Annotated in this window: 50 protein-coding genes and 3 pseudogenes (1 of these 53 running past the window's edge); 7 read left to right on the top strand and 46 right to left on the bottom strand. The window is 44.2% G+C overall.

What is annotated here, in order from left to right; all coding sequences use genetic code 11:
• The 3 genes in view from OIT45_RS07315 to OIT45_RS07305 are tightly spaced (at most 19 nt apart) and all read right to left on the bottom strand, a layout consistent with a single transcriptional unit that may run on beyond the window.
• Positions 1-1,080: the 5' portion of an FtsW/RodA/SpoVE family cell cycle protein gene (locus tag OIT45_RS07315; RefSeq protein WP_135798396.1), read on the bottom strand. Its footprint begins 117 nt before the window's first position; 1,080 of the gene's 1,197 nt are visible here — the first part of the coding sequence; its start codon is at positions 1,078-1,080; the stop codon falls past the left edge of the window.
• 19 nt (positions 1,081-1,099) lie between these two features.
• Complete coding sequence (locus tag OIT45_RS07310) at positions 1,100-1,309, bottom strand: DUF2969 family protein (protein ID WP_003607770.1); 210 nt, start codon at positions 1,307-1,309, stop codon at positions 1,100-1,102.
• A 2-nt stretch (positions 1,310-1,311) separates the two neighbouring features.
• Entirely contained in the window at positions 1,312-2,301 is a 990-nt protein-coding gene (locus OIT45_RS07305) for a rod shape-determining protein (RefSeq protein ID WP_135798398.1), read from the bottom strand.
• Between the two features lie 150 nt (positions 2,302-2,451).
• Here OIT45_RS07305 and OIT45_RS07300 point away from each other — a divergent pair, with 150 nt between their 5' ends.
• Entirely contained in the window at positions 2,452-3,816 is a 1,365-nt protein-coding gene (locus OIT45_RS07300) for a UDP-N-acetylmuramoyl-tripeptide--D-alanyl-D-alanine ligase (RefSeq protein ID WP_199404540.1), read from the top strand.
• Between the two features lie 70 nt (positions 3,817-3,886).
• Here the strand turns inward: OIT45_RS07300 and OIT45_RS07295 are convergent, their stop codons facing one another.
• From OIT45_RS07295 to OIT45_RS07250, 10 genes and pseudogenes are all read right to left on the bottom strand, one after another.
• Complete coding sequence (locus OIT45_RS07295) at positions 3,887-6,613, bottom strand: YhgE/Pip domain-containing protein (RefSeq protein WP_199404539.1); 2,727 nt, start codon at positions 6,611-6,613, stop codon at positions 3,887-3,889.
• Positions 6,614-6,828: 215 nt separating this feature from the next.
• Positions 6,829-7,785, bottom strand: a complete 957-nt coding sequence (locus OIT45_RS07290; protein WP_003607775.1) for an ABC transporter permease — start codon at positions 7,783-7,785, stop codon at positions 6,829-6,831.
• A 2-nt stretch (positions 7,786-7,787) separates the two neighbouring features.
• Positions 7,788-8,912, bottom strand: a complete 1,125-nt coding sequence (locus OIT45_RS07285) for an ABC transporter permease (RefSeq protein WP_264330056.1) — start codon at positions 8,910-8,912, stop codon at positions 7,788-7,790.
• 4 nt (positions 8,913-8,916) lie between these two features.
• Positions 8,917-10,467 carry an ABC transporter ATP-binding protein gene (locus tag OIT45_RS07280; protein WP_264339962.1) on the bottom strand — a complete coding sequence of 517 codons (1,551 nt, stop codon included), beginning with the start codon at positions 10,465-10,467 and terminating at the stop codon, positions 8,917-8,919.
• A 222-nt stretch (positions 10,468-10,689) separates the two neighbouring features.
• Positions 10,690-11,766, bottom strand: a complete 1,077-nt coding sequence (locus tag OIT45_RS07275) for a BMP family lipoprotein (RefSeq protein ID WP_199404537.1) — start codon at positions 11,764-11,766, stop codon at positions 10,690-10,692.
• 366 nt (positions 11,767-12,132) lie between these two features.
• Positions 12,133-13,237, bottom strand: a pseudogene (locus OIT45_RS07270) (BMP family lipoprotein).
• Positions 13,238-13,545: 308 nt separating this feature from the next.
• The gene (locus OIT45_RS07265; RefSeq protein ID WP_264339961.1) at positions 13,546-14,649 is read right to left on the bottom strand and encodes a BMP family lipoprotein; all 1,104 of its coding nucleotides are present in this window, start codon (positions 14,647-14,649) and stop codon (positions 13,546-13,548) included.
• Between the two features lie 305 nt (positions 14,650-14,954).
• Positions 14,955-15,653 (bottom strand): FAD-dependent oxidoreductase, encoded by a 699-nt coding sequence (locus tag OIT45_RS07260; protein ID WP_264339960.1) that lies wholly within the window; start codon positions 15,651-15,653, stop codon positions 14,955-14,957.
• 35 nt (positions 15,654-15,688) lie between these two features.
• The gene (locus OIT45_RS07255; protein WP_264339959.1) at positions 15,689-16,360 is read right to left on the bottom strand and encodes an FAD-dependent oxidoreductase; all 672 of its coding nucleotides are present in this window, start codon (positions 16,358-16,360) and stop codon (positions 15,689-15,691) included.
• Positions 16,361-16,407: 47 nt separating this feature from the next.
• Positions 16,408-17,025, bottom strand: a complete 618-nt coding sequence (locus OIT45_RS07250) for a hypothetical protein (protein ID WP_135798406.1) — start codon at positions 17,023-17,025, stop codon at positions 16,408-16,410.
• Between the two features lie 144 nt (positions 17,026-17,169).
• Between OIT45_RS07250 and OIT45_RS07245 the strand changes: the two genes are divergently transcribed.
• Both OIT45_RS07245 and OIT45_RS07240 read left to right on the top strand, forming a co-directional pair.
• Positions 17,170-17,499, top strand: coding sequence for an ArsR/SmtB family transcription factor (locus tag OIT45_RS07245; protein WP_003607784.1), 330 nt, complete (start codon positions 17,170-17,172; stop codon positions 17,497-17,499).
• Positions 17,500-17,575: 76 nt separating this feature from the next.
• A complete protein-coding gene (locus OIT45_RS07240) occupies positions 17,576-18,628 on the top strand; it encodes an AI-2E family transporter (protein ID WP_199404533.1) in 1,053 nt (350 codons plus the stop codon).
• A 56-nt stretch (positions 18,629-18,684) separates the two neighbouring features.
• Here the strand turns inward: OIT45_RS07240 and OIT45_RS07235 are convergent, their stop codons facing one another.
• The 11 genes from OIT45_RS07235 to ispE form a co-directional block, all read right to left on the bottom strand.
• Positions 18,685-19,524, bottom strand: a complete 840-nt coding sequence (locus OIT45_RS07235) for a YitT family protein (RefSeq protein WP_135798409.1) — start codon at positions 19,522-19,524, stop codon at positions 18,685-18,687.
• 93 nt (positions 19,525-19,617) lie between these two features.
• Positions 19,618-20,478 carry an aminotransferase class IV gene (locus OIT45_RS07230; RefSeq protein ID WP_199404532.1) on the bottom strand — a complete coding sequence of 287 codons (861 nt, stop codon included), beginning with the start codon at positions 20,476-20,478 and terminating at the stop codon, positions 19,618-19,620.
• A 104-nt stretch (positions 20,479-20,582) separates the two neighbouring features.
• Complete coding sequence (locus OIT45_RS07225; protein ID WP_264330051.1) at positions 20,583-20,861, bottom strand: heavy metal-binding domain-containing protein; 279 nt, start codon at positions 20,859-20,861, stop codon at positions 20,583-20,585.
• Between the two features lie 165 nt (positions 20,862-21,026).
• Positions 21,027-21,746, bottom strand: a complete 720-nt coding sequence (gene gpmA, locus OIT45_RS07220) for a 2,3-diphosphoglycerate-dependent phosphoglycerate mutase (protein WP_003607789.1) — start codon at positions 21,744-21,746, stop codon at positions 21,027-21,029.
• A gap of 70 nt (positions 21,747-21,816) precedes the next feature.
• Complete coding sequence (locus OIT45_RS07215; protein ID WP_199404531.1) at positions 21,817-22,101, bottom strand: hypothetical protein; 285 nt, start codon at positions 22,099-22,101, stop codon at positions 21,817-21,819.
• A gap of 147 nt (positions 22,102-22,248) precedes the next feature.
• Complete coding sequence (locus OIT45_RS07210; protein ID WP_135798412.1) at positions 22,249-23,262, bottom strand: NAD(P)/FAD-dependent oxidoreductase; 1,014 nt, start codon at positions 23,260-23,262, stop codon at positions 22,249-22,251.
• A 112-nt stretch (positions 23,263-23,374) separates the two neighbouring features.
• Positions 23,375-24,160 carry an SseB family protein gene (locus OIT45_RS07205; RefSeq protein ID WP_199404530.1) on the bottom strand — a complete coding sequence of 262 codons (786 nt, stop codon included), beginning with the start codon at positions 24,158-24,160 and terminating at the stop codon, positions 23,375-23,377.
• 91 nt (positions 24,161-24,251) lie between these two features.
• Entirely contained in the window at positions 24,252-25,013 is a 762-nt protein-coding gene (locus OIT45_RS07200; RefSeq protein WP_003607793.1) for an SseB family protein, read from the bottom strand.
• 85 nt (positions 25,014-25,098) lie between these two features.
• A complete protein-coding gene (locus OIT45_RS07195) occupies positions 25,099-26,157 on the bottom strand; it encodes a BMP family lipoprotein (RefSeq protein WP_135798414.1) in 1,059 nt (352 codons plus the stop codon).
• A gap of 74 nt (positions 26,158-26,231) precedes the next feature.
• Complete coding sequence (locus OIT45_RS07190; protein WP_003607797.1) at positions 26,232-27,287, bottom strand: BMP family lipoprotein; 1,056 nt, start codon at positions 27,285-27,287, stop codon at positions 26,232-26,234.
• A gap of 238 nt (positions 27,288-27,525) precedes the next feature.
• Entirely contained in the window at positions 27,526-28,383 is an 858-nt protein-coding gene (gene ispE, locus OIT45_RS07185) for a 4-(cytidine 5'-diphospho)-2-C-methyl-D-erythritol kinase (RefSeq protein ID WP_199404529.1), read from the bottom strand.
• A gap of 150 nt (positions 28,384-28,533) precedes the next feature.
• Here ispE and OIT45_RS07180 point away from each other — a divergent pair, with 150 nt between their 5' ends.
• The 3 genes from OIT45_RS07180 (at position 28,534) to OIT45_RS07170 (ending at position 30,359) form a co-directional block, all read left to right on the top strand.
• The gene (locus OIT45_RS07180; protein WP_264329904.1) at positions 28,534-29,019 is read left to right on the top strand and encodes a helix-turn-helix domain-containing protein; all 486 of its coding nucleotides are present in this window, start codon (positions 28,534-28,536) and stop codon (positions 29,017-29,019) included.
• An 8-nt stretch (positions 29,020-29,027) separates the two neighbouring features.
• Positions 29,028-29,888, top strand: coding sequence for an IS3 family transposase (locus OIT45_RS07175; RefSeq protein WP_264329962.1), 861 nt, complete (start codon positions 29,028-29,030; stop codon positions 29,886-29,888).
• Between the two features lie 75 nt (positions 29,889-29,963).
• Positions 29,964-30,359, top strand: a complete 396-nt coding sequence (locus OIT45_RS07170; protein ID WP_199404626.1) for a YbaN family protein — start codon at positions 29,964-29,966, stop codon at positions 30,357-30,359.
• 45 nt (positions 30,360-30,404) lie between these two features.
• Here OIT45_RS07170 and OIT45_RS07165 read toward each other — a convergent pair whose 3' ends face one another.
• The 19 genes and pseudogenes from OIT45_RS07165 to OIT45_RS07075 form a co-directional block, all read right to left on the bottom strand.
• Complete coding sequence (locus OIT45_RS07165; protein WP_199404625.1) at positions 30,405-30,713, bottom strand: hypothetical protein; 309 nt, start codon at positions 30,711-30,713, stop codon at positions 30,405-30,407.
• Positions 30,697-30,987, bottom strand: coding sequence for a hypothetical protein (locus OIT45_RS07160; protein ID WP_003607801.1), 291 nt, complete (start codon positions 30,985-30,987; stop codon positions 30,697-30,699). Before OIT45_RS07160 ends, OIT45_RS07165 begins: the two co-directional genes overlap by 17 nt.
• Positions 30,987-32,183, bottom strand: a complete 1,197-nt coding sequence (locus OIT45_RS07155) for a VWA-like domain-containing protein (protein WP_199404624.1) — start codon at positions 32,181-32,183, stop codon at positions 30,987-30,989. The genes OIT45_RS07160 and OIT45_RS07155 overlap by 1 nt, the downstream gene beginning before the upstream one ends.
• Positions 32,164-33,339 (bottom strand): ATP-binding protein, encoded by a 1,176-nt coding sequence (locus OIT45_RS07150; RefSeq protein WP_199404623.1) that lies wholly within the window; start codon positions 33,337-33,339, stop codon positions 32,164-32,166. The genes OIT45_RS07155 and OIT45_RS07150 overlap by 20 nt, the downstream gene beginning before the upstream one ends.
• A 917-nt stretch (positions 33,340-34,256) precedes the next feature.
• Positions 34,257-35,516: a M20/M25/M40 family metallo-hydrolase gene (locus tag OIT45_RS07145; RefSeq protein WP_199404622.1), complete on the bottom strand. Its 1,260-nt coding sequence runs from the start codon at positions 35,514-35,516 to the stop codon at positions 34,257-34,259.
• 114 nt (positions 35,517-35,630) lie between these two features.
• Positions 35,631-36,152, bottom strand: coding sequence for an FUSC family protein (locus OIT45_RS07140; protein WP_199404621.1), 522 nt, complete (start codon positions 36,150-36,152; stop codon positions 35,631-35,633).
• An 18-nt stretch (positions 36,153-36,170) separates the two neighbouring features.
• Positions 36,171-37,361, bottom strand: a complete 1,191-nt coding sequence (locus tag OIT45_RS07135) for an MDR family MFS transporter (protein WP_199404620.1) — start codon at positions 37,359-37,361, stop codon at positions 36,171-36,173.
• 72 nt (positions 37,362-37,433) lie between these two features.
• Positions 37,434-38,767 (bottom strand): annotated as a pseudogene (dnaB, locus tag OIT45_RS07130) (replicative DNA helicase).
• Between the two features lie 315 nt (positions 38,768-39,082).
• Positions 39,083-39,535, bottom strand: a complete 453-nt coding sequence (gene rplI / locus OIT45_RS07125; protein ID WP_003607811.1) for a 50S ribosomal protein L9 — start codon at positions 39,533-39,535, stop codon at positions 39,083-39,085.
• Between the two features lie 18 nt (positions 39,536-39,553).
• A pseudogene (locus OIT45_RS07120) lies at positions 39,554-41,583 on the bottom strand (DHH family phosphoesterase).
• A gap of 455 nt (positions 41,584-42,038) precedes the next feature.
• Entirely contained in the window at positions 42,039-42,992 is a 954-nt protein-coding gene (locus OIT45_RS07115) for an ABC transporter ATP-binding protein (protein WP_199404618.1), read from the bottom strand.
• Positions 42,992-44,095: an ABC transporter ATP-binding protein gene (locus OIT45_RS07110; RefSeq protein ID WP_199404617.1), complete on the bottom strand. Its 1,104-nt coding sequence runs from the start codon at positions 44,093-44,095 to the stop codon at positions 42,992-42,994. Before OIT45_RS07110 ends, OIT45_RS07115 begins: the two co-directional genes overlap by 1 nt.
• 17 nt (positions 44,096-44,112) lie before the next feature.
• Positions 44,113-45,144: an ABC transporter permease gene (locus tag OIT45_RS07105; RefSeq protein WP_135798426.1), complete on the bottom strand. Its 1,032-nt coding sequence runs from the start codon at positions 45,142-45,144 to the stop codon at positions 44,113-44,115.
• A 10-nt stretch (positions 45,145-45,154) separates the two neighbouring features.
• Positions 45,155-46,075 (bottom strand): ABC transporter permease, encoded by a 921-nt coding sequence (locus OIT45_RS07100; RefSeq protein ID WP_003607817.1) that lies wholly within the window; start codon positions 46,073-46,075, stop codon positions 45,155-45,157.
• A gap of 355 nt (positions 46,076-46,430) precedes the next feature.
• Positions 46,431-48,056: a peptide ABC transporter substrate-binding protein gene (locus OIT45_RS07095; protein WP_199404616.1), complete on the bottom strand. Its 1,626-nt coding sequence runs from the start codon at positions 48,054-48,056 to the stop codon at positions 46,431-46,433.
• A gap of 188 nt (positions 48,057-48,244) precedes the next feature.
• Positions 48,245-49,756 carry a hypothetical protein gene (locus OIT45_RS07090; RefSeq protein ID WP_199404615.1) on the bottom strand — a complete coding sequence of 504 codons (1,512 nt, stop codon included), beginning with the start codon at positions 49,754-49,756 and terminating at the stop codon, positions 48,245-48,247.
• Between the two features lie 160 nt (positions 49,757-49,916).
• Entirely contained in the window at positions 49,917-50,861 is a 945-nt protein-coding gene (locus OIT45_RS07085) for a nucleoside hydrolase (RefSeq protein ID WP_199404614.1), read from the bottom strand.
• A 42-nt stretch (positions 50,862-50,903) separates the two neighbouring features.
• Positions 50,904-51,821, bottom strand: coding sequence for a ribonucleoside hydrolase RihC (gene rihC / locus OIT45_RS07080; protein ID WP_199404613.1), 918 nt, complete (start codon positions 51,819-51,821; stop codon positions 50,904-50,906).
• A 13-nt stretch (positions 51,822-51,834) separates the two neighbouring features.
• Positions 51,835-53,061 carry a NupC/NupG family nucleoside CNT transporter gene (locus tag OIT45_RS07075; RefSeq protein WP_199404612.1) on the bottom strand — a complete coding sequence of 409 codons (1,227 nt, stop codon included), beginning with the start codon at positions 53,059-53,061 and terminating at the stop codon, positions 51,835-51,837.
• A 243-nt stretch (positions 53,062-53,304) separates the two neighbouring features.
• On the opposite strand from OIT45_RS07075, the gene OIT45_RS07070 reads away from it, so the two are divergent.
• Complete coding sequence (locus OIT45_RS07070; protein ID WP_199404611.1) at positions 53,305-54,207, top strand: DMT family transporter; 903 nt, start codon at positions 53,305-53,307, stop codon at positions 54,205-54,207.
• A gap of 1,335 nt (positions 54,208-55,542) precedes the next feature.
• On the opposite strand, the gene OIT45_RS07065 is transcribed toward OIT45_RS07070, so the two are convergent.
• The 3 genes from OIT45_RS07065 to OIT45_RS07055 all read right to left on the bottom strand — a co-directional run bounded on the left by OIT45_RS07065 (position 55,543) and on the right by OIT45_RS07055 (position 57,630).
• A complete protein-coding gene (locus OIT45_RS07065; protein WP_135798435.1) occupies positions 55,543-56,010 on the bottom strand; it encodes a hypothetical protein in 468 nt (155 codons plus the stop codon).
• Positions 56,011-56,161: 151 nt separating this feature from the next.
• Positions 56,162-57,190, bottom strand: coding sequence for a hypothetical protein (locus tag OIT45_RS07060; protein WP_264339954.1), 1,029 nt, complete (start codon positions 57,188-57,190; stop codon positions 56,162-56,164).
• Complete coding sequence (locus OIT45_RS07055) at positions 57,184-57,630, bottom strand: helix-turn-helix domain-containing protein (protein WP_264339953.1); 447 nt, start codon at positions 57,628-57,630, stop codon at positions 57,184-57,186. Before OIT45_RS07055 ends, OIT45_RS07060 begins: the two co-directional genes overlap by 7 nt.
• Positions 57,631-57,671: the final 41 nt, after the last annotated feature.

Genomic DNA, 57,671 nt, shown 5'->3' with positions numbered 1-57,671 from the left:
TGGCAACGGGATACCCGTCAATGGCACCAATCCAATATTCATACCAATGTTTTCAAAAATGTGGAACAACAACATCATTACCACACCAGATGCAATGTATGCATAGAATTGATTTGATGTATCATTAACAACTTGGAAGATTTGGTAAATCAACAAGAAGTAAAGAACCAGAAGCAAGACACTACCAACGAAACCGAAATTTTCACCAATAACTGAGAAAATCATGTCGGATTCACGAACTGGTACCGCAACGTGTGAAACGTTGAACCCAGTTCCGGTAATTCCACCAGATCCAATGGCCTTCATCGCTTGCCACAACTGGTAACCACTATTTGACGTGTCCCCTGAGGGATTCATCCAAGCGTCCACACGGGCAAATTGATAAGCTTCAAATCCAACCTTTTCCAGAATGTGGCGTCCCCATGTTTGGGTAACAAACAAGATGGTCGTTGTCCCCAAGACTGCAGCGGCACCAACAATTGGACCTAAAATTGACCAACTCAAACCAGAGACCAGTGTCATGCCGAAAACAATCGCCACGAACACCAATGTTGTTCCAAAGTCGTGTTGCGCTAGCACGAGTACCACAATCGGTGCCGTCCAAGCGATAATCTTTAACAACAAGAACTTATCAGAATTCCAAGTATGTTCTGGGTTTTCCAAATTGTGTTGTGAAATCACACGTGCCAACATGATGATGAATGCCGGCTTCATAACTTCGGAAGGTTGGAACGTCAACGGTCCAATTGCAAACCATGACTTTCCACCAGTGTTAGCGTAGTATGCACGTGAGTAAAAGATCAAAACCGCAACCATCAAGAAGACACCCAATCCAAAAATATAAGGGGCCACTCGCCAAAGTTGTTCTGAATCAAATCTCATGATGACCATAACCGCAATAATACCGACGACATAGTAGGCACCTTGCATAATCACCATACGCCAAACGTTCACACCGACAGTATCGTGTATTCCTGCAACATATAATGATGCTAAACCAATCAACGCAAGCATCATCACAACGAAGATGATTGACCAATCAATCACACCACCTTCGCTTGAGAAAAAGCGTTTGATCATGTTTTAACCTCTTTACTTATTAGTGATGCAAGTTAAACTCTGCAATCAACAATTCCATTGCGTCATCAAATGACTTGGCCGTAACCGTACGATTATCAGCAAAACGCACCGTCAAAGGTGACGTTGACTCATCAATCGTACCCAAACGAACCTTGTTTACCTTCACTTCTGAAAGGTTATCTCCCAAATCATTAATTTCAACTGAAACAGGCTTATTATTACGTGACATAATTACTTTCCTTGTACTCCGTGCATGTGTTCTAGCAACTTTCCAGCCCCAACGGCAACATTGTCCAATGGGCTTTCTGAAATCATAACAGGTACACCAAGGTGTCCTGAAATCAACTTGTCCATCCCGCGTAGCAACGCACCACCACCGGTCAAAACAATACCGCGGTCGATAATGTCAGCAGCCAATTCTGGTTGGATAACTGACAATACTTGGTGCGCAGCGTTAACGATTTGCGCCAACGTGTCGTGCATCGCTGCTTCAACTTCATTGGCATTCAACGTAATCGTGCGAGGCATTCCTGTGAAGTTATCACGACCACGCACGTCCATCTCTTCTGGCTCATCCAATGGCGTTGCTGTACCAATCTTAATCTTGATTTGTTCAGCTGTACGCTCACCAATTTGCAAACCGTGCTCACGCTTAACGTAACCAGCGATATCAGCATTCATCTTATCTCCGGCAACACGGATTGATTCTGAAGCCACAATATCACCCAATGACAAAACGGCGATATCTGACGTTCCACCACCCATGTCGATAACCATTGAGGCAATTGGTGAGAAGATATCCAAGCCAGCACCAATAGCCGCAACCTTTGGCTCGTACTCAAGGTACACCTTACCACCACCAGACTTTTCGGCAGCACCAATAATAGCCTTACGCTCAATTTCCGTGATGTTTGTTGGTGCGCACACCATGATGTTTGGTCGTGACATCACACCCTTGGCGTTCAACTTAGCCATGAAGTATGACAACATTGCTTCCGTCATATCAAAGTCTGAGATAACGCCATCCTTCAAAGGACGAACAGCACGAATGTTCCCAGGCGTGCGGCCAACCATTTGGTAGGCTTCGGTACCAACTGCCAAAACCTTATCCGTCTTGGTATCGATTGCAACGACTGATGGTTCGTTCAAGACGATACCTTTTCCTTCAACATAAATCAGAACGTTAGCCGTTCCCAAATCAATGCCGATTTCCTTGGCCATGATTTTCACCTCTTAAATTTTTACCGAGCAAGCTCGTTTATATTCTTTTACGTATCTATAATAGTATACAACAAAAACCGACGTCATTTGCCCTTAGTTTCTACATCAGGGTAAAATAGATGGAAAGACAATAAAAGGACGATATTCAAAATGAAATTAACCCTTAAAGAAATGGTTACGGCCCTAAACGCCAGTGTTTCAAACAATGCTGATGTCACGGTAACAAGTACAACATTCGATTCTCGCAAAGCTACTGCAGGCAGCTTGTTCATCCCATTGGTTGCTGAGAACGACGGCCACGATTATATTGCTAGCGCCATCGCAAACGGTGCAACCGCTACTCTTTGGCAAGCAGACCACGGTAATGTGCCAACAGACATTCCCGCAATCATCGTTCCAGATACGTTGGATGCCTTCCAAAAGTTAGCGGCCTACTATCTAAAGAGGGTCGCTCCAAAGATTGTGGCTATTTCAGGTTCAAACGGTAAGACAACAACAAAGGACTTCATTGCAGCCATCGGTGCAAGCACGTTCAAGACTGTTAAGACGCCCGCTAACTTCAACAACGAAATCGGCGTCCCTACGACAATTCTGTCAATGGCCGAAGACACTGAATTGTTAGTCGTTGAGTTCGGTATGGATCGTCCCGGCGACTTGACGCTACTATCAGAATTGGTTAACCCAGATATTGCTGTGTTGACGATGATTGGTGAAGCCCACATCGAATTCTTCAAGACTCGTGACCGAATTGCAGATGGCAAAATGGAAATTATCAACGGTTTGAAGCCTAATGGGTTGTTTGTCTACAACGGTGATGAACCACTACTTCGTGAACGCGCCGCACAACACGAAAATCTCCAAACGGCTACATTCGGGCTTGCACCTGAAAATGATTTGTTCGCGTCAACCATTGAAATGAACCCGGTCGAAGCAACTTTCCAAACGAATCAAACTGATGAAACATTCCGCATTCCACTAACTGGTCGTTACAACGTTTCGAATGCGCTAGCTGCCATTTCAGTTGGTCGTGCATTGGGAATTGCATATAACAAAATCCGTGAGGCCTTGGCTAACGCTCCAATCACTGAAAACCGTACCGAATGGTTAGACGGCCAATTCGGTGGCAAGATTTTGTCTGATGTCTACAACTCAAATCCAACCGCTGCTAAGGAAGTGTTGCACTTCTTCGCTGAGGCACCAACCCAAGGTCGTCGTATTGCCGTACTCGGTGATATGTTGGAGCTTGGTGAAGCCGGCCCAGCTTTGCACGCCAGCCTAGCTGACAGCCTTCAACCAGCAACTATCCAACGTGTTTACCTCGTTGGTGATATCATGGCCAGCCTTGAAGAGGCGCTAACCGCTAGCTACCCAGCAGGATCTGTAATTCGCTACGCTAAAGATAACTTGCCAACGCTGATTGATGATTTAAAGTCTGAATTAACTGCCGAGGATATCATCATGCTTAAGGGTTCTCACGGTATTCACCTTGAGAACGTGGTAGCCGCTTTGATTTAAAACTTAATTGCATAACACAAAAAGGACTATCGCGAGATGTGCGATAGCCCTTTCCTTTTTAACCGAATACTTACTCAACTTCAGGTTGTGGTTGCATCATCACTGGAAACGAGCGCTTCATCCCCAAAACCGCAACTACACCACCGATAATTCCAAAGACAACCAATGTGATTGTCGCAGCCCACACACTCATATATGGTGTGTGATTAATTAAAGCATCATAACCTTGAGCCGCATACGTCGTCGGAAGAAACTTAGCAATCGTCGCTAATGTCGCATTCAAGAATTCGCTTGGTACAATTTGGCCTGACAAAACAATTTGCGCCATGGCGACAATAACTGAAATTAGCAACCCAACCGTGCCAAACAAAACATCCAACAGTAGCGTTACAAGCATGAAGACCGTCGCAACGATGAACGTAAACAAGAAGGTTGCGAATAAGTTAGCATCAATCTTGAAAATCGCGATAACCCCTGTCATCAAGATAGCTTGCAACACCGGCAAAATGAACAACGTGCGCAAACCGGCAATCGCAGATACGTCAGCCGTCATACGACGACGACGCTCATTCATCTGAATTAGCAACGCACCAATAAACAACGCAAAGGCCAACAACGCTGGACCGAAAACTGCCTTGTAATCGGCAACTGTTAATTGACGATCAACTTGCTTTGAAGCAACTGGGCTCACAAAGTGATTGATTGTCTTCTCACCAAGATGAATTGGTTGTAACTGTTTCACACCAACTTGCAACGCATCGTTCAACGTCTTAGTTCCTGTCGTAGCAGTCTTAACACCATCGTTCAGTTGGTCATCCCCAGTCGCTAATTGTTGGGCACCCGCCCCAGCCGTATTCAATGCCTCGAGCAACGTCGGTACCTTGCCGGCCAACATGTTCACACCATCTGACAATTGACCAGCACCACCTGCTAATTGTTGGGCACCATTAGAAAGTGCCGGAGTATTAGCCTGCAATTTATTTAGACCATCAGACAATTGACTAACCCCACTAACAAGGGTTGGCGTCTGATTAACCAATTGTTGATTACCAGTCGCAACTCGACCAGCACCAGTGACGAGTTGGGCAACCGCGACATTGGCCTGTCCCAAGCCCGTATACAATGACGGCATCTTTGCGGCCAGTTGTTGTTGTCCGCCAGATAAAGTGACCAGCCCAGTTTGCACTTGCATCGCGCCGGCTGACAATTGTTGGGCTGACGTTGCCAACTTATTAGCTACTGCAACAGCCCCGTCGAGTTGCGTCGCAATTTGGCCTACTTGTGTTGAGAACTTATCAATCGCTTGCAATGCGCCGGAAGTTGCCAATTGACCGTTTGTCCCCATTTGCTGCAATGCCGGCAATAACGCTGACAACTTTGGTAACAATGGCACTAATGGCGTTAGTGCATCCCCAATTTGTTGTGCTTGGACCCCTGCATCCGTCACAGCGCCTACTTGTTGCAACGCTGTCATGTACTTGCCTTTGAACTCTGCATTACGGCTGTCACTCAAGAACGTTTGAAATTGCGGATCCGCCATCAAAGCTTTGAAAGACTCTGCCCCAGCACCTACTGTGGTCAAATCCGTTTTCAGGTTAGCCATGTTCGTCGCGATGTCGGTCTTACCAGCATCACCAAGGCTAAGCCCTTTCGTCTCTTCCGCAATTTGGCCCAAGCCGCTGTTTAATTGGTTCAAACCGGCTGTCAACTTTTGCAAGTCAGCTGCATTCGTTGCTTGCCCTTGTTTGATGGCTGTCAAACCGGCTGAAAGTTGCGTTGACAGTTGCTGTGCACCAGCTGCTAGTTGTTGATTACCGGATGCGACTTTTGTAGCACCGGCAGTGAGACTTTTTGCACCATCACCCAAAGCCACAACACCATCATTGGCTGCCTTAGCCCCTGCAACAAGCGCTGGTGTATTGGAAGCCAATTGATTCAATCCCATCGAAACTTGGTTTGAACCGCCTGCCAGTTGTTGCGTCGCTGTTGGCAAAGCACCCACGCCACTACGCAATTGGTTACCACCGTCATTCAACTGCGCAATACCAGCAGAAGCTTGGTTAATACCATTTGAGAGCGTCTCAGCCCCAGTCGCCAATTGATTTGAACCACCTTGTAATTGTGCAACACCAGCCGGCAATGCGTTTGCACCAGTTTGGATTTCTCCCAAACCACTAGCTAGCATGTGCAAATTACGATTGACTTCACCAAACCCAGAAGCTAGTTGGCCCATGCCATCATTCAATTGCTTTGTCCCAGCAGCAGCCTTGGCCGTACCATCTGACAATTGCTTAATTGACCCTAACAATTCTTTGTTGTAGGTCTTTTGGATTTCGGCAGTCACTTGCGACTTCAGCTGTTCCGTAACTGTATCGGCCAAAATGCCACCAATGTAATTTGTGTGCTTTGACACTTCATACTTGATGTTGGACGCCTTCGGTTGCGCACTGAGCGCCGTTAACGTGTTGGCCGAAAAGTCCTTAGGTAGCGTCACCGTCATCAATGTATCACCGTCAGCTAGCGCACGCTTAGCTTGTTGGGCAGACATAAATTCCCAAGCAACGCTATCATTATGGCGTAGCTTATCAACAACTTGTTGCCCAACTGCCAGCTTCGCACCATTATGCTTCACTGGTTGATCCACATTAACAACCGCCACCTTCAGCGAAGACGGTCCGCCAGCTTGCGTCGCATCCAACAGTTGGAACAAACCAAAAGCAATAACGGCTGGCACAACGACTGCCAACCCAGCAATCGTCATGTAGCGTGTCTTGCTACTCATCTTATCGAATAACATTACAGTTATTCTCCTCCTAAACTCGAAACACCCAATGGCCCTTATCATCGGGCAAAATTAGTTAACAGTAGTTAATAATTGCATAGTGTTAACAAATAAGTAAGGGCGTTAACAAATGAACACTATAGCACGGTTTGTTCAACTTGGAAATAGTAAGCAAAAAAATAAGCGTCCGAACTTTATCGTTCGGACGCTTATTGTCATTAACAATAATATTAAACTGACTTGATGTAGTTCACACCATCAGCGGCTGGGGCCTTTGACTTAGCAAAGAACACAACCAAGATTAGTACCGTAAAGACGTAAGGTGCTACCTGTAGGTAAACTGATGGCACTTGGTTCAAGACTGGCAATTGTGCCCCAACGATGGCCATTGATTGTGAGAAACCAAAGAACAAAGCTGCTGCCATGGCACCAACTGGATTCCAACGACCGAAAATCATCGCGGCCATTGACATGAATCCTTGCCCAACAATTGTTGAAGCCGAGAAGTTACCAGCGATTGATTGCGCGAACAACGCACCACCAATTCCACCAAGCACACCAGAAATCAAAACACCTGTGTAACGTAGGGCGTAAACATTCAATCCCAACGTATCAGCGGCTTGTGGGTTTTCACCAACAGAACGCAAACGCAATCCGAAGCGTGTCTTGAACAAAACCCATGACGCAACAAAGGCGATAATGATTGCGACCCACGCCGTTGAAGACGTCTTCGTAAAGAAGATCGTTCCAATAACTGGAATCTTTGATAATACTGGTACGTTCCAGTAACCAAAGTTTTCAGCAATCATTGACGTTTGACCCTTACCGTACATCAACTTGATTAAGTAAACACCCAAAGCTGGTGCCATCAAGTTCATAACCGTACCTGACACAATGTGGTCGGCACGCAACGTCACCGTTGCCACAGCGTGCAACAATGAGAAAATTAAACCAATGACCGCACCGGCTAGCAAACCAAGCCATGGTGTCAAACCACCAAATTGACCAGCGAACGTCAAGTTAAAGACAACCCCGGCGAAGGCTCCCATAATCATGGTTCCTTCCAATCCAACGTTAACAACACCGGCACGTTCTGAGAACGTACCACCCAATGCAGTGAAAATCAAAGGCGCTGAGTAAACCAACGTACTTGAAATCACCAATTGCAAGATCGTTTCCAAACTCATGATTACTCTGCCTCCTCTACTTTCTTCTCAGGTTCCTTAGGCCCCTTCATCTTCTTGGCTTTTTGCTTCGCATCGTCTTCGTCAATCTTAACCAAGATCAAACGAATCAAGTAGTTAGCAACAATAAAGAAGATAATTGAAGCCGTTACAACAGAAACCAATTCAGTTGGCACACCTGAGGCCAATGGCATTCCCAAACCACCAACTGACAAAATTGAGAACAACAAAGCGGCAAAGAAGATTCCTAGGAATGATCCTGATGCCAACAAAGCAACGGCCATACCATCGTAACCAACTTGTGGTGCGGCTGTTTGAGAGAAGATGTTTAGGTATGTTCCCAAACCTTCCGTTGCACCAGCCAAACCAGCCAACAAACCTGAAATTGTCATGGCCGTAACAGCCGTACGCTTAGCTGACATACCAGCGTAGCGCGCTGCGTCTGGGTTCAACCCAACGGCACGAATTTCAAATCCAAGCGTCGTACGCTTCATGATGAACCAAACGGCTACCAACGCAACAATGGCGATGATGAAGCCGATGTTCAAACGTGAACCACCCGTCAAGTTTGACAAGAAGTCCCAACGCAATAAATCGCTGGCGTGCAACGTGTTCGTCATATCAGTTGTCGCCATCAACTTCTTTGGCAATCCTTGCACAAAGGCATTTCCACCATACAAAGCAATGTAGTTCAACATGATTGTCGTAATAACTTCTGACGCACCGAATTGGGCACGCAACCAACCAGGCAATGCACCCATCAAAGCACCCGCAAGTGCTCCGATGATAACAGCCAACGGAATTGACAACCAAGGCGTCATTGATTGGTTAACCAAGACAAACCATGTCGAAGCAATCCAACCAACCCAAACTTGACCAGCAAGTCCGATGTTGAAAAAGCCAGCTGATTGAGCAACCAAGAATCCAGCAGCCGTCAAAATCAACGGCGTCATTGAACGAAGTACTTCACCAATATTCAATGATGAGCCCAATGCTGATTGCACCAAGCTAATGTAACCAGTAACAGGGTTAAATCCTGATACCAACATGATGATCGCACCGACCATCAATCCAAAGAAGACAGCCAAGCCTGCTACGAGACCTGTGCCGTATGAATTAATCTTATTCACCAGTCTACTCCCCCGCTAATTGCGCACGCGCTTCTGCCAATGACATACCGGCCATCAACAAACCAAGCTCGTTCTTTGACGTCTCGTTTGCATTAACGACACCAGTAATCTCACCGTGTGAGATTACAGCAATACGGTCAGCGACGTTCAAAATTTCATCCAATTCGAAACTTACCAACATAACAGCCTTACCTTCGTCACGTTGATTAATCAATTGTTGGTGAATGTATTCAATTGCACCAACGTCCAATCCACGCGTTGGTTGTGCGGCAATCACAAAGTCAGCATCTCGATCCAACTCACGGGCAATAATCGCCTTTTGTTGGTTACCACCTGACAAAGCACTTGCCGGTACCAATTCGTTAACCGTACGAACGTCGAACTTCTCAATCAATTCACGGGCGTGTGAGTTAATTTGCTCGTAGTCCAATACGCCCGCCTTTGACATTGGGGCCTTGTAGTAAGTTTGCAAAGCAATATTCTCAGCCAACGTCATATCCAATTCCAAACCAAAGCGGTGACGGTCTTCAGGAATGTGACCAACACCTGATTCAGTAATTTGGCGTGGCTTCTTGTTCGTGATGTCCTTGCCCTTCAGCGTGACCTTACCTGATGCAGTTGGCATCAAACCAGTCAACGCTGAGATGAATTCTGATTGACCATTACCGTCGATTCCGGCAATACCCACGACTTCACCAGCACGGAAATCAAGGCTCAAGTTCTTCACAACCTCAACACCACGAGCGTCCTTAACCGTCAAATCCGACACAGACAAAACCGTGTCAGTTGGGTGAGCAGGCTCCTTTTCGGTAGAGAATAGTGAAACTGAACGGCCAACCATGATGTCAGCCAATTCTTGTGATGACACACCCGCAACTGGGAATAAATCAATTGATTGTCCGCGACGGATAACCGTCACTTGATCAGCAACTGCCTTGATTTCGTCAAGCTTGTGCGTAATCAAGATAACTGACTTACCTTCTGCAGCCAAGCCCTTCAAAATCGTCATCAATTCGTCGATTTCTTGTGGCGTCAATACGGCTGTTGGCTCGTCGAAAATCAAGATGTCAGCACCACGGTACAACGTCTTCAAGATTTCTACACGTTGCTGCATACCAACTGAGATATCTCCAGCCAATGCACTTGGATCAACATCCAAACCATATTGTTCTGACAACTTCTTGATATCAGCTGCTGCCGTCTTCGTATCCAACTTCACCCCATTAACAGGCTCTGAACCCAAGATGATGTTTTCTGTAACTGTAAACGCATCAATCAACATAAAGTGTTGGTGCACCATTCCGATACCCAACTCTGCAGCCTTTGATGGGCTATCAACAATTACCTTTTCACCGTTGATCAAGATATCGCCAGCTGTTGGTTGCAACAAGCCAGACAATTGATTCATCAACGTTGACTTTCCGGCACCGTTTTCTCCCAACAACGCGTGAATTTGCCCGCGCTTGACTTGCAAATTAATGTGGTCGTTCGCACGGAACTCACCAAATTGCTTCACAATGTCGCGCATTTCAAGCACAATTGGCTCTTCTGCCATAGTCATTTCTCCCTAGAAGCTTTCTTCATTCACAAAGGTTTCTTATTTGTGAAACAATATGTTTATTTTACCTATTTTTTACTAAATTATCCACTATTTGAGAGGCTATTATTCGTCTATTAACATGTCTGTAATACTATTTCGAGATAAGTTAATGGTCGTAAAAAGAAAAACAGGAACCTTCTTTAGAAAGCCCCCATTTTAGTTCGTTTTTTAAACGTTTTACTTCATAGTGCTTGGCACAGTAACTTCGCCTGACTTGATAGCTTCTTCAGCCTTCTCGACAGCTGCCTTTTCTTCGGCATCCAAGTTCTTCTTAGTGATAGCAACACCACCATCCTTCAAACCGTAAACTACCGTCTTACCACCAGGGAATTCACCCTTCATTGATTGGTTAGCAACCTTAACGATTGAGCTAGCGATTTCCTTGATAGCTGACGTCAACGTGAAGTTGTCTGACTTGCCATCCTTAGTCTTGTAGTTACCTTGGTCGTTTTGGTCCATGTCAACACCGATAACCCAAGCCTTATCCTTTGATCCAAACTCTAGATCCGTGTTGATGTCCTTAGCAGCCGTGAACACTGCGTTTCCGGCAGGTCCAGCAGCTTGGAAGATAACGTGTGCACCTGACGTGTAGATAGCGCTGGCAATCGTCTTAGCCTTTGCCGTATCCGTAAATGACTCAACGAATTGTGCATCAACCGTCATGTTAGGATCAACTGACTTAACACCCGCAATGTATCCAGCTTCAAATGATTGGATAACAACTGAGTTCATACCACCGATGAAACCAACCTTTGAGTCACCCAACTCCTTAGCCTTCGTTGCTGCGGCAACACCAGCCAAGTATGATGCTTCTTGTTGCTTGTAAGTCAATGATGCAACGTTCTTGTATTGCTTCTTAGCAACATCGTCAATCAAAACGTAGTCCGTCTTTGGGTTTTGCTTAGCTGATGCAACCAACGCATCGTTTGTTGCGTAACCAACACCAATCAACATGTTGTATCCAGCTGATACACCTTGTTGGAAGTTTGTTGCGAAGTCAGCGTTAGTCTTTGAAGCAAAGTAGTCGTAACCGTTCTTACCCTTTTGAAGGTTGTGTGACTTACCCCACTCGCTAACACCGTTCCAAGCAGACTCGTTAAATGACTTATCGTCAACACCACCAACGTCAGTCACCATTGCGACTGAAAAGTTCTTCTTTGAATCTGAGTTGTTGTTGTTCATTGCTGCGACACCAACACCAGCTGCAACGACAACCACAACACCACCGATAATCAAGTTACGACGTGAAACCATGTCTCATTTCCTCCAAAAGTACGATTTGTACTGTTCCTAGTAATTCCCATGCCTAGTTAACAAACGTTTTTCTTGTTAACCTGACTTGCCTTGACTAGTATATAAGGTTCGCTTAATAAAAACAATGAAGAAAGTGTGAATTTCGTTCGTTTAACCCGTTTTTTGTTAAACGTTTAACCAATTCAACGGCGTTTTATACACCGAAACACGAACAAAAACAGCATTTTTATTCACATTGTTTTTGGTAAAAACGTTTTACTTGGTTTTGATAACTTGGTTAAACCCCCTATTTTCGTCACGCTTTTTTCTTTACAAAACAGTTACAAAATAAAAGGACCGAGTTAACTCGGTCCTTTCGTCTTTAATTTAGAAGTTTTGATCAAACTCAGATCCTTCAGGGTGGTTAGGCACCTTGATATCACCAGCAATAATGGCCTTCTTCGCCTTCGCAACAGCAGCCTTTTCATCAGCTGACATGTACTTAGTTGGCGCTGCAACGCCACCTTCCTTCAAGCCATATGCAACAACCGTCCCACCTGGGAAGTTACCCTTCATGGCCTTGTTAGCAACCAACTCAAGTCCACGACCAACACCAGTAATTGATGACGTTAACGTGAAGTTAGACTTTTTACCATCCTTGGCCTTGTATGCACCCATGTCTGATTGGTCCATATCAACACCGATGACCCAAACCTTATCCTTTGAATCAGCCGTCAACGTTTGGTTGTTGTCCTTTGCGGCAGTAAAGACACCGTTACCAACGGTACCAGCCGCTTGGAAAATCACCTTTTCGCCCTTAGCCATCATCGCCTTGGCGATCGTCTGACCCTTAGCGGCGTCTGTAAATGAAATCCGCATATTGCACATCAACATTCATGTTCGGATCAACTGACTTTACACCAGCCGTATAGCCAGCTTCAAAGGCATCAATGATATTACCGTGCATACCACCAATGAAACCAACAGATGAACCACCAAGATCCTTTGTCTTCGTTGCTGCTGCCACACCAGCCAAGTATGATGATTGCTCTGAACGGAACATCAATGAAACAACATTCTTTGTCTTCTTCGTATCAACATCATCAACCAACACAAATTCAGTCTTTGGGTTCTTCTTCGCTGCGTTAATCGTTGCGTCATGCAAAGCGTAGCCGATACCTGCTACCAAATCATACTTACCATTAATGGCTTGTTGGAAGTTCGGTGCAAAATCAGCTTGCGTGTCAGATTGGAAATAGTTGTAGCCATTTTGGCCCTTTTCAAGACCGTGTGACTTACCCCACTTTTGAACGCCTTCCCAAGCAGATTGGTTAAATGACTTGTCATCAACACCACCGACGTCAGTCACCATCGCTACCGTAAAGTTCTTCTTTGCGTCGTCACTCTTATTACCAATAACCGAAAACGCTGCAATACCCGCAACTGCGACGACAGCAATGCCACCCGCAATCATCAATCGACGTGAAACCATGTTTATATTACCCCTCAAATTTAAATCATCCGTTTTACGACCAACTGTCGCAAAACCACTTGATATATAATACGAACTTTAACCAGATAAAGCAACCGTTATTTTTCGTGTTTAGATACCATATAGCCATTAACTTACGTATTATAAATTCGAAATCTCTTTATTAACGAACTTAAATCTTCATTTTAAATTGAACGTCAGCAAAATGCCATTTTTTCCAATCAATGAACTTGTTCACCCCGCAAAATGGCGAACATAATTAATGGCCAAGCTTTTTCAAAAAACTCGGCCATTTCACTCACCATTATTTAGAATTGTTGATTGAATTTTGATCCCGCCGGGTGGTTAGGCACCTTGATTTTACCTGAAACGATATCATCCTTCGCCTTTTCAACCGCAGCCTTTTCATCGCTAGTCATATTCTTAGTTGGCGTTGCCACACCACCTTCTTTCAAACCATAAGCAACTGTCTTGCCACCAGGGAAATCGCCCTTCATCGCCTTATTAGCAACCAATTCAAGTCCACGTCCAACACCAGTGATTGAAGAAGTTAACGTGAAGTTAGCCTTTTTACCATCCTTCGATGTGTAAGCACCCATATCTGATTGATCCATGTCGACCCCGATTACCCAGACCTTATCCTTTAAATCGGCAGCTAGTTGTTGATTGGTATCCTTGGCTGAGGTGAAGACACCGTTACCAACGGCACCGGCTGCCTGGAAAATCACCTTCTCACCCTTAGCAATCATGGCATTCGTGATTGTCTGCCCCTTAGCTGCATCGGTAAACGAGTCAGCGTATTGCACATCAACCTTAATGTTCTTATCTACTGATTGCACACCGGCAACATACCCAGCTTCAAAAGCATCGACAATATTACCGTGCATACCACCAACGAAACCAACTGTATCTGAACCCAAATCCTTGGCCTTTGTCGCAGCGGCAACCCCTGCCAAATATGATGATTGTTCTGAACGGAACATCACTGATGCCACATTCTTTGTCTTCTTCGTGTCAATATCATCCACCAACACAAAGTCCGTCTTTGGATTCTTCTTCGCTGCATTAACAGTTGCTTCGTGAAGCGAGTATCCAATACCTGCTACCATACTGTACTTAGCCGTCACGGCTTGTTGGAAGTTCGTCGCATAATCAGCTTGCGTCTTTGATTGGAAATAATTATAGCCATTCACACCCTTGGTTAACTTGTGTGACTTTCCCCACTTTTCAAGACCTTCCCAAGCTGATTGGTTGAATGACTTATCATCCACACCACCAACGTCAGTCACGATTGCGACCGTGTAATTCTTCTTCGCATTCCCAGCATCATTTCCTGACATCGCATATGCAGCGCCCCCAACGACTGCAACTGCCACAACACCACCAACTAACAACAATCGACGTGATACCATTTCAACGTCCTCCCAAAAATAACATTCTGTTGTATATAGATCTAAAATGTAACAAATCGTTACGTTCCCCGTATTTACTCAGACTATGATACGCACTACGCTAACAAAAAGCAAGCGCCTAAATCGCATTAAATTCGTAATAAGGAACGTTTAAACGCCGAAAATGGGCACCATTACTAGCGTTACAGAATAATCACGAACTTTATTAACGTTTACGTCTTTAATAATACGCAACGAATTAAAACTAACGTTATGTTATGAACGCACAAAAAAACAGCCTCCGAAGAAGCTGTTTTTGTTACTTATTATTGAAAGCCATTAAGCTCGTCATCCCCATCAGTAACCTTCTTAGTTACTTCTTGCCCATGATGACGTTGGTACTCCGCAATAACACCCATTTCACCCAAACGGTTAGCAACTGAGTATGGCAAGTTAATCTCAGACTCGAAGTACGTGTCCAAGAACGCCAATTGATCAACCGTCAAACCTGAAGACACGGCGTGTGATAGCGTCGTAATAACTTCAGCGGCAGCAGGCGCGTTCGTTGCGATTTGCGCACCGTACACAATGCCCGTGTCGTAATCATAAATGAGGGATGCCAAAATATCTGACTTCTCGCCCAATGCATGAATTGTTGCCGGCGTGTGGATATCCAAACGTTCAATTGTATCACCGACACGTTCCTTAGCGGCCGTAACCGTCAAACCTGTCTTGTAGAAGAAACGATCAAATACAGAGAATCCGATTGTACGCAGGATTGGTTGGATTTCAACATCCACTCCAGCTAGCGCATAACCGGCAACGCGCCCCATCTTAAGGGCAGCTGACATCAATGGGAAGTATTGGTCAAACTTACCATCAACAACCGCTGAATCACCAACCGCATAAATGTCAGGATTTGATGATTGCATTTTGCTGTTGACCACAATAGCCCCGTTGTCACGCATATCAACTTGACCAGCCAACAACATCGTGTTTGGTTGCAAACCAGAAGCAATTGCCATGAAGTCGAACACTTCTGATGTACCGTTATTGAAGTTTACTTCATCTTCTTGCCTTGGTTTTCAACTGAAACAACCTCTTGGTGCTTACGCAAAACCACCTTGTTGTCAGTCAATGTCTTTTCAAGATCTTCTTGCACAGTTTGGTCAAAGTAACGTGTCATCAAACGCTCTGAACGCGTCACAAACGTCACGTGAACACCGGCGTGAACCAACGCAGCGGCCAATTCCGTTGAAACCGGTCCACCACCGTAAACCAAAGCACGCTTACGGAATCCCTTGGCAAACTTGTTGATATCTTGCGCGTCTTGCTCATCCTTAACAAACACAACACGATCCAAGTCAGCCCCAACAAATGAAGGCACACGGGCTGATGAACCCAACGCGTATACCAACTTATCAAAGCTTTCTTCAATCATAGATCCATCTTCGATACGACGTGCGTAGACACGCTTCTTGGTCGCATCAATACGCTCAACCAAAACACCGGCACGGTATGTCGTGTTTGGTTGACCCTCGAAGTGCTCGAAGTTAACTTGTTCGGCACTACTTACCTTACCATTCAATGCTAGCTTGATACCAGCTGAAATAAATGGACGGTCACGCAAATTCTTTTCTAGAATGACGATTTCATCATCTTTATTTACATGTCGGAATGCATTAACCGCAGACAATCCTGCGTGTGCACCACCAATAACCACAATTTTCATATTAACTACCCTATTAGTATCTATTTTTTAAACCACAATTAACGCGTTTAGGCACGTAGCTTTTCAGGGAAAGATGCCCCAAAAACACGGTACCATTCAGATGCAAACAATGATTGGCGACGAGTGCGCTTCAACATCATTTCTGTATTCAAACGTCGTTCAATCTCGACCCATGTAATATCTGGTTCGTTCATAACCATCTCACGGGCATCAACCAACAAGTTCTTATCAACAAACTTTGCATCCAAAGCAACCTCATCCAAAAATGGCGCAGATAGCAATGATCTGATTTCCATATCCATACGCTTGATTTGTGTGTCCATTGGTTGCAAGCGTTTTTGCACCCACTTGCGCTTCGAGAACAAATCACGATTCAAAACCGAATAGTAAATCAACAAGTACAAAGTTATAAAAAAGGCCAATGCCGTAGCACCAACATAGATGATAATCTTATCAATCGGCAAGATTGGTAATCCAAAGAATGCAAGAACTGCCGCTAAAGCAGTCAATACAAACGAGAGGATAAACGTCATCGTATTTTTGAGTTGTCCTAATCGGACGCGTCGCTCAGCACGAAGTCGACGTCGACGGGATGATAAACGGGTTAACGTGTCGTTTAATTGTCGCAAATGTTCCAATAAAACGAGCTTGTCGTCCTTATCCATATGACTCAATATCCTGTTCTCTAAAAATTAACCTTACTTGCATTAGTATAATCCGATTAAAATTAAAAAACCACGAAAAAGCCCCTTTTCCCTTACAAAAAATACGCTTCACTATAATACGACAAAGTACGCTAAAATAATAGTATGGAATTATCAAAAGAAATCCTTGTCCAAGAACAAGAAGCATTAAAAATTGCCAAACTCCTAGCCAACGATTTGCGTTTGCAAATTCTTTGCCTACTACAAGAGAACGGCGCAGCTACCGTCACCGAGATTATGAACGCGCTCCACGCAGAACAATCTCGCGTTTCTCACCAACTATCTGAGTTACGTGAATATCAGATGATTTCCGCCACGCGTTCAGGTCGCCAAATTACATACGCCCTTACCGATCCACACATGATGGAATTACTCAACGATTTGCTCGAACACGCAAATCACGTGCGCTTGCATCGTGAACACGGGGGCATCTAAAAAAACGTGACGATTCAGTTACGTTTTTTTAGTATATTTGCGTATAATAAAATCAATATACTTCTAAGGAGTTCTCATGAAAGAATTTAAAAGCTTTATTCTCCGTGAAGACGTGCAAAAGTTCATCGCTCTTGGCGTCATTGTTTTAATCATCGCTTTACTCCATGACTTGATTAGCGTCGTATTACTAACGGCCATCCTTGGATTTTTAGCCGTTAAATCTGCTAATCGTGTGTCACGTTGGACGAAAATCCCTTATGGCTTCTCCGTCCTGATCGTTTACTTATTAGCGATTTTCGTTTTTGTGTTCGCCATGATTTATATCGTGCCAACACTGATTAACCAATTCGCAGTTATTCCAGACGAAATTATGAAACTCATCAAGAAGTACCCGGTTATTAAGGAATACTTTGATGATACGTATAAGAAGCTCAACCTGCTTAGTGAGATAACTGATAACTGGAAGTCACTATTAGCTAGTGGTATCAATACGATTTCAACAGTTGGTACCGTCTTGTCTCGTATCGTTTTGTCAATCTTCATGAGTTTCGTACTTGCAATTACTTGGCAACGCATTCGAATTTTCGGTACACAATTCTTACACTCTGATTACCCTAAGTTCTTCAAGCGCATTTACGACCTTGGCCGTACGTTCATTTTGATTTTGGGTAGCGTCATTGAGGTGCAATTGCTCATCGCCTTTATCAACACGATTTTGATGATGATTGGATTAAGCATCCTTGGCGTACCAAGTGTGATGGTCATGGGGTTGATGATTTTCATCCTTGGTTTGATTCCAATCGCCGGTGTGATTATTTCATTACTACCATTGAGTGTGATGTCATTCGCTGCCCTTGGTTGGGTTGGTATGGTTGAAGTTTGGATTATGATTGCATTGATTCACATGTTCGAGTCATACTTCCTCCACCCACGTTTGATGGCAAGTCGCACTGAACTACCAGTCTTCCTCACGTTTGCAACGATTATCGTGATGGAACATTTGCTTGGTGCATGGGGCTTGATTATTGGTGTGCCAATTGTGGCCTTCATCCTCGCTATTCTAGGCGTACAAGATGCAAGCATTAGCAAACACGTCAAAGATGATAAAGTCGTCGCCGAAAAAGATTAATTAACGCAAAAACGCTAGTGAACACAATCAGTTCACTAGCGTTTTTCTGTATCGTTTTAAATTCCAAATGTACCACCATGCACTTCAGTGACATTTGTTGTGACAATAAAGGCATCTTGATCAATATCGTGAATCAAACGTAGCATGTGGCCATAATTGGCGTTGTCGACCATGACCATCAGCATTTCCTTATTATTGTCTGTAAAGCCCCCACGGACATCAAAAACCGTTAAACTGTGATCTTCACTGAGTAACATTTCTTGAATGTCTGATAGCTTATCATTACTCATAATCGTTACTTGATGTTTCAAATCTAAACCAGTCTCAATATAGCGCATCACCATTGACGTAATCACCAACGAAAACGCAGCCAAAAAGAAAGCGTTCGTACCAGAAACAAACAAGTTAAACACAGTCACCACCATATCGATGGCTAACAAAGAAACGGCCGTATTAATTTTAAAATACTTTTTCAAAATCATTGGTGGTACCGTCGTCCCACCACTTGATGCTTCAAAGCGATATAAAATGGCAATTCCCGATGCGAATACTGCCCCACCAATAATTACGGCAAGGACAGCATCCTCAACGACTTTATGACTTGGTGTAATGTACATTAATACCGGTAACAAAAAACTACCAAATGCAATATTTCGCACCGTCGAACGGTCCAAGAATATAGCTGCCAATATAATCATGGCGATATTAATAATCAGCACCGTCAAAGCACGGTTAATGCCAAACGCTGCATCCAGCAAAATGGCCACACCGGTTGCGCCACCAGCGGCGACGTTAATCGGTGCGTAGAAAAAGTTAATCGAAAGCGCGATAATTTCCAGCGCCACTACAAGAGATAGCGCTCGAAACCAGCCCTGTTGACTCAATCGTTTGTTCATAATGGGTCTCCTTATGGGTTGGAAAGGTATTTAAGTTATATAACTAGCATAACATTTTCATGCAATCGATGTGTGCCATTTTTTTAAACTTCTCTAATTGGTTTCTTCGAACCACTCGTCAATCAACCGTTCACGCAAGGGAATTAGTAACTCCCCCGCCTTTTGACCGGCAGGCTGACCGTCAATTTCAACAACTCGCCCAACAAACAGCACTGAGCTGGTGATGAAAATTTCATCAGCTGTCAGCAGCTCTTCCTTGGTAAACGCGCGTTCTTCAATCGGCATTCCCAATTCACGGGCGTGTTGCAGCAAGTGAACACAAGCAATCCCAGGTAAAATCAGTTTGTCGGTCGGTGCCGTTACTAACTTACCGTCCTTAATCATGTGCACATTGGTATGTGAACCCTCGGTGACACGCGTTGAACCATCAGCGCAGATACGATAGTAGACCGTTTCATCCAGTCCTGCTTCAGCTGCGCGTTGTGCTGAAAGGACATTTGGCAACAAGTTCAATGTCTTAACTTGAGCCATATAAGAGCGGATATCTTCTTCCGTTTGAATACGGAAGTCGCGGGTTTGCGCTTCTCGCGTCACAGTCATCGGTGTGATTGTCACGAACAAATTGGGCTTCGCGTCTCTTGGAAATGAATGATGACGTGCCCCACTACCGCGAGTCACTTGCCAGTAAACCATGTAGGTCTCATCGGACACCTTGCTAGATAAACGATTGAGCAAAGTCGCCAATTCATCTTTGGTGAAATCAGGCGTAATCATGACAGCGTCCATACTACGCCAAAACCGATCCAGATGTTCATCTAACGAAAACAACTTATGATGGCGCACAACCGTCGCGTCATACACCCCATCCCCAAAGTAATACCCGCGGTCCGTTGCTGGAATCATCATATCTTCCAGTAGCGACTCCTTGCCGTTGTAATAGGCAATATTATCCATTTTCAACACCCCCGCAATACTTTCTAATCATTTACTCATATTAGCACTATTTTGAGACAAAAAAACACCCGAACTGAAAAAGTTTCAGGTGTTAATTCGTCTCATTATTTCTTTTGTAGCTTAACAGCCGTCCCGTACGCCGCAACCATATTCATGTCAGCACCCATTGAGCCAGAATCAAAGCGCATCATCACGACCGCATCGGCGCCCATCTTAGCTGCATTTTCACGCAAACGATCTAAAGAAGAATTTCGCGTTTCCTCTAGCAACGATGTATAGGCCTTGATTTCGCCACCAACAATCGTCTTCAAGCCAGCCCCAATATCAGCCACGACATTCTTTGAACGCGTCGTTAGTCCGAACACTTCACCTAGCGTTTCCACTACCTCATAGCCCGCAACGTTTTCTGTCGTGCCACAATTACATCTTTTGCATTTGCCATTAGATATCCCCCTGACATACTTACCTTCAATATACTCGGAACCATTCCAAATGCAAATAAAAGACACTATCAACATCACTGTCGATAGTGTCTTTCAAATGGTTGATTAGTCTTCTGACTTCAAAACCTTCTTTGATACAACTGACAAGTCATCTGCCAAGTCGTATACCAAAGGCTCACCGTTAGCAATCTCAACACCCAAGATGTCGTCATCTGAGATGTTTTCGATGTGCTTAACCAATGCGCGCAATGAGTTACCGTGGGCTGCGATAACAACGTTCTTACCAGCCTTCAAGTCTTGTGAAATGTTAGACTCCCAGAATGGCAATACGCGTTCCAACGTAACCTTCAAGTTTTCACCGAATGGCAACTCACCTTCAGGAACATCAGCGTAACGACGGTCAAAGGCTGGGTAAGTCTTACCCAAAACTTCAACAGTCTCTTCTTGCGTCTCTAGCAATGGAGGCAAAACGTCGTATGAACGACGCCATTGCAAAACTTGGTCTGCTCCCCACTTTTCAGCGGCGTCAGCCTTGTTCAAACCTTGCAAAGCACCGTAGTGACGCTCATTCAAGCGCCATGACTTCATTTCAGGGATCCACAATTGACCAGCTTCTTCCAAAGCGTAGTGCAACGTCGTGATCGCACGCGTCAAAACTGACGTGTAAGCTTGGTCGAATTGGATGCCTTCCTTGGCCAACAATTCACCTGCAGTACGAGCTTGGGCAATACCCTTGTCGCTCAACTTCGTGTCTACCCAACCATTGAACAAGTTCAATGCGTTCCATTCACTTTGACCGTGACGGATCAAAACCAACTTTGCCATTGGTGATACCTCTTTTGTATTAGAATATTTCGTTACTATTGTAACAAAATTTCACAACAAATAGTAGTGATTAATTGTTCCCCAAAATTCGATACATCATGAATAGCATTGGAACGGCGTATACTGCAGCTATCCACATCATAATTTTGTTCGACCTATCTAGTTTCCGTTCCAAACTATCCATGCGAACATTTAGCGCTTCAATCTCGTTTCGCATTTTTGCAAAAGATTCAGCCACTTCTTGACGAAAACTGACAAATTCAACACGCAGTTCTCGCACTTCTTCACGTAATGGCTTAAATTCCTCATCCTGGAACTTTTCAAATTCCGCCTTCGTCACATACTTCTCATCCATTAACAATTCCTCCGTTTGATAGTTAACATCGGTAACATTTCGCCTAAGACGACAACAGAGGTACCGCAACGAAATGCGATACCTCTGTCAAAATGCGTTATTTAAGTTAAATCCAGTATATCGGAACGACTAACTGATTACAAACAATTATCGCTTAATCTCACCATTCTCGATAACCAAGCCAGATGAGTGAACTGGTCCTTGGCGATCTGGGTAGATGCGCTTGATGATACTGTTAACAGCCGTTGGCACTTCACCAAAACCAGTGGCAATCAATTCAGCCTTACCTGGGTATTCAGCCACGTCACCAACCGCGAAGACACCAGGAACAGTCGTCTCCATCTCTTGGCTAACCGTGAACTTCTGACGTTCAACGGCTGGTTGAATCGTCCAACCGGCAACAATCTTATTTTCTGACGTGAAGCCGTAGTTAACCATCAAATCATCGACGTTCAACACCTTCTTCTCATCCTCACGAACCTTAGCCAAGGTAACGTTCAATGAACCATCTTCAGCCTTTTCAACAGACTCGATGTTGTAAGGCGTCTCGATTTGAACAGATGACTTTTGCAATTCTGAAACAGCGTGCTCCATGGCACGGAACTTGTCACGACGGTGCGTCAAGTGCACTTCTGCTGCAACCGTGTCCAACAACGTTGACATATCAACAGCTGAGTCACCACCACCAGCGACCAACACACGGTGGCCACGGAAGTCTTCAACGTCGTTCAAGAAGTAGTGAATACCTTGACCTTCTAGACCATTTTCAACATCTTCCGGCAAACGACGTGGCTCGAAAGCACCCTTACCTGTTGCCACGATAACTGACTTTGAGTGGAATGAACCCTTGTCAGTCGTGATGTCAAATTCAGTGCCATTTGGGACAACATCAATAACTGTCGTATCAAGATACAAATCTTGTTGGAATTGACGCATTTGATCATCAAGTTCCTTCACAATCTTGGCTCCCGTTGTGTTCACGTAACCAGCAATATCCAAAATCGTCTTTTGTGGGTAAAGGTTGGCAACTTGGCCACCAACACTTTCCAAGCTTTCGATAATCGTTACGTCTAGTTCACGCAACCCTGCGTAGAAGGCGGCGAACATACCAACTGGTCCAGCACCAATAATTGTTAAATCTGTATCCTTAAATTCAGTCATGATTGTTTACTTCCCGTTTCTATCGGATTTATTTTTCTTTTATTTACTTTTTGTATTATACGCTACAAAAAAATCCGCTGCATAGGATAAAGGACTATACAGCGGATTATTCTTACAAGTTACGATCGTACAACGTTGCGAATTCTGACAAATCAACCCCGAAGTCGCTTGCTGAAACAATATCAACTGCGTTTCCTTCTTCGCCGGCCTTTTCTTCAAAAATCTTTGCAATATCAGCGTACAAAGCTTGGTAAGCTTCCTTGTCAGGTCCATCAACAACCAACAAGTAGTTTTCAGTACCCGTGGCCTCGTTCGTCAACCACAACAAGTGCATACGCTCAATCTTACCCATGGCATCATCAGCCAAACCAATCAAGTCGTAACGCAATGGCGTTGGGATAACATCCTCAGCAGACGAAATTTGCATCTCGCCTTCACCTTGTTGCGCTGCCAACAAGCCAGCGATGTAGGCCAAGTTTTCACGTGAAATCGGCATACCATTCGTGAATGGGTTCAATGCCAAACCTTCAAGGTTTTCAGAATCTTCACCTTGCAAAACTGGCAAGTAGTCAGTCAACGCCATGGCCCATGGGTGAACGGGCTCTTCTGAGTCAATTGGTTGGGCATTGAAGGCATCCAAATCTGTAAAGATTGGGAATACTGAGTGGCCGTTCTCCATCTCGAACGTCAACAAGCGCATCTCCGCCCCTTCAGGAATTTCAACATCCCCATCTTCCTTAATGATTGGTGGCTCACTAAAGTTAACTGGTGCAATAAAGACCGCTTCAATCAACGCTTGAATGAAGGCTTGCTCCGTTGTGTCGTTTTGTTCCTCACGAAATGCTGCCAACGCATCTAGCAATGCGTCGTTACGCAAAACATCTTCTTGGTTATCCATTATAATTCCCCATTCTTAAATCCTTGTGTTTCCATCTAGTATAACGAAAAAAAGAGCACCTGCCCAGATGACAGATGCTCAAATTAATAGATTACTTTGTGTAGATTGGTGCGAATGCAGCTGCACGTGGGTAACCAATTTCTTGAACACCCAATACGTTCGTGAATGCTGGGGCACCAGCCATTTGTGCGAAGGCAAAGAATTGTGCCTTTGCTTCTTCAAGTTCACCATCCGTGTGGATAACGTAAATCAATGCACGCTCTGGTGCACGAACCAAATCGATGGCCCAAACAGTTTGCAAGTCAGGCAAAACTTCACCCATGCCCTCAGCCAACTTAGCTGCGAACTCTGTTTGATCATCAACAGGATCTTCCAAAGTGATAGGGTCTTGCTCACGCATTTGCGTCAACGTTGCCATCACGTAGTTCATGTTGTCTTGGTTCATGACAACGTTTTGACCGTAGGCATTGATAACCAATCCAGTATCAGGGTTAGCTGACATCAAAGCGGCGTAAGTCTCCAATGAAACAGTCAAGGCAACAACCCCTTCAGCTTCAGTTGACCACTTGTTGTATTCTTCTGTGCTCGTGAAAGCTGGGAAGAATACTTCACCCTTTGAGTTTTGGATGACTTGGTAGTTCAATTGTGCGGCAACTTCTGAATCAATTACGAAAGTACCATCACCATTGTCAGTCAATTCAGCATCAACTTGTACTGGTGCTAGCAATGATGCAGCACCCAACATTGCGATGAAATCATGCTCAGTTTCAGGGTTAACATCTTTCTCGTAAGCATCTAGCGTTGCTTCAAGATCTTCATTTTCTAGTGGACGGTTGAAAATCACATCTGCCATGGTCAAATTCCTCATTCGTTTATTTTTTGTTAGTATACCCCAACTAAAACGAATCGTGTTGGAAAAAGGTCTTGAAGAAGATAACCTAATCTAATGTTTCTGGTACAACGACCTGCTTGTCCAAAATAGCTTGCTTTGCATCTTGCACAGCCATCCAAGCTTCGGTACTCATACGTCCACGTGTTACTGATACGCCATCATTCTCGAGTCCATAGACGAGGTTTTCACCACCAGGGAAATCATCCTTCATCGCTAAGTTAGCGATGTCATAAACGACTTGATCCACACGCTTTAATGCTGATGTTAGCGTGAAGTTTGAAGATGCATCCAACGCCTGGTAACGGCCACTTTGTGATTGATTCGTATCAACGCCAATTACCCAAACCTTTGCGGCACTACGGCGCTTTTCGTTGATTGATCGTGCGGCTTCGAAGACCCCTTGACCAGCGCCACCTGCTGTTTGATAAACTACGTCAGCACCAGCTTGATACATATTATTCGCCAACGTTTTGGCAGTTGCATCATTTTTAAAATCGCCAACATAGTCATGCAAAATCTTAATGTCTGGATTAATTGATTGTGCACCAGCAATATAGCCAGCCTCAAACGCTTCCATAACAACCGACTTTTCACCACAAACGAGTCCGATTGTGTCTGTTTTCGTCGTCTTAGCAGCGGCAACACCAGCTAGATATGATGATTGATTGGCTTGAAAGGTTACCGAGACAACGTTTGGTCGCGTCTGCGCAACATCGCCAATCATGACAAAATCACGGTCGGGATACTTTTCAACCGCTTCGTCCACGGCCTTAATCTTGCGATACCCCACCGCAAAAATCGTCTTAAAACCATCATTAACCGCATCGGCAATTGCTTGCTGCGACTCCGTTGCCGTTATGGCGTGAAAAGATTGGTAGCCATCAAGCCCCTCAGCCAACCCTGTTTCCAAGGCATATTTTTTAATACCTCGCCAAGCAAGTTCTTGGTATGACTGGTCATCAACACCAGCGCCATCTGTAATCATGGCTACCGTTGCTTGAATCGGTTCAGTTTGCGCCTCAGTTGGACGACTTGTCATCATCATCCCAGCAACAGTCGCTATTAGCGCTGTTGCCACAACACCAATAATTACACTTTTTTTCATCTCTTTCCCTCAATGAATATAACCAAATTAAAAGACGTCATGCGTCTAAACGCACAACGTCTCATTTAACCAAATTACTTTGAAGGAACTGTGATTTCCTTATCAACAATCTTCTTTTGGGCTGCTTGAACAGCTTGCCAAGCTTCATCAGACATGTTTCCGCGTGTTACAGCAACACCCTTGTCGTCCAAACCGTACACCAATTGCTTACCACCAGGGAACTTGTCCTTAGCTGCCATTTCAGTCACGTCAACGACGGCCTTACCAACCTTCTTAACTGATGACGTCAACGTGAAGTTTGACTTACCATCCTTCGCCGTGTAAGCACCATCATCGTTTTGGTCACGGTCAACACCGATTACCCAAACCTTGTCAGCAGCGTTCTTTTCGCTGTTCAAGTCCTTAGCTTCAGTGAAGACACCGGCACCGGCACCACCAGCAGCTGAGAAGATCACATCAGTACCGTTTTGGTACATTGAAGCCGCAATCGTCTTACCCTTACCGGCATCAGTAAAGCTACCGACGTATTGTACGTCAACTTGAATGTCAGGGTTAACTGACTTTGCACCAGCAACGAAACCAGCTTCGAATGTCTTCACAACTGCTGATTCCATACCACCAACGAAGCCAAGCTTGTTCGTCTTAGTCGTCTTAGCGGCAGCAACACCAGCCAAGTATGATGATTGTTCTGACTTAAACGTTACTGAGACAACGTTGTCACGCTTCTTGGCGATGTCATCGACAATCATAAAGTTCGTGTCTGGGTGCTTCTTGGCTTCTTCGTTAACCGTTGAAGTCAATTGGAACCCAATACCATAAATGTTCTTGAAACCGGCTGACACAGCTTGATCATAATTCGTCTTAAAATCAGCATGTGACTTTGATTGATAGTAAGTGTAACCATTCTTACCTTGCTTAACGCCGTTTTCCTTACCCCATTTCTCCAAGCCTTCCCAGGCAGATTGTTGGAATGACTTATCGTCAACTCCACCACCGTCAGTCACCAATGCGACTGATGTCTTACCTGCTTCACCTGAAGCTGACTTGTTTCCAGATAGTGCGGCGTATGCGCCACCAGCGATTACTACTACCGCAGCACCAGCAATCCACATCTTTACGTTTGAAGCCATGTTGTTTTTTCCCCTTTATGAAAAACCCATTTATTTTTTTCGATGACCAATTCATCTATGCCATAAATATAACGAACAAATTCATAAAAGTAAACGATTATATTCGTTTATTCACAATTTATTCACAGTTAATCGTTTTAAAAAGTTCGGGAATATCGAGTAAAACGTTTATAACACGAACTTACCCCGTTCAGGCGCACAAAAAAAGCGACGATTCCCGTCGCTCAATCATTTTTTATTAGTTTACCAGTCGAACCATGTACGTTTCTGGCACAAAACCACGGACAGCATTGTACAAACGCTTTGCTCGTGATGCCTTATCAGTAATTGCAAATACCGTTGGACCCGTACCAGACATCTGAACCGCATCCGCCCCAAACTTGCGCATCTTCTCTTTCAGCTTCACAATTTCTGGATACTTTGACGCTGTAACTGGTTCAAGAACATTAAACATCCCCTTAAACGCAGCATCAAAATCGCCACGCTCAACGGCATCCATCAACGCTGACATATCCCCGTGTTCCAAATTGTCATAATCGATCATCTTCAGAATTTTAGGCGTCGACACACTAATTGCTGGCTTCGACACAACCAACCATAGCGGTGGAAACTTTTGTGAGAGTGGCGCCACAATTTCACCGCGTCCCGTCACCCGTGCTGGTCGTGAGTAAACACAGAATGGCACATCGGCATCAATTTTTAAACCAATTTCCGCAAGTTGTGCTTCCGTTAAAGTCATATGCCAGATTTTATTTAAACCTCGCAATACGGCCGCCGCATCTGATGATCCACCGCCAAGTCCAGCTGCCACTGGAATGTGCTTGTCAATATGAATTTCCACCCCTTCAGATACACCCGCCCGTTCGCGCATCAATTCAGCCGCTTGATAGGCTAAATTCTTTTCGTTCAATGGCAACAAGCCACTTGTCGATTCAACGATAATCTCTTGATGATCTGTCGTTGTTCGAATTGTGACTGTGTCAGCCAAATCAATCGCAACCATCAACATGTCCCATTCTTGTTCGCCATCAGCATGCGCAAATGGCGTATCAAGACTAATATTAAGCTTCGCATATGCGCGTTCTAAAATTTCCATGTTAACGGTCATCCTTTCGCAGAGTTTCTTTCATTATAGCAATTTGCAACCGTTTACGAAACAATCGACCTTGCTTGAAAAAAGCCCCATTTATCGGACATTGAACTGAACCCCGTAAGTTGGAGTAAATCTAACTTACGGGGTTTTGTTATGTTTTCAAAGGAAGTACAACTTGAAGCAGTTAGTATGTATCTGAAAGGCGTGCCACCTAAGCAGATACGGAAGAAGTTTGGAATCAAAGGTGACGCCACCATTCTTAATTGGCTAACCAACATTAAGATGCTTGGGATCGAAGGTCTTAATAATCCAAGTCGAAGCAAGACAAACTATTCATACTCCTTTAAAATCAAGGTTATAAGATGGCGATTAGAACATCACGCTTCTCTACCTGTAGCAGCGAAGAAGTTCCGTATACGGACTCCTGCTCAAATTTGGCAGTGGGAACGCGCGTTGGAATCCGGTCGTCTAAAACCTGATAAACGAAGGCGGAACCAAACCATGAATAAGCAAGAACACGACAAGATTAAGAAGCTTGAAGAAGAGAACGAACTACTTCGCATCAAGGTGGCCTATCTGGAAAAACTAGAGGCCTTAGCACAGGAAAAGAAAAAATTACAAACCAAGACAAAGCGGTAGTAATCACTGTGCTAAGGCAAGAATTGAAGTGCAAATTAAAGTTGCTTCTTCAAGTAGCTGAGATGTCTAGCAGTAGTTATCACGATTCGTGCAAGCGTGCGTACAAGGAGTATCCACGTGAGTTGATCGATGCGATTACATCAATTCGTGACGATAACCCCGACTACGGTTATCGTCGTGTCACACAAGAACTTAGTAATCGTGACTTCAATACCAACCATAAGGTTGTGCTGAAAATCATGAAGATCAATGGGCTTCTCTGTACTGCTTTCAAACGTTTAACACGGAAGTACAATTCTTACGCTGGCACTGTTGGTCACATATCACCAAATCGTGTTAACCGTCGGTTCACAACGGACCGTCCATATCAGAAGGTTCTCACTGACGTCACGGAAGTTCGCTGGGGATCAGGCACAATGGCAGAACGTGCTTATTTCACTGCATATATCGACGTTTATAGTGGTGAAATTCTCACTTGGAATATCGATTTAAATCCAACCGTCGAGTTTGTCACACAGCCGTTAGATGAGCTGCTAGAAAACAGACCAGAGTTGAATTATCGAATGACAATTCACTCTGACCAAGGTTTCCAGTATCAAAATTATGAGTATGTATCACGGTTAAAGACTAACCGTGTGTTCCAAAGCATGAGTCGCAAAGCGACATGCCTAGATAACGCAATGGCTGAGAGTATCTTCCACATCTTGAAGGTAGGAACGGTACATAACAACCACTATCAAAGCTATGACGAATTAAAGTCCGCCATAACTAACTATGTCTATTACTACAACAACAAGCGGATAAAAACAAAACTGGCCGGAAAAACTCCGGTTCAATACCGAAATCTTTCCGACCAGTTATCTGCTTAAACTTCACTCCAATTTTTGGGGTTCAGTTCACATCTCCTGTATACTTAAAGAACTATACAATGAAAGGTTGCTCATATGCGCTATCTCTACATTTTGCTCGGGCTAATCACGTTCGGTATTGGAACCGTAACGATTTGGGTGCCCGGCATTCCAACGACGCCCTTTTACTTGCTAACGGCATTTTTCTGGGGCCGTTCATCAGAGCGACTTCACGCCTGGTTAACCCAAAACAAACACTATCAAAAATATGTGCACGAAGGCATCTACCACCGCGGTTTGACTCAACGTGCACGCATCGTCATCTATCTTGTAACCGCAGCTATGATGAGTATTCCGTTCTTTACTTCTGGCAAGACATGGCTCCAATTCACGTTAATCGGTGCATCGCTTAGCCAAATTATCTCAATGGAAGGCTTCTACCGTGGCTGGTGGATGAACAATTGGTTCCTACCAGACGATGATGCTGAATAATTAAAAAATCTCGACCGCAAGAAAAACTGCGGTCGAGATTTTTTGTTACATATCAAAGCGCCCCTTAAGTGACGCAATCACATCCGGTGTCAATCGAACACTATTCGCCTGAATGAATTGTTGCACATCAGACAACGTCTCAAACTTTTGCTTAACTGGTTGTACCAAGTTCGCTTGCAACAACGCCTCAGCAAATTGGACATCTGCCATATTAATCGTTGTCATCCCCCAAGGTTGTGACAACAACAACTCTTCCCAAGTTCCCTTGATAAGGGCCTCGGCACGCTCGTAGCGACGATCCTTATTAATAAATGATCGCAAATCAATTGGGTTCAAATCATTCTCTGCCATCATGCCACTCCTCTAACCAACTTGCGGCATCATCGCCTAACCATTGTTGGTTTGTTTCAATAAATTGTTCAAAGTCATCTGCGACATCAGCTTGTTCAACTAAGTCCGCTTCGTATAATGCAATCGCAAATTGCGCATCGGTTGCTGCAATTGTCGTTGGTGAAATCGGATGACTCACTACGAAGCGATTCCATTCATTCCACAACAAAGCAACTGCACGTTCGTATTGTGGTGCCCGCAAAATCACGGCACGTAACATCAATGGATCAAGCGCCATTAATTGTCCTCCCATTTTGTTAATGTCACAACTTGGCCTACCGGTTGCAAAACTGAAAGTGTCGCGTCGGTTGGCAAAACCCACACTAATCGACGATAACGATTAGCTGGCAATTCTTGTTCACCGTCACCATCGGTAAAGATAACCACGACGGTACTCTGCGGTTGGTATCGCTCTGACTGCAACGTTTCAAAAATCGTTGTAAAGCGCGTGCCACCACCAGCGCGACGGCGACCATCGGCAATCCAATTTTTATCAATCGCATGTACTTCAGTGTCGAAGGCAAAGAAATCAACTGTCGCTGCAAGTTGTTTTTGCATCTGTGCTACTTCAGCCATAAAGCGGCTCGCCGTATCATCTGAAATTGACGCTGAATTATCGATAAAGACCGCAATCTTAGTCTGTGTCGCGTCCACTTGGCCCGGCAATTCCATGCGATATGGTTGGCGACGATTGAAACGAGCACGACTATCTTGCTTGCCTGCTGGCACGTTGCTCATCGCCTTACGCAACAAGCCTCGCCAGTTACGTCGTGGCGCCAATAGTTGTTCAATCTGGCGTTCAACTTCGCCCGCCATATTACCGCGGCCCGCAACTAGCGCATCGTGATTCGCATCGGCAACCACATTTCGCAAAGCTGCTTCTGCTTCTTCGCCAGCCTCAGCACCTGTCGACCACCCTTTGTGATCGTCACCAGGCAACTGTGAGCTGGCCCCTTCGTTATCAATCGTATCCATCAACGGATGCAGTAAATTGTAATAGGTACTTGAATCGGCATACGTTGGCAAATCCAATTCAATCATTTCTTCAACTTCAGCCAACGTGTGGGCACCAGGAAAACCACCACGAATATATTGATTAACGGATAAGTCAGTTGCTAAGCCGACCATCTTGGCCTCAGCCGCATTCTCAGCAATTTTATCTGCATAACGAATTGGGTGTTCCCACACCATGTGTAGCACTTGGTGGGTCAGTGCACCTTTAACATCCGCAACCGAGTGATAAACTTCTTCGAATAAAATCGGATTAATACGCAACTCCCAAAATGGCGCTTGCCAAGAAAGTCCCATCGTACCGCCAACCGTGTCATCGTACACACGATTTAATCGTAAGACGACTTCACCATAAAACCGGCTTTCGTCCAACAATTTCATCGTGGCTTTTTGAACTAGTTCATCAATCTTCTGATAGGTCATAGGCGGCCACCTTCGTGATGACATCGTAAAGTTGCTTTGCGTGCTCACCAGTTGAGCTGTACAGCTGCTCCAACAAGTTACCCGCTGCCAATTGCTTAACGACTGCGTATTGGCCATCCTTGGCCGTTGCTGTCAAAATTTGCGTAAAGCGACCGGCGTTATCTTCTTGGGCAATATCAACTGCGGCTAACGTTGACTTCAACAAGGCCAACTTTTGTACTTCAGGCAAACCAACGAACTTCGTCATCACTTGTTCCGGCACTTCTGGCCCCCATGGTTGGCTTACAAAGATATCCATGGGCGTCAATGTCTCTTGATTCGTTTGCATAAATTGCACGAAACGTTGCGCAGCAGCTTCACCCAGGTCACCAGCCACAATGTCAAAAACCAACGCTTGCTGAGTCGCTTCTGGCAAGGTCAATAATTCATATAAATTATCTGACACACGTTGCCAAGCACGTGGCGTAGGATTTAAGTCATCCCCACGTTCAGCTGGGTAAAGTTGCGTCGCATCTTCTTGTAGGTAACGTTGAATCATCTCATGGATGTTTGGTCGTTGCTTTGTCTTATCTTCAGTCGCTGCCCACGCCAACCAGTCAGCAACATCAACCTTCATCACCAAACGCACTGTACGATCCTTAATGGCCGCATCACCAGCCACAACCCCGTAATCGGCATTTTCAAATCCAGCCATCGTTTCATCAGGATTTTCAGCAATCACCAGCTTCACTTCGGCTGGCAAAATCAATGAATTAATTTGGCGTTGCAAGACCAAATTCATCAACTCACTTTGAACCGCTTGTGAGCCACGATTAAACTCGTCCAAGAACCAAATGATTGGCTTGCCTGGGTGTGCTTGCGCCGCTTCAATAATCTCAATCAACGTGTGCGTGTAACCGTACTTCACATCAGCCAATGAGCCATACTGCTCAGTTTCAACATAAGCATCGCTGGTCAAAGGTGGTACTGGAATAGCCAAGTCGCCCTTTTCTGACAAAGAAACAACCGTCGTAAAGAGCGTTGCACCCATTTGACGGGCAATTTCAGCGACCAATGCTGACTTACCAATACCAGCTTCACCGACAATATTAGGCACATTACCACCTCGCAACACGAGTGGAACTGCCGTTACTAATTCCTGAAATGAAAGTGCCATGTCGTTTTTCCTCAATCTATTGTTAATTACTTATAGTTTACGCTGTTTCAAACCCTTTTTGGTTTTAAAAGTTAGTTGGTGGTTTGTGTCGACGCGTTGCGTCGAGTGGCTGGGGGCTTCTTTTGGCCCGCTAAACCGGACATGTCAAAACCGTGGGAGGCGGAGTCCACTGCGTTGCAGCGTACTCCTTTACCCTCCGTACTACTAAGGGATAAATCCCTAAGTAGTACCCCCACAGGTTTAGCCATGTCCGTTTTCTACACGTGGGGCGCCCCCAGCCACAGCAACCAAGATGTTCTAGTCCGTCTGAGATAATCATCCACCAGGAAATAAATGAGCAAACTGTTCACCCTGAAATTTCGCGTCGGATGAAAATCAAACAAACATAGTATTGCTTGGCTGCTGTGACCTGCCCCGCCGAGCGTATAGACCCAAGTGGACCTTGACCCGTGGGTGTGGCCTCTTAGCGGTTTTACCGCTTAGAGCCACGAGGAGGTAAAGGTGTACGCGCCATCGGCGTGGACTCCGCTCCCCACAGGTCATGGTCCACTTGGGTCAGCGAGCCAAAAGAAGGGGCAGGTCACTCCGGCCGTCAGGACGGACACAAACCACCAAACTAAATAAGAAAAGCCACCAGATGCTTTAAGTTCATCTGGTGGCTACCATGGTGTTTCAGTTGTCTTTCTGTACGCGACAATCGCTTGGCAAAGTATCATGACATGAGTTAACAGGTTCGTCCATCTGTACACTTCGTTTTCCAAGGGAAGGTCTCATGTCGTTGATTCAATACCAGGTTAAGACTAGCTCATTGTTTGCGCGTTTGATATGAGCGTCATCGTGACGATTGGCAATCGAAGCATCAATTCATTTATGAATTATACGGAACACTTCGAAATTCGCCTAATAAAAAGGGAACTTTACTTCAAATAATCCGTCGCAACATCTTTGAACAGGTCAATCACCTTGAAATACGCCACTTCTTCAACATACTCATCGGCCTTGTGCGCCGTTGCGTTACCCGGTCCGATGACCGCAAGTTGCATGTTTGGGTTCGCCTTGATAAATTGTGACGCATCCGTTCCCAATGACACCGCAATCGCAGGTGCAGCCATTGGCTCATCCAAATACTTTGGAATCGTTTGCTGAATCAATCGAATCAACTCACTATCCTTTGGTGCGACAACCGCACCGTCATACGCCTTAACATTCAAACGCAAATCCATTTGCGGATCCGTCGCCATCACATCGGCCATCAGCTTTTTCAACCGGCCAATCAACTCCTCAGGTGGCAACTCCGGAATGATACGCGTTAGCACCGTCAATGTCGCTGAATCAGGAACCGAGTTTTGTTGTTGGCCGCCTTGAATGACGTCAGGGCCATATAACGTACGGTCCAATACTGGACTAACTTCTGGTAGTTCTGCATAGAATTGCTTCTCAGCTAGATAGTAGGTAATCAAATGGTCAATCGCATTGATGCCCAACTTCGGCATCGAGCTGTGTGCTGCCTTTCCTTTCGCTGTCACTTCATAAGCCAAAAAGCCCTTGTGTGCGTGAAAGATAAAGTGTTGTTCCGGCGCCTTGCTACCACGCTTCTTTTCATTCAACTCAGCCAAAGATTCCGGATCGATGACCGCACCACCACTGTGGAAATAATCATCAATGTCGTCTAACGCCACGCCAGTTGGTTCAGCAATTACCATTGCTTCAACATCATCCAAGTAGCCTCGCTCAGTTAGCAGCTTTGCCCCAGCTTCCGTCTTTTCTTCATCAACCGTGGCGATGAAGCGCACCGTTCCATGCAATGGCGCACCAGATTCTTGCAACTCAATCATTGCAATCAAGAATTCAGCGATACCGCCCTTCATATCCGTCGTGCCACGACCATACAAGCGACCATCCTTTGCAACCACTTCAAACGGATCTGTTGACCAGGTATCTAAATCACCTTCGTGAACCGTATCAATGTGGCCAGCAAACGCCAGCACTGGTCCTTCACCATCCCCAATTTCCGCCACAATGTTTGCACGTTGTGAATCATCAGCCACTAGCTGACTTTCGATACCATGACGCTTAAAGACATCCTGCAAATAAACCGCTACCGATGTTTCGTTGGCCGCCACTGTGTTAATGGCAACCAGGTCCTTTAGTATTGTTAATTTTTCTTGTTCCCGCATAGTTTTTCCCACCTTTAAAACTTCTCATGTAATTTTATCTATGTGGCCCCAATACGCAAAACAGCGATTAAGTATCATAAGAGATACTTAATCGCTGTGAACATTTTTACTCTATTAACGTTGTTGTCGTGCCTCAATCTCAGCAACGACTTCTTCTGGCTTCTTTGGATGCACGCCAATATTCATCAAGATGGCGACTACCGTTCCGATGAACGTATCAAACACACGTTCCACGGCATACATATATGTCGCATCTGCTGGAATCGTCAGCGCAATCATCAGCAAAGCCGCCGTCGATCCTATAATTCCTTTGTTGTTACCAATGCCGTCATTGATTGAAATCAACAACATTAAGAAAGTTGGCAACACCAGAATTTGGACCAAACTAGCTTCATTGAAGTATTCGTAAATCAAAAAGTACGCAATTGCAAAGCCACCACCCAAGGCATTGGCTAACACACGCGACTTACCAAACTCAACCGTCGTCTCAAAATCTTGTCTGAGCGAAAACACAGCTGAAAGTGCTGCAATCATAGGATTACCACGATTTATGAGGACGAAAATTGCCACGATAATCATGACAGCTAATCCCGTTTTAAACGTGCGCATCCCCAATCGAAATGATCCTAATTTCATACAGTTGTTTCCTCGTTGTTATTCGTATTGTGTTGCATGACGATGACCAATAAAGATCATCGTTGCAACGCCGACAAAGGCAATAAAGACCACACCTGCTCCGCCATAGAACAATGAGCCATAACCACTCTGTTCAATCACGGCACCACCCAACAAAGGTCCAATCGCACGACCAACGGACGGTGCTGCTGCTGTCAAACCTTGGTAACGGCCCTTCAATTCCATTGGTGTTAGTTCATTAACTAGCGCTGGAATCATTGGGAAAGCCGTCGCTTCACCAATCGTTGTGACCACCATCGCCAACGCAAACCCAGTAAACGTCTTGGCGAATGGCAAAATCAAGAATGCCAACCCAAACATCAACAAGCCAGCGAATATTTGAATGAACATTGATTTGCGATTAGCTGACAGGTTCAATGCGTTCATGCCAAGTTGAATAACAGCAATCAAAATACCGTTAATCGTCCATAGCATTGAGTATTGCCACAATGGCAACTTCAACACGCTCGACATGTAAACCGACAAATTACCGAGCCATTGTGAATAAGAAATCCACAAGACCATCAACCCAATGACGCCGGTGTAAACCAAGCGCCAATTCCATTTGGGTAATTTGAAACTTGACTTCGTTGTCTTTTGTTCCGTACGTTCCACTTTAATTTTGAAATGTGAACGCACAATGAACAAAAGGACAATATACATAATCAAAGCCAGGATAAACAACCATGTAATACCGTACGTATAAATCGGTCCAACAGCCGCCGTCGCAAACACCATACCAAAGTTTCCCATAAAGTACAGCATGTTAAAGACAAATCGGCCGTCGTGGCTACGGACATACGTGCCGTACGAATTAATCGCAGCTGTATTCCAGCCACCGAAGAAACCAACTACGGCCAAAATAGCCGCATAAGTTGGCCACCCGTGGAAGAGGATGAACAGCACTTGCAACACAATCATGGCCACCGTCCCAAATTGAATTAGTTTGTGTGGTGAAAAGCGGTCAAATAAGCGACCACTGACTAACGATCCAACCGCCTGACCAACGGCATTGGCCATCATGACCCAACCAATAATGACTAGCGTTTGATATAGCTCATCGTGTAAGTACACTGATGTTAGTGGCCAAATAAAACCAAAGGCAACACTGTTGATGAAACTAGCTGTCAGCAACCAGCGAATTGACATGCCTTGTTCGTTTGTTTGCATCCCTTACCTCCATTATTTTGAAAAAAGAGAACGAGGCTACCAAATTGGTAACCCCGTTAATGTCTGTTTGTATTACCCGAATCCACCTGGTTCTTCAGCATGGAATTCAATGTTTGAGAATTTGTTGTATGACTTAACAAATAGCAAACGGGCGGTTCCACGCGCACCAGAACGGTTCTTCTCCAAGATGACTTCGATTTCTCCGACATCTTGTTGTTCTTCATCACGTGGATCATTTGGATTATCCGAATCATCGTTAGCTTTCTCGTAATAATCATCACGATACAAGAAAGCAACGATGTCGGCGTCCTGCTCGATTGATCCAGATTCACGATATCTGACAACATCGGACGCTTGTCTTGACGTTGTTCAACACTACGAGAAAGCTGAGAAAGCGCGATAATTGGCACATCCATTTCCATGGCCATCATCTTGATTGCACGAGAAATAGCTGAGACTTCTTGCTGACGCCCTTCGCTTCCAGTACCTTCAATCAGCTGCAAGTAATCGATAATAACCAAGCCAATTTGGCCTTCACGCTTATATAGACGACGTAACTTCGAACGGATTTCCGTCACCTTGATACCAGCCGTATCATCGATATAAATCTTGGTATTTGCCAATGAACCCATGGCAACGGCCAACGCATTCCATTCTTCGGAATCCAATTGACCAGTACGCATGTGCTGTGAGTTGATGTTTCCTTCAGCCGCCAACATACGGTTAACCAATGAAGTGTCCGGCATTTCCAGTGAGAAAATAACAACCGGCAAGTTTGGGTCAGCCACCGCAACCTTTTGAGCAATATTCAAAACGAACGCCGTCTTACCAACGGCCGGACGCGCGGCCACAATGATCATTTCGCCACCGTGGAACCCAGTCGTCAGATTATCCAAAGCTGGGTAACCTGACGCCAACCCTGTAACCGTCTCGGTCGTGCGAGAGTTTTGCTCAATTTGCTCGAATGACTTTTCAACAACGTCCGCGATATTCTTAAAGTCGGCGCTCTTCTCGCCCCCATTAATCATATCCAGCTTCGTTGACAATTCAGCCACGGCGTCATCAACCGAATCCGCCCCTTCATACGTTTGCGTCAAACTGTTCTGCAACGTATCAATCATGTTGCGACGAATCGACTTTTCACGCACGATACGCGCATAGTAAAGTGCGTTGCCGGCAACCGGCACCGTTGATGCCAATTCAGTCAGGTAGGCCATGCCACCCACGTTTTCGACTTGATTATCCTTATTCAGTTCATCTGTAATCGTCAAAATATCGATGGCACGTTGCGTTTCATCCAGCTTCAAAATTGCCGCATAGATTAAACGGTGTGCCGTTCGATAAAAGTCAGATGGTTCCAAGATTGTCATCAAGTCCGCAATCAAATCCTGCGGGTCAGTCGACAACAAAATAGAACCCAAAACGGCTTGTTCAGCGGTCACATCTTGTGGCACGCTAAGCGCAGTCGTTTCTGTTTCATCTGCCATGGGGACGCCTCCTTTTTGTTTATTCAATAGAATCTATTATACACAAAAACAGCCGGCATTTTATGCCGACTGTTCGTTTACGCTATGCTCTTTTTAAACGCCTGGCGCAATTTCGGATATCACTGCGCTAAGATAAAAATTTTCCGCACGCTTTCAGCGCACAGAGAAATTTTCCTCTTAGCTCCGGATATCCGATTTTTGGTCTGCGACCAAAATACATTGCTCTATGCTCTTTTATTGCTCGTCAGTGTGGATGCGAATCTTTGCCTCAACATCGTGGTGCAACTTAACCGTAACAGTACGGTAGCCCAATGCACGGATTGGCTCCTTCATATCCATCTTGCGCTTATCAATCTTCAAGCCGAATTGCTTCTCCAAAGCTTCAACAACTTGCTTTGATGAGATGGCACCGAACAAACGACCGTCAGTTCCAGCCTTTGCCTTCAACTCAACAACCGTCTTGTCGTCTTCCAACTTAGCCTTCAAAGCCTCAGCTTCAGCCTTTTCTTCAGCGGCCTCACGATCGGCTGCCTTCTTTTGACCACGCAATGCAGAAACATTTGCGTTAGTTGCAGGCTCAGCCTTCTTGTTCTTAATCAAGAAGTTGTTAGCGTAGCCATCAGGAACTTCCTTAACTTCGCCCTTCTTACCGCGCCCCTTAACATCTTCCAAGAAAATCACCTTCATGATTATCGACCTCACTTATTAATCTTCATTATCACCATCATCATTTGTTCCCGCAAGAACAGATAACAATTGTTCATAGACGGCAGTGGTCGTCGTCTCTGAGACCTGCGTTGCCGCATTACTCAAATGACCGCCTCCGCCCATTGCTTCCATTACTAATTGTACATTAAATGACCCAGTTGAGCGCGCCGAAACGGCAACTGTATTGTCATCGCGTCGTGAAATCACAAATGACGCCTCAATTCCAATCATCTGCAACAACGCATCCGCAGCCTGAGCAGCCACAACTGAATCATATTGCACATCATCTTCACCAATGACAATTGCCGCATTATCATGAATTTGCGCACGCTCAATCAAGTGGGCACGCTCACGATATGAATCAACGGTTTCCTTCATGAAGTCTTGCAACATCTTACCATCAGCACCAACTGAACGCAGATAACTAGCCGCATCAAACGTTCGTGTACCAGAACGCAACGTAAATGACTTCGTATCAACCTGAATACCAGCCAGCATCGCCGTCGCCTCAATACGAGACAATCCCTTTGCACGACGTGGTTGATACTCAAACAGTTCCGTTACCAACTCAGATGTAGATGACGCATAGGACTCAATGTAAACCAATTGCGGTTCATCAGGGAACTCTTCGCCACGGCGGTGGTGATCAATAATCACAACTCGCTCAGACAGTTGTTGATAAACTTCCGGTGATTCTGAAATCGATGGCTTTGAATGATCCACCATGACCAACAAACTACGTTCAGTAGCTTCTGACATCACCTGTGCAGGCGCCATCATGGCAGACTGATCAGATGGATCAGCCTTAAGCTCTTGTAGCAACAACTTAATATCTGAGTGCTCATGACCACTCTCTTCATAGACAACCCATGATGGCTTACCCAACATTTGAGCCAAACGGCGAACACCCAGCGCAGCACCAAACGAATCCATATCAGAACGCTTGTGTCCCATAATGAAAATTTGGTCTGCTTGGGTCATCAAGTCAGCCAAAGCTTGCGAAATGACACGCGCGCGCACACGGGTACGCTTAGCCATCGGGTTTGTGTTTCCACCGTAGAAACGGGCGTCCCCGGTTGGTGACTTCACAACAACTTGATCACCACCACGGCCCAACGCCAAGTCCAAGTTAGCTTGGGCATTCTGCGCCAAAACATCAATCGCCGTTTCCTTGTAGGCAATTCCAATACTCAACGTAATTGGTGTATTCTGCATTGAAGTCGCTTCACGCACGGCAGTCAACACATTAAACTTATCCGCCTCAGCGCGTCGCAAACCATCACGATAACCAATCAACATATAACGATCGACAGCCAAACGACGTACGTAAATCTTGTGTTCAGCCATCCAGTCTGACAACGTCTTCGTCACGAATGTACGCAATGCAGAAGCGTCCGAGTCATTCATCCCTTCAGATACTTCGTCATAGTTATCCAATGAAACGATTCCAATGGATAACTTGTGCGCCTCGTAGTCACTCATGACTTGCGCTGAGTCAGTAGCATCCAGCAGATATGCAGCACGTAGTTCGGGTTGCACCTGTACATTAAATACACGATCCAACCAGTGTAATTGCGTAACACGCTTATCTTCATCCGGCCATCGCTTAATCAAGTCAGCCAATTGCACGGAAGCTTCCCGCAATGGTCGACCAACGATGACACGTTCCCCAAGGAAACTTTGTAGATAAGGGTTCACCCAATTAACTTCGTTCTGTTCATTGAACAAAACGACCCCCAAAGGCATCTGAATAATTGCTTCTTGTTCACCACGATTAACGCGGTATGAAAGATTTCAATATAGTGTGTGGTGTCTTCGCCAATAATCTGCAAGGTCTTGAATATGACCATCAAAGCAATCACAACCAAGGCCAGCCAGACAATTCCGGCAACCCAATTCACCATAAAGGCTAAAATCGCGCCGATAATTGCCATCACCGAGACGAGCACTGCCATCCAAGCGAGGCGCCGATTTTGGAAGAACGCCGGTAAAGCATCCAAATTTTTCACGCGTATCACCCAACCCATTCCTTAATAGTTTCTTTATAAAGTAGTATACCATGATTACCAAATAGACTTGAACCGCTAAATAATGGCTTTTTTATGTAAAAACTGTTCAATCAATTAAATTTCTGATTACGTTAAATACAAAATAATTCCTATACACACATCGTTATTATAATCATTTACTGTATCACCTGAAAGGGAAGCAAATTTGAAGATTGCGAAACAATAATCATTATGAATACAGTACTAAAGTACCTGCCCAGAACCGGTATTATTTTAACTTTATTTTTGTACGCTCAACACCATATTTTCTGGGGATTGTTTGTGCTAATCATCGCTGTGATTTGGGAAATACTAAACGTTAGAGTTTTTAAAATCAAGTAGTTAATAAAGCCCTCATGCTAAGGAATAAAATCCGGTGCATGAGGGCTTTGTTACTAAAAACGCACCCAACATAACGTCAGGTGCGTTGCTTGTTAATCGATCAATCCAGCTTCGCGAGCGCGTTGCTTGTACATCTCGATTTCGTCTTCTGCAGCCCAAACGAAGTGTTCAGGTGCAATTTCAACCATCTCACGGTCACGTCCGTCCATTTCGTCAGTTGGATCGTAAACGATTGGCTCACGGGCCGTCTCAACTGATGGATCTGGAACTGGAATGGCACTCAACAATGAGCGCGTGTAATCGTGCAAAGGCTTGTTGTAAACTTCGTCGGCTGGTCCAATTTCAACCATCTTACCCCAGTGCATAACACCGATACGGTTAGAAATGTACTTAACCATCGACAAGTCGTGGGCAATGAACAAATACGTCAATCCCTTGTCCTTTTGCAATTGCTTCATCAAGTTAACAACTTGCGCTTGGATTGAAACGTCCAAGGCAGAGATTGGCTCGTCGGCGATGATGAACTTTGGTTGCACAGCCAACGCACGGGCGATACCGATACGTTGACGTTGTCCACCAGAGAACTCGTGTGGGTATCGGTTTGAGTGGTCACGGTTCAAACCAACCGTCTCCAACAAATCTTCCACACGCTTTGAACGCTCTTCGTCGCTGGCGGCCAAGTGGTTAACGTCGATTCCTTCAGCAACGATATCCTTAACCTTCATACGCAAGTTCAATGACGCTTGTGGGTCTTGGAAAATCATTTGAACTGCTTGACGGAATTCTGACAATTCGCCACGCTTCTTCAACTTAGCAATGTCCTTGCCATCAAACAAAACTTCACCTGCTGATGGTTCGTACAACTTCATAATCGTACGACCGATTGTCGTCTTACCTGAACCTGACTCACCAACAAGACCAAACGTCTCACCTTCGTAAATGTCGAAAGTTGCGTTTTGAACAGCCTTCGTTTCGTTGCTACGGCCCTTGTTAAACGTGATATCAAGTCCCTTGATTTCAACTAACTTCTTCTTTTCTTCAGCCATTAGTTGTTAACCTCCGTTCCAAGAACTGCCGTTGCGTCGCCGGCGACTGCCTTCTTACGGTCAGCTTCTGGGTGCTCAGCTTGGTAGCGAGCCCAACGCTTTTGTACTTCCAATGGTGGCTCAACTTCTGGCGCACGTTCATCCAACAACCACGTTGACGCAAAGTGCGTCTCTGATAGCTTGAAGAAAGGTGGCTTCTGCTTTTCATCGATTGCCAAAGCGTACTTGTTACGTGCCGCAAATGGATCACCTACAGGTGGCTCCAACAAATCAGGCGGCGTACCTGGGATTGCTTCCAACTCACCACGCGCCGTTTCCGTCGTTGGCATTGAGTTCAACAAGCCCCAAGTGTATGGGTGTTGTGGGAAGTTAAATACTTCATCAACAGTTCCAATTTCAATAATTTGTCCGGCATACATAACCGCCACACGATCAGCCATACCAGCCACAACACCAAGGTCGTGGGTGATGAAGATGATTGATGAATTGATTTCCTTTTGAATCTTCTTCATCAAGTCCAAGATTTGCGCTTGGATTGTAACGTCCAAAGCCGTTGTTGGCTCGTCGGCAATTAGGATTTCAGGGTTGTTGATCATCGCAATCGCAATAACGATACGTTGACGCATACCACCTGAGAATTGGTGCGGATAGTCGTTGATGTGGTTTTCTGAATTTGGAATACCAACCAACTTCATCATTTCCAATGCCTTTGCCCAGGCATCCTTCTTGCTCATCTTCTTGTGCTTGATCAAAGGTTCGGCAATTTGTTGCCCAATCTTCATCGTTGGATCCAAAGAAGTCATTGGGTCTTGGAAAATCATGGCAATTTCTGAACCACGCAAGTGCTGCATGTCTTCTTCTGACTTACCAATGATTTCGTCGCCCTTGAACTTGATTGAACCGTGTTCAACTTCAGCGTTCTTTGCCAACAAGCCCATCAATGAACGTGTTGTAACAGACTTACCTGAACCAGACTCACCCACGATAGCAAGCGTCTCACCCTTGTACAAATCAAATGAAATGTCGCGGATGGCTTGTACCTTACCGTTGTAAGTTCGGAAATTAATTTTAAGGTCCTTAACCTCAAGAATCTTTTCTGCCATGTCTTAACTCTCTTCCATTAATCCTTCGTACGAGGGTCAAAGGCGTCACGCAAACCATCTCCAAGCAAGTTAAAGGCAATCATGATGACAGCCAAGATAAGTGCTGGAATTACCAATTGGTATGGATAGAATTGCAAAGCCTTTTGTCCATCATTCAACAACGTACCCAATGAGGCCATTGGCACTGGAATTCCCAATCCAATAAATGACAACAATGCTTCGAAGAAGATTGCTGATGGGATTGTGAACATCAATTGCACAATGATTGTTGAACTCAAGTTTGGCACCAAGTGGCGGAAACCAATACGCCATGCTGATGATCCCAATGTACGAGCGGCCAAGATGTAATCTTGTTCCTTAATCGTCAATACCTGCGCACGTATCAAACGCGCCATTGACGTCCATGATGTCATTGCGATACCCAATGCGATTGACAACATACCGGGCTTCAAAATCAAAATCAACAAAACGAAAACAACCAAGTTAGGAATTGATGAAATAACTTCGATGATACGTTGCATCACGATGTCGGTCTTACCACCACGCCAACCGGAAACAATTCCGTATGTGACACCAAAGACCAAGTCCATGGCAGCGGCAATCAACGCAACTTGCAATGAGATACGCGTTCCGTAAAGGACACGCTTGAAGATGTCACGACCAAATTGGTCAGTTCCAAACCAGAAGTTCTTCTTCTTTGAAACGCCAGCTGAATCGTATGAATCAACCTTGACACCATCCAACTTCGCCTCACCAGTGAACCCTGGAATATCTCCCAAGACACCCGGTAAGCGCGGTGGCAAGTTTTGCAACGTCACATCTTGGTGTGACGTTGACTTTGAGTTGGCGATTGGGGCAGACCCAAATGCTGCCACAAAAATGAATACCAAAATCCACAATGAGATGAAGGCTCCCTTGTTCTTCTTCAAACGACGCCAAGCATCCTTAGCGAAGCTCAATGAAGGCTTCATAATCTTTTCGTTATCGACATGACGATCCGCTGGAAGCAGCTTAAAGTCATCTGCCGTCAAATTTACTTGTTCAGCCATGTGCTACTCCTTACTTTGCCAAACGGATACGTGGGTCAATAACACCGTACAAGATATCCGTAATCAACAACACAACCATCAACATCATGGCGTAGACAATCGTCGTTCCCATGATGATTTGGTAGTCATTCGTCAAAATTGATGAAACGAATTGGCTACCGATTCCTGGAATTGAGAAGATTGACTCAACAACGATTGACCCAGTCATCAAGTTAACCGCCATTGGTCCAATCAACGTTACCAACGGAATCAATGAGTTACGCATTGCGTGCTTCCAAATCACCTCACGCTTTGACAATCCCTTGGCACGTGCCAATTCAATATAGTCAGAACCCAAGACATCCACCATTTCTGTACGGATGAAACGAGCTGACGTTGCCAAAGGCGCCATTCCCAACGCGATTGTTGGCAAGATAGTAGAAGAGAAGCCCTTCCAACCAGCGATTGGCAACCAGTCCAACTTCAAACCAACCCAGTATTGCAACAAAGCCGCAAACACGAATGATGGGATTGAAATTCCCAAAACGGCAATGATTGACAAGATTGTATCCGTCTTTGTGTTACGACGAACGGCAGCTGCTGAACCAAGTCCGATACCGGCGATTACACCGAAGATCAAAGCTTGAATTCCCAATTGCGCTGAAGGTCCCATACGTTGTGCAATCAACGTTGAAACTTCTTGGTTAGCGAATTGGAATGACACACCGAAGTCAAAATGCAAGGCATCCCACAAATAAGTGACGTATTGAATGAAAATTGGCTTATCCAAGCCGTACTGTGCTTCAATCATCTTTTGTTGTGCCTCAGACAAACGCTCAGCATTCGCAAGCGGTGAACCAGGCATCAGCTTCATCAAGAAAAATGTCGCTGAGATAATCAGCACCAGCGTCAAAATAATGATTGCTAGTCGCTTAAGTAAATATTTGATCATAGCGATGACCTTCCCCTATTATTCCTGCTATTCATATTATGAAAGGATCACTTACGTTTAATTAAAGACGAAGTTGATATCTCTCACATATCCATAGTTTTTATTAGTATTTTCTAATCTTACCAGACAACACACGATTGTAAAAGGGTTTGTCAGGTAATATCACATGAGAATCAAAATTTCTTAACACTTACGAATTTGTTAGCGTTTACATAGATTTTGATATGTTTGTCCAGATTCCGGGACGACTTAACACTCGCCCTATATGTAAAACACGCATCTATCCATAGTAGATAGATGCGTGTTGTCTATTCAAACTTAACAAACAAGTGTCGTTTTGATTCGGCAATCAAAATTACTTCTTGTATGCCCACTTCCAGTCGTAAGGTGCACCAGCAGGGTTCATAACAACACCCTTAACTGACGTACGGAACAACGTAGCGTATGAACGGTAGTACAAAGGTGCCACACCGACTTCCTTGTCGATGATTTGCTCTGCTTGCTTGTAGTCTTCGTAACGCTTATTGTCGTCGTTAACGTCAGTCGTCTTAGCAGCTTGCATCAACTCGTTGTATTGGGCGTTATCCCATGAACCGTTGTTGAATGATGAATCCTTCGTGTACAAGTCCAAGAACGTTGATGGATCACCGTAGTCGGCTCCCCAAGCAGTGATAACCAAGTCAAACTTCTTTTCTTGTGACAAAGCCAAACGTTGCTTAAATGGTACCGGCTTGATGTCGATCTTCAAACCGTCCAACTTTTCCATTTGTGATTGCAAGAATTGTGCAGTACGCTTTGCACCGTCAGTGTCGTCCGTTACCATTTGCAACGTCAACTTCTTAATGCCGGCTTCCTTCATACCTTCCTTGAACAACTTCTTAGCCTTAGTCTTGTCGTATGCAATTGCACCCTTTACTTCGGCTGACTTAGCAAAGTCCTTGTTCGTGTTAGGATCAACAGCCAACTTAGTTGAAGTAAACGTCGTTGCTGGCGTTGCAGTTCCCGTCAAAATCTTGTCTGACAAAGTCTTACGGTCAATTGAGTATGAGATGGCTTGACGAATCTTTTGGTTAGCCAATGCCTTAACCTTCTTTTGGTTAAACTCCATGTAGAACGTTGAAGCTTGTGGGATAACCTTGTAAGCCTTGTTCTTCTTTGAAGCCTTAACTTGGTCAGGTGACAAGTTAGTGAAGTCAACCTTACCTGACTTGTACAAGTTGTAACCCGTGTTTTGGTCCTTGATTGTTTGAACAACAACCTTAGGCGTCTTAACTACCTTTGCATCGTAGTAGTTCTTGTTCTTTACCAATGAGTACTTGTTGTTTGAACCAGTCCAGTCCTTCAAGATGTATGGACCTGATGACAACGTGTACTTAGCAGCAGTTCCGTACTTCTTACCAACCTTTTCCACAAACTTTTGGTTTTGTGGGTAGAATGGTGCCATCGTCAATACTGACTCAAGTTGTGGCATTGGCTTTTCCAATTGCACTTCCAAAGTCGTGTCATCAACTGCAGTTACACCCAATGATGACAAATCAGTGTTTTCACCTGATTGGATAGCGTCAGCGTTCTTGATACCTGAGAACAAGTAAGCATATTGTGATGCCGTCTTAGGATCGTTCGTACGTTGCCATCCGTAAACAAAGTCGTGCGCCGTCAAAGCGTCACCGTTTGACCACTTCAAACCTGAACGCAACTTGAACGTCAATGACAAGCCATCTTCTGACTTCTCAACAGACTCAGCCAAAGCCAAAGCTGGCTTTCCTGACTTGTCGTTACGGTACAAACCATCACCAGTGGCTTGCAACGCATCAAAATCAACAGCAGCAGTAGACTTTGAAGGATCCATCGTTCCCAAGTCGGCACCTTCAGTCCAGTTGATCGTCTTGTACTTAGCAGCATCTGCTGTCAAAGGTGCAACCGTTGATCCCAAAATCAAGGCCGTTGACAACAATGCTGATGTCTTCAACAATTTGTTCATAAAATAACTCCCCATATCCAGAAAATGTAAATAACGTTTTTCAATATGCATGTATCATATCCTGGACGAAAATGAGAAGCAATGTCATTTTTTAATACAAACCATGAATTATGTTTGAATTCTAGGCACTAAAACGTTTAAACACCGCGGTTTATCAACGTTTTACAAAATGAGAATATTACTCATTTTCATGTCGTTTTCACGTTTTTTATGCGTTTTATTACTTTTTCAAATCTCAATTCACGCAATCTGACGCGTAATTGCTGTAACTGTTTATTCGTTGGCAGACCTTGCCATTCAAATAAGTTTTGTTGGGCAACATCTTGTCGATTAGCGTTTGAAATAACAACATCGATTTCTGAATCATGTTGTGTACTCACCACCACATTATATTCCGGCATCCCCAAAATAATATTGATGATTATTTGTCGTGTTCCTGGCAAACCCGGTAAATCCACCTCCAACCTAATCGGGGGAAATAACCGTTCTTTTTGGCACAACAAACAAATTAACATCGATAATGTCATATACAACGCGTTGTTAATCATTCCTTCCTCCATCGCGATGGACATTCTAAATTTGTCGATAATCCGTCCCACAATATAATCAATTTCTGGAAACCCTTCCTTAACGGTGGCTTTGTCATATTCACTAAATCTAACATCATACTTAGCTGACAACTGGATTAATTTAGGCGTTAAGTAGTGACGCAAACGATTGATTTGTGTGTTAGAAAATTCGAAGTCACTCAATGCTTTCACTTCATCAGTTACCACTTCCACCAACTTGTCTTGTTGTCGAGTCAGGTCATCAGTTACACATAAATATTCGTCGGCGTCCGCAAAAATGCCCAGTGCATACAGAAAGACTAAAAAATGGCGCGACTCTGCTTGCGCTACGTCGGCACTGATGCCAATTTGACTAATTAATTGGTTCGTTAATCGTTGCACGATGACCTTACTGCTGCCCGTCAAGCGTTCATTATCCTGCAGTATCTCATCCACCCATTCAACCGACGTGAAATGACGCTTTTTTACCCGCAAAAATAAAACGCCTAGATAAATTTTAATTTCCTGAATAGCAGATATTTGCAAGGCACCAACCACAGCTACCTCTTTGTATAACCAGCTCATCGTTTCCGCAATCATCTTTTCAGTATCAGTGTCAAAAGGGGTATTCTTCTCACACCAATATGTTCTAAAAAGATCAACAAACATTAATCGCAAGCGAGACTCCGAACGTGCTTTTAGGTGATAGTCGTTTGAAACCACCACATTATATTTCGCTAGGTTTTTTTCGAGCATAACCTTCGTGTTTCTGGCTGTCCCCACTGCACAAAGATAATGTTCTGCAAAATACGTATACGAGTGCATCGTTTCATTCAACATACTAATTAGCATCTGCCAACTAGCTGTCCGATGAAAGTACTGGGCAGCCAGTGCTTCAACATTAATTTGTCTGACCGAAACTAGCGTCACAATCCGTCTATCTGAACTCAGTATCAGTAGATTTTGATGGTCTTTATAAAAGTCTTGCAAATCAATGGCTACTTCTTCAATGACACTCAACACTAGGTACTTCGACCATCTCAGTTGACGCATCAAATCGGAAATTAGGCTGGTTTGATTTTCATTAGCAACCAGTAGGTTTAACAGCTGTATTTTTTCATACTCTCGTTTACCAAAAATCCACTCAATCATCTGTCTATTCCCCAAATCTACATTGTCTTGTATTAATAGAATAACGACGTCATCTGCCTGTTTAAGACAGTTTCCTTTTTTGAAAAGACGTTATTAAATTGAATGACAAATTTTTGGGCAATAAAAAAGCCGTTCAAACGAACGGCTTTATCAGCTTAAATTAACGCAATGCAATTGCCATGTAGTTCATGAAGCGTTCCAAGTAAAATGGCGCATCAACTGCAACAGCTGCGTATGTGTTCTTGACTGGATCTGTTAAACGACTCAAATCACCAATCGTGCGACCATCTTCATGGTCAACACGCATGTTAAGCGGTAGCAAGGTTACCAAGTTTGGGTCAACCGCTACACCAACAGCCAATGGATCGTGTAATGCTGCTCCTGCCTTGTTAATATCCAAGTTGTAGTAAGCATCAATGTAATAATCCATGATGTCAGCGTAGGCACGTCCCTTTTCGGTACCCAAGTCACGCCATTGTTGCGTTTCCTTCTTTGTAAGCAAAGTTTGCAACGTAACGTCTAGTCCAACCATCACCAAGTGCTTGGCATTCTTGAAAACATAATCGGCGGCTTCAGCATCTTGATTAATATTTGCTTCAGTATAAGGGGTTACGTTACCAGGTACTGTTAGCGCACCGCCCATAATCGTGATATTTCCAATCAACTCAGCAATTTCAGGATCCTTCTTGAATGCCAAGGCCAAGTTAGTCAAAGGACCAGTTGGCACGATAACCAAGTTCTCTGCATATTCGTGAGCGGCTTCAATAAGGAAGTCGACAGCAGATTGATTTTCGATTGGGCGCTTTGGTTCAGGCAAAACAACGTTACCGATACCATTGTCACCGTGGATGTCCTTTGAGACTTGCATCGCCTCGAAACTATTCGTGTTCAATGAGTGATCCACCCCGCGGAAGACCGGCACGTCCGTTGCTCCCAACAACTCCAACAACTTCAAGCTGTTTACAGACGTAATGTCTTGTACATTGTTTCCGTATGATGATGTGATTCCAATCAAATCTGCATCAGGCGTTGCCAATGCATAAGCCAAAGCCAAGGCGTCATCAACACCTGCATCCAAGTCCAAAATCATCTTCTTTTGAGCCATTTTTCCATTCTCCTCTATATATACAAGTTTTGTTATTTTATTTTAAGCATTCATTTGTTGCACTTGTGCCAAGAACCACTCGTTGAATCGTTCGGCGTCCACATCGACACCAATCGTTGCATTCACGAAGTCATTTGCGTGCCAACGGTGCTGGAAATCCCAAACCGTTGCGCCGGCTGCTGGTCCTTCAGTAACAACGTCAACGGCACCATCTTTAACAGTCATACATGATGGATCAACCGCATAAAGGATTGTGTTCACATCGTGCATTGGCTTACCACCTTCATGAACATCACCATAAGCCGTAATAATATGGCTCAGCATATTACCAGCCTTACCCATTTGCGTGATGGCTGCCATTGTTTCTGGTGTAATCAACGCCTTCAAAGTCACGTCCAGGCCAATCATAGTTTTCTTAACCGGCGCTTCCATGACAATCTTAGCTGCGTCTGGGTCCGTAAAGATATTAAATTCAGCAACTGATGAAACGTTTCCACCTGAAACCGATCCACCCATCAAAATGACTTCATCAATATTGACCAAATCGAATGGATAAGTTTGGAACAGCGCCGCAACGTTTGTGTAGGCACCTGTTGCAATCAGCGTCACTGGTTGTGAACTGGTTTGCAACACTTTGTGCATGGCAGTCACGGCATCATCATCAATTGGCTTAATCGTAGGTTCTGGGAAATCATATCCCGGCATCCCCGACTCACCGTGAATGTTTGCTGCATCTGCGAACCCCTTCTTCAATGGCTTAGATGCACCGGCCGCAACCGGGATGTCTTCACGATGGAAAAATTCAAGCAACTTCAATGCATTTTTTGTCGTCTTATCAACTGACACATTTCCAGCAACAGTGGTGATAAGTGACACGTTCAAATCAGGATGATTGACAGCAACTGCAATCGCAGCGGCATCATCAATTCCTGGATCCATATCTAAGATAACCTGACGCATGATTTTTTACCTCTTACCAAACAAAGATTCCAGCTGTAGCAGCAGCTAGCAATGAAACCAAAATACCTGAAAGCATCAAGTATCCAGCTTGAGAACTAATCAAATCGTTAACCTTCTTACCAGTCAATCCCTTGAAGGCCCCGATAATCATACCTAGCGTTCCGAAGTTGGCAAAACTTGTTAGGAACACCGCCGTAACAGCCACTGCGTGTGGGTTGTGGAACAAACCAGTTCCGGCCATGATTGACTTTGAAATTTGACCCATAACAACGAATTCGTTTGTTACCAACTTCAATCCCATCAATTGAGACAAGTTGAAGGCGTCGGCTGGGTTAAATCCTAGCAACCAAGCGAATGGGACCATCACAACACCGATGATCTTCTCCAACGTCAACCAGTGGAAACCAGTCAAGCCTAGCAATTGGTCAATCAACGCTGCCAATCCAACGAAGGCAATAACCGTAGCCGTGATAATCAAAATCAACTTACCAGCACCCAAGATTGAGTTTGACAAGAATGAGAAGAATGGCTCGCGTTGGTGTCCTTCTTCAGTACTTTCGTTAACGATAACATCCTCTGATGGATCCAATTGCACTGGGTTCAAGATTGCTGTGAAGACGATTGAAGCCAAGATGTTCAATGGCACGGCCATCAAAACGTATTGTCCAGGAATCATCTTCGTGTAAGCACCAAGAACTGAAGCCGTCACACAGCTCATTGACATCATGGCCAACGTCAAATTACGTTGTGCTGACATGCGGTTCAATTGTGCCTTTGAGACAGCCAAAACTTCAGTGTTACCGAGGAACATCATCTCAACTGAGAAGAATGCCTCAAACTTTGGTTGACGCGTGATGAATGACAAACCACGTCCAACCCACTTGATAATCCATGGTAGAACACCGATGTAAGTCAAGATGTCAAACATTGGCACAACCAACAAGATTGGTAGCAATGCTGACGTTACGAAGTTTGGTCCACCGTGGTTAGCGGTTAGCCAATCTGGCAATGCAAATGCAATTCCTTGGTTCGCAACGGCGATCAACCATGCGAAGCCACTTGCAGCACCCTTGATGATGTCTTGACCAATCGTGAACTTGTTAAAGAACCAAGCCAATACCAACATCAACCCAACGATTGTTAGAACGGAACGCCAGTCAATGGCCTTCTTATCCATAGAGAACAAGTACGCAATTCCGATAAGAATTGGAATAGCGATGATGTTAACAATCAAAAACATAACGATACCCCCAATAAAGATAAATTATTTTACAATCACGATATTTCGTGTACAATTCTTGTAAAACGTTTTTGTAAATCGTTTTACAAGTAATAATGTAACATGCTTCACAAGATTTAGAAAGCGTTTACACTCGGTTTTTTCGAAATAAAGGAGATTTTTGCATGATATGCACATCTTGACTGTCGTTTTTGAAAAATCCAATGTCGCTCTGTCACTAACCAGAATAAAAAAGGAGACATTATGTTCTATCTTATTGGCATCTTATCTGGATTGATGCTAGCTGTTCAAAATCCATTTAATTCAAACTTTAGTAAGGAATTATCGTCGCCAATTGCCGGTGGCTTCATGGTTTATATTATCGGGACCATCGAATTCCTATTATTGTTGCTTATTACCCGTGCTAACGTGAGTGGCATTTTGTCGCTTGGAATCTGCCACGGTAATATTTGGTTGCTTGGTGGCGTTTTGGGAGCAGCATTCATTACCAGTATCATTATCTTGTTCCCTATCTTGGGGCCAATCAATGCTGTTATTTATCCAACCCTTGGTCAAATCTTCTCAGGTCTAATCTATGATTGGACAGGTGCCTTTGGTTCACATCAAGTACCAGTTAAGGTCATCGCGATTATCGGCGTCGTTCTACTATTAGTCGGCGTCTTCCTAACGTCTTATGAAAAGAGCTTGCCAACTAACGACCCTAAGGCAAATATTTGGCAAATCATCTGGGCATTGATTGCTGGTGCCCTTTCAACAACCCAAGGTTTGTTTAACGGTCAATTATCAGCCATTGTTAAAAACGCTTCTGGTGCTTCATTTATCGCCTTCCTAATGGGAACCATTTTCTTGTTGATTGTTGTGATCGCCACAAAGTCATTGCATAAGAACACAATGCCAGCTGGTCTAACTTCGTTCACCGGTTGGGTCGCCTCAACGCTAGGCGCTGCTTACGTGCTAATTATGACCATCTTGATGCCTGCCCTTGGTGCCGGACTCACAATCGGTCTTTCACTTGTCGGTGTGATGGTGGGATCAGCATTGGTTGAACAACTTGGCCTATTCGGTGTCGTTAAAAAGAGCGTGACCGTCCGTAAAATTATTGGGATTTTACTTTTCATCTGCGGTGTCGTCCTTACCAAGATGTAATTCCTCCCAAATACGATTGTTATGACGTTTAATGTTGTTACTGACGTTATGATACTCATGTTGGTTATAACCAACGCCCATTTTATATAGTGATGTCGTACTTCTTTACAAAGTGTTTTCTTATCACCCTTTAAGACATCACACCCACATATTCCAAAAAGCATCCGCCCCCTGTACTGCGGATGCTTTTTTGTTTTGAAAGTTTGTTTGTGGTTTGTGTCGTCCCATGCCTCGACGCACACAAATAACCGCAAACAAAAAATGGCCAACCGAAGTCGACCATTCAGACAAAAAAGTCGACCATTCAGACAAAAATAAAATAAACCCTCATGAAATATACCAGTGGGTAAGTATACTTGCATATAGAGAGAAAGAGAGAGGTGCGTATTAGCCGCGAAAGCCAATCCGCAACACCATATGCGCCGAAAGTCACACATGATGTGAAACTATGCTCAGTTCTATAAAAGAGCGACGTAGATTTATTACCACACTTCGATTGTAAGTGATAGGGTAACCAACCATGTGGCGAATGTGTCGTGTATTCACGCGATTTTAATAGAGGTACAAACACATTCTTCATATATCTACGGTTGTTATTTTAAACCAGATATATCATGCTTAATGCATTATTTCTTTATTTGGAGTATCTTTCGTCAACAATCATATTCATTATGTTATTAACGTAAAAATCACGCCTCATGTTTGTTATTTTCTACCGAGTCCTTGTTAAGATGATTTGCTGCAATATGTTCTACCGCATTGGGATTTGCGCCGATCAAGGTCATATATCTCGCGTATTCGTCATCTGTTAATTTAAGCACCGCTATATCTCCTTCTAATTCAGAATAGATAGATAGATAGTAGCACCCTACTAAAACAGGCATCAGATAAATTCAGTTTTGTGGAGGTGATATCGTGCGCGATTCGTCCGTTTTCGCATTTTTTGCATCCGTGGCCCACATCTGTTCCACTTTAAAGGCAAGCTCAACATTCAGACAATTTGACGCAGTATAGTTAAAAACGTAATTAAGTGTGCGTACTTAATTACACACTCCTATAAGTAGACGGTTGTCTATTTTCGTTTTCTCAGCATCATTCGCTCAATGCTGAGTTTTTTTATTTATCGCCATATCTATTTACTAATTAAGGGACAAGCCATCTGTCAGATAATGACATGGCGTTATAATGACATCGTACCGTTGGATATTACTATACTAAAATTATCGTCTAATTGTTATTGATGAATGCTTTGCTTTTACTAACACCTACTATCACCTATTCAACGATACAACAAAAGGCTAGTGCACTGTGCACTAGCCTTTCTTTTTATTATCATCACCAACCACAACGTTGCTCACGAACACTGGCTTTCTCATGATTGGTTGTTTCATATGCCTGCATATCAGCTCGTTGTAGCTCACCCAACGCACAACACAAATCACGATGCCGCTCTGCTTTGGAGATAAACATCTCTAGGTCTATTGACCCAAATTTCGCTTTGACAACCTCATTATCATGCCACTGCACAATAATCGGCCCTGTGACTTTATTCGGATTATTAAATAGCAGTCGCTGTTGTTCACTCGCTGATAAGGCTAATATTTCCTTATCACGTGTTGCTTTCTTAGACCAAGATAAAATCTCACAGAATTCATCAAATGTCATTGGAAACTCTTCCCTAACGCGAATGACACGATACTTCAGCTGATGTTGCTGTAAAAACTTCTCAACATGCTTTGCTACTTGTCGTTGTTTACGTGCGCCAACAACGTATAGTTCGACGCCGTCTTCATGTTTCATCATTGCACATCCCCCTCCGTCTTGTTCACTTTTATCGTAAAACAAGCCCTTCGATGAGATTCAAGTTTTGCTTTGTTTCTTGTATCAAAAGAGCACCAATAATGTTTTTTACGTATACATAAAAAGCAGATCAGGCCTGATCTGCTTTGGTGAGCTAATTTGCTCGTTCATAAATTGATTTAGTAAACTTGTCCATGGTCAAATTGACTGCCGTATGCAGGAACGAGTCAAACTCAGCAAATGTTGGTAGTGTTGTCCACACGATGACTCGTGTGTCATCTGTATGGGGTAACAAAGTATCACTGATAACCATGTCACATTGTCCCAATTCGTCACTCACATCAACTCGCAATTCAGCTTGTCGCATAAGCATTGCCGCAACTTCTTCGTGCATAAACGTATCACGAATTCTCAAACTAACCTGCAACTGCGGAATCATAACCTGTCGATTTAAGATACCAATGAACAAATTATAGAACATTCTGAACATTCGATTCTTGATGTTTAGCGTCTTAATGCCTAAGTACTCGTTGACCCGAGTTAAGAACCGATCCGTAAACAACGCATACTCAGGGAAAAGTGAATGATTAATCGTGTAATCATCATTACCTTGGTAGTTGATGTGCGTCAAAAACAATAACCGCATCGTTGGTAGTTCGAGTTGACGTGTTAACTGAGTCGACAAATCTTGTGGCATATCTTGGCCAAAAAACTCACGATAAACCGTCTGTGCGATTGTCGTTAGCATGCTATGCACTTTAGCTACCTCTGGGCTAGCATTCCGACTCAAATGACCGTCCGCTATACCAACTCGAACAAACATAATAACACCATAACGGCTCTCTAATGAAAGTTCGTGCGGTGGTAACCGGACAAAACGGCGAATAACTGACTCGTTCAACCCCAATAAATTGCGATAGGCATCATCCAACTGATCATCTGGCAACAACAACTTATACTGATCAGAACTTGAAATTGCACAACGCGCGTTTAATCGAACTAGCCAAACTGCTAATTCAATCATCAAAGACAAGTGTTGGTGGTCCGTTAAGTGCCCCGCCTCCACATTTGACATTTGATAAAAACGTGCCACCTGATTCGCCTGGCGAATAATGTCAGGGGTAAAAAATTCCGCTAGTTCAATTTCATCATGAATGACATTTTTAAAAATACTAACTAACATGATTCAATCGCCCACTCATCTCCTTGTAGGCGATTGTACGTATTAATCTCGATATTTGCCGTTCGTGCACGATCGTTAAATTGGTGAATGTCATTCTTCAAGTGTAGCTTAGGCACCTTGAGATTTTCTGCCAAAACTGAGAGTGCTGTAGGATTATTAGTCATGCCCACAACTAATGTTCGGAATAGATATGACTCTTTAATATAATTAGCCGTTAAGCTAAGCAAATACGCTCGGTTACCGGGAATCAATTCCACTTCACGTTCAGATGGACTTAATCGTAATCGTCCCTGTTCTGGTATACCAAATCGTTTTTGATCATGTAGAAGTTCATTGATTAGCGATTTGATCATGTAAGTAGACCAATTAAAATGACGTTCCAATTCTGGAATCAGCATTTTAGTTTGATTAGTTTCGTAAAAGTAGCTAACCAATGCCACTTTTCTAACTTCCTTTTTTCCCAGTAACCACTCCATAGTAA

Origin of the sequence: Weissella sp. LMG 11983, from assembly GCF_025908495.1 — a bacterium.
Taxonomy (GTDB): Bacteria; Bacillota; Bacilli; order Lactobacillales; family Lactobacillaceae; genus Weissella; species Weissella fermenti.
Note: the sequence above shows the minus strand (reverse complement) of the source record. Positions and strands in the feature narration are given on the sequence as shown.

Coding starts and splice junctions, on each gene's coding strand:
- OIT45_RS07310 (WP_003607770.1), bottom strand. CDS start 1,309: ATGTCACGTAATAATAAGCCTGTTTCAGTTGAAATTAATGATTTGGGA.
- OIT45_RS07305 (WP_135798398.1), bottom strand. CDS start 2,301: ATGGCCAAGGAAATCGGCATTGATTTGGGAACGGCTAACGTTCTGATT.
- OIT45_RS07300 (WP_199404540.1), top strand. CDS start 2,452: ATGAAATTAACCCTTAAAGAAATGGTTACGGCCCTAAACGCCAGTGTT.
- OIT45_RS07295 (WP_199404539.1), bottom strand. CDS start 6,613: ATGTTATTCGATAAGATGAGTAGCAAGACACGCTACATGACGATTGCT.
- OIT45_RS07290 (WP_003607775.1), bottom strand. CDS start 7,785: ATGAGTTTGGAAACGATCTTGCAATTGGTGATTTCAAGTACGTTGGTT.
- OIT45_RS07280 (WP_264339962.1), bottom strand. CDS start 10,467: ATGGCAGAAGAGCCAATTGTGCTTGAAATGCGCGACATTGTGAAGCAA.
- OIT45_RS07275 (WP_199404537.1), bottom strand. CDS start 11,766: ATGGTTTCACGTCGTAACTTGATTATCGGTGGTGTTGTGGTTGTCGTT.
- OIT45_RS07265 (WP_264339961.1), bottom strand. CDS start 14,649: ATGGTATCACGTCGATTGTTGTTAGTTGGTGGTGTTGTGGCAGTTGCA.
- OIT45_RS07260 (WP_264339960.1), bottom strand. CDS start 15,653: ATGGCAATTGCTTCTGGTTTGCAACCAAACACGATGTTGTTGGCTGGT.
- OIT45_RS07255 (WP_264339959.1), bottom strand. CDS start 16,360: ATGAAAATTGTGGTTATTGGTGGTGCACACGCAGGATTGTCTGCGGTT.
- OIT45_RS07250 (WP_135798406.1), bottom strand. CDS start 17,025: ATGGATAAGGACGACAAGCTCGTTTTATTGGAACATTTGCGACAATTA.
- OIT45_RS07245 (WP_003607784.1), top strand. CDS start 17,170: ATGGAATTATCAAAAGAAATCCTTGTCCAAGAACAAGAAGCATTAAAA.
- OIT45_RS07240 (WP_199404533.1), top strand. CDS start 17,576: ATGAAAGAATTTAAAAGCTTTATTCTCCGTGAAGACGTGCAAAAGTTC.
- OIT45_RS07235 (WP_135798409.1), bottom strand. CDS start 19,524: ATGAACAAACGATTGAGTCAACAGGGCTGGTTTCGAGCGCTATCTCTT.
- OIT45_RS07230 (WP_199404532.1), bottom strand. CDS start 20,478: ATGGATAATATTGCCTATTACAACGGCAAGGAGTCGCTACTGGAAGAT.
- gpmA (WP_003607789.1), bottom strand. CDS start 21,746: ATGGCAAAGTTGGTTTTGATCCGTCACGGTCAAAGTGAATGGAACGCA.
- OIT45_RS07215 (WP_199404531.1), bottom strand. CDS start 22,101: ATGGATGAGAAGTATGTGACGAAGGCGGAATTTGAAAAGTTCCAGGAT.
- OIT45_RS07210 (WP_135798412.1), bottom strand. CDS start 23,262: ATGACTGAATTTAAGGATACAGATTTAACAATTATTGGTGCTGGACCA.
- OIT45_RS07205 (WP_199404530.1), bottom strand. CDS start 24,160: ATGGATAACCAAGAAGATGTTTTGCGTAACGACGCATTGCTAGATGCG.
- OIT45_RS07200 (WP_003607793.1), bottom strand. CDS start 25,013: ATGGCAGATGTGATTTTCAACCGTCCACTAGAAAATGAAGATCTTGAA.
- OIT45_RS07195 (WP_135798414.1), bottom strand. CDS start 26,157: ATGAAAAAAAGTGTAATTATTGGTGTTGTGGCAACAGCGCTAATAGCG.
- OIT45_RS07190 (WP_003607797.1), bottom strand. CDS start 27,287: ATGGCTTCAAACGTAAAGATGTGGATTGCTGGTGCTGCGGTAGTAGTA.
- ispE (WP_199404529.1), bottom strand. CDS start 28,383: ATGGAAATTTTAGAACGCGCATATGCGAAGCTTAATATTAGTCTTGAT.
- OIT45_RS07180 (WP_264329904.1), top strand. CDS start 28,534: ATGTTTTCAAAGGAAGTACAACTTGAAGCAGTTAGTATGTATCTGAAA.
- OIT45_RS07170 (WP_199404626.1), top strand. CDS start 29,964: ATGCGCTATCTCTACATTTTGCTCGGGCTAATCACGTTCGGTATTGGA.
- OIT45_RS07165 (WP_199404625.1), bottom strand. CDS start 30,713: ATGATGGCAGAGAATGATTTGAACCCAATTGATTTGCGATCATTTATT.
- OIT45_RS07160 (WP_003607801.1), bottom strand. CDS start 30,987: ATGGCGCTTGATCCATTGATGTTACGTGCCGTGATTTTGCGGGCACCA.
- OIT45_RS07155 (WP_199404624.1), bottom strand. CDS start 32,183: ATGACCTATCAGAAGATTGATGAACTAGTTCAAAAAGCCACGATGAAA.
- OIT45_RS07150 (WP_199404623.1), bottom strand. CDS start 33,339: ATGGCACTTTCATTTCAGGAATTAGTAACGGCAGTTCCACTCGTGTTG.
- OIT45_RS07145 (WP_199404622.1), bottom strand. CDS start 35,516: ATGCGGGAACAAGAAAAATTAACAATACTAAAGGACCTGGTTGCCATT.
- OIT45_RS07140 (WP_199404621.1), bottom strand. CDS start 36,152: ATGAAATTAGGATCATTTCGATTGGGGATGCGCACGTTTAAAACGGGA.
- OIT45_RS07135 (WP_199404620.1), bottom strand. CDS start 37,361: ATGCAAACAAACGAACAAGGCATGTCAATTCGCTGGTTGCTGACAGCT.
- rplI (WP_003607811.1), bottom strand. CDS start 39,535: ATGAAGGTGATTTTCTTGGAAGATGTTAAGGGGCGCGGTAAGAAGGGC.
- OIT45_RS07115 (WP_199404618.1), bottom strand. CDS start 42,992: ATGGCTGAAGAAAAGAAGAAGTTAGTTGAAATCAAGGGACTTGATATC.
- OIT45_RS07110 (WP_199404617.1), bottom strand. CDS start 44,095: ATGGCAGAAAAGATTCTTGAGGTTAAGGACCTTAAAATTAATTTCCGA.
- OIT45_RS07105 (WP_135798426.1), bottom strand. CDS start 45,144: ATGGCTGAACAAGTAAATTTGACGGCAGATGACTTTAAGCTGCTTCCA.
- OIT45_RS07100 (WP_003607817.1), bottom strand. CDS start 46,075: ATGATCAAATATTTACTTAAGCGACTAGCAATCATTATTTTGACGCTG.
- OIT45_RS07095 (WP_199404616.1), bottom strand. CDS start 48,056: ATGAACAAATTGTTGAAGACATCAGCATTGTTGTCAACGGCCTTGATT.
- OIT45_RS07090 (WP_199404615.1), bottom strand. CDS start 49,756: ATGATTGAGTGGATTTTTGGTAAACGAGAGTATGAAAAAATACAGCTG.
- OIT45_RS07085 (WP_199404614.1), bottom strand. CDS start 50,861: ATGGCTCAAAAGAAGATGATTTTGGACTTGGATGCAGGTGTTGATGAC.
- rihC (WP_199404613.1), bottom strand. CDS start 51,821: ATGCGTCAGGTTATCTTAGATATGGATCCAGGAATTGATGATGCCGCT.
- OIT45_RS07075 (WP_199404612.1), bottom strand. CDS start 53,061: ATGTTTTTGATTGTTAACATCATCGCTATTCCAATTCTTATCGGAATT.
- OIT45_RS07070 (WP_199404611.1), top strand. CDS start 53,305: ATGTTCTATCTTATTGGCATCTTATCTGGATTGATGCTAGCTGTTCAA.
- OIT45_RS07065 (WP_135798435.1), bottom strand. CDS start 56,010: ATGATGAAACATGAAGACGGCGTCGAACTATACGTTGTTGGCGCACGT.
- OIT45_RS07060 (WP_264339954.1), bottom strand. CDS start 57,190: ATGTTAGTTAGTATTTTTAAAAATGTCATTCATGATGAAATTGAACTA.